This window comes from Planomonospora corallina (assembly GCF_042650625.1).
Taxonomy (GTDB): domain Bacteria; phylum Actinomycetota; class Actinomycetes; order Streptosporangiales; family Streptosporangiaceae; genus Planomonospora_B; species Planomonospora_B corallina.
Window position 1 is genome coordinate 108,214 of sequence record NZ_JBHSBM010000077.1, and the last position, 56,308, is coordinate 164,521.

Annotated in this window: 53 protein-coding genes and 1 riboswitch (1 of these 54 cut by a window edge); of the genes, 26 read left to right on the forward strand and 27 right to left on the reverse strand. The window is 74.1% G+C overall.

Annotation, left to right across the window (positions count from 1 at the left end; translation table 11 throughout):
- Positions 1-117 precede the first annotated feature (117 nt).
- Positions 118-1,557, reverse strand: a complete 1,440-nt coding sequence (locus ACFOWE_RS33315; RefSeq protein WP_377294972.1) for an ankyrin repeat domain-containing protein — start codon at positions 1,555-1,557, stop codon at positions 118-120.
- Positions 1,558-1,753: 196 nt separating this feature from the next.
- Here ACFOWE_RS33315 and ACFOWE_RS33320 point away from each other — a divergent pair, with 196 nt between their 5' ends.
- From ACFOWE_RS33320 to ACFOWE_RS33330, 3 genes are all read left to right on the forward strand, one after another.
- Positions 1,754-2,566, forward strand: coding sequence for a DUF1707 SHOCT-like domain-containing protein (locus tag ACFOWE_RS33320; RefSeq protein ID WP_377294974.1), 813 nt, complete (start codon positions 1,754-1,756; stop codon positions 2,564-2,566).
- Positions 2,567-2,737: 171 nt separating this feature from the next.
- Positions 2,738-3,238: a SigE family RNA polymerase sigma factor gene (locus tag ACFOWE_RS33325; protein ID WP_377294975.1), complete on the forward strand. Its 501-nt coding sequence runs from the start codon at positions 2,738-2,740 to the stop codon at positions 3,236-3,238.
- Positions 3,235-4,050: a hypothetical protein gene (locus ACFOWE_RS33330; protein ID WP_377294976.1), complete on the forward strand. Its 816-nt coding sequence runs from the start codon at positions 3,235-3,237 to the stop codon at positions 4,048-4,050. Before ACFOWE_RS33325 ends, ACFOWE_RS33330 begins: the two co-directional genes overlap by 4 nt.
- A gap of 94 nt (positions 4,051-4,144) precedes the next feature.
- Here ACFOWE_RS33330 and ACFOWE_RS33335 read toward each other — a convergent pair whose 3' ends face one another.
- The 6 genes from ACFOWE_RS33335 to ACFOWE_RS33360 all read right to left on the reverse strand — a co-directional run bounded on the left by ACFOWE_RS33335 (position 4,145) and on the right by ACFOWE_RS33360 (position 7,992).
- Positions 4,145-4,921, reverse strand: coding sequence for a sirohydrochlorin chelatase (locus ACFOWE_RS33335; protein WP_377294978.1), 777 nt, complete (start codon positions 4,919-4,921; stop codon positions 4,145-4,147).
- Entirely contained in the window at positions 4,918-5,637 is a 720-nt protein-coding gene (locus ACFOWE_RS33340) for a phosphoadenylyl-sulfate reductase (protein WP_377295146.1), read from the reverse strand. Before ACFOWE_RS33340 ends, ACFOWE_RS33335 begins: the two co-directional genes overlap by 4 nt.
- Positions 5,638-5,642: 5 nt before the next feature.
- Positions 5,643-5,786 (reverse strand): Insertion element protein, encoded by a 144-nt coding sequence (locus ACFOWE_RS33345; protein ID WP_344858013.1) that lies wholly within the window; start codon positions 5,784-5,786, stop codon positions 5,643-5,645.
- Positions 5,783-7,465 carry a nitrite/sulfite reductase gene (locus ACFOWE_RS33350; RefSeq protein ID WP_377294980.1) on the reverse strand — a complete coding sequence of 561 codons (1,683 nt, stop codon included), beginning with the start codon at positions 7,463-7,465 and terminating at the stop codon, positions 5,783-5,785. The genes ACFOWE_RS33345 and ACFOWE_RS33350 overlap by 4 nt, the downstream gene beginning before the upstream one ends.
- Before the next feature lie 155 nt (positions 7,466-7,620).
- Positions 7,621-7,704, reverse strand: coding sequence for a putative leader peptide (locus tag ACFOWE_RS33355; RefSeq protein ID WP_377295148.1), 84 nt, complete (start codon positions 7,702-7,704; stop codon positions 7,621-7,623).
- Between the two features lie 162 nt (positions 7,705-7,866).
- Complete coding sequence (locus tag ACFOWE_RS33360) at positions 7,867-7,992, reverse strand: hypothetical protein (protein ID WP_377294982.1); 126 nt, start codon at positions 7,990-7,992, stop codon at positions 7,867-7,869.
- Between the two features lie 150 nt (positions 7,993-8,142).
- On the opposite strand from ACFOWE_RS33360, the gene ACFOWE_RS33365 reads away from it, so the two are divergent.
- The 4 genes from ACFOWE_RS33365 (at position 8,143) to ACFOWE_RS33380 (ending at position 12,750) form a co-directional block, all read left to right on the forward strand.
- Positions 8,143-9,141, forward strand: a complete 999-nt coding sequence (locus ACFOWE_RS33365) for a YihY/virulence factor BrkB family protein (RefSeq protein WP_377294984.1) — start codon at positions 8,143-8,145, stop codon at positions 9,139-9,141.
- Positions 9,134-9,214: riboswitch (ZMP/ZTP riboswitch) on the forward strand. Its footprint overlaps the gene before it by 8 nt.
- A 32-nt stretch (positions 9,215-9,246) precedes the next feature.
- Complete coding sequence (gene glyA / locus ACFOWE_RS33370; protein WP_377294986.1) at positions 9,247-10,506, forward strand: serine hydroxymethyltransferase; 1,260 nt, start codon at positions 9,247-9,249, stop codon at positions 10,504-10,506.
- Between the two features lie 342 nt (positions 10,507-10,848).
- Positions 10,849-11,976, forward strand: a complete 1,128-nt coding sequence (gene rsgA, locus ACFOWE_RS33375) for a ribosome small subunit-dependent GTPase A (RefSeq protein WP_377294988.1) — start codon at positions 10,849-10,851, stop codon at positions 11,974-11,976.
- 51 nt (positions 11,977-12,027) lie between these two features.
- Positions 12,028-12,750 carry a phosphoribosyltransferase gene (locus tag ACFOWE_RS33380; protein WP_377294990.1) on the forward strand — a complete coding sequence of 241 codons (723 nt, stop codon included), beginning with the start codon at positions 12,028-12,030 and terminating at the stop codon, positions 12,748-12,750.
- A gap of 53 nt (positions 12,751-12,803) precedes the next feature.
- Here the strand turns inward: ACFOWE_RS33380 and ACFOWE_RS33385 are convergent, their stop codons facing one another.
- From ACFOWE_RS33385 to ACFOWE_RS33400, 4 genes are all read right to left on the reverse strand, one after another.
- Positions 12,804-13,118: a WhiB family transcriptional regulator gene (locus ACFOWE_RS33385; protein WP_012893126.1), complete on the reverse strand. Its 315-nt coding sequence runs from the start codon at positions 13,116-13,118 to the stop codon at positions 12,804-12,806.
- Positions 13,119-13,220: 102 nt separating this feature from the next.
- Complete coding sequence (locus ACFOWE_RS33390) at positions 13,221-14,138, reverse strand: sucrase ferredoxin (RefSeq protein ID WP_377294993.1); 918 nt, start codon at positions 14,136-14,138, stop codon at positions 13,221-13,223.
- A 241-nt stretch (positions 14,139-14,379) separates the two neighbouring features.
- Positions 14,380-15,900, reverse strand: a complete 1,521-nt coding sequence (locus tag ACFOWE_RS33395; protein WP_377294995.1) for a glycerol-3-phosphate dehydrogenase/oxidase — start codon at positions 15,898-15,900, stop codon at positions 14,380-14,382.
- Complete coding sequence (locus tag ACFOWE_RS33400; RefSeq protein ID WP_377294997.1) at positions 15,897-16,574, reverse strand: TetR family transcriptional regulator; 678 nt, start codon at positions 16,572-16,574, stop codon at positions 15,897-15,899. Before ACFOWE_RS33400 ends, ACFOWE_RS33395 begins: the two co-directional genes overlap by 4 nt.
- A gap of 46 nt (positions 16,575-16,620) precedes the next feature.
- Here ACFOWE_RS33400 and ACFOWE_RS33405 point away from each other — a divergent pair, with 46 nt between their 5' ends.
- Positions 16,621-18,204, forward strand: a complete 1,584-nt coding sequence (locus ACFOWE_RS33405) for an FAD-binding oxidoreductase (RefSeq protein WP_377295150.1) — start codon at positions 16,621-16,623, stop codon at positions 18,202-18,204.
- Between the two features lie 101 nt (positions 18,205-18,305).
- On the opposite strand, the gene ACFOWE_RS33410 is transcribed toward ACFOWE_RS33405, so the two are convergent.
- The 4 genes from ACFOWE_RS33410 to ACFOWE_RS33425 form a co-directional block, all read right to left on the reverse strand.
- Positions 18,306-18,536, reverse strand: a complete 231-nt coding sequence (locus ACFOWE_RS33410; RefSeq protein WP_377294999.1) for a hypothetical protein — start codon at positions 18,534-18,536, stop codon at positions 18,306-18,308.
- A 282-nt stretch (positions 18,537-18,818) separates the two neighbouring features.
- Positions 18,819-19,304, reverse strand: coding sequence for an MSMEG_6728 family protein (locus tag ACFOWE_RS33415; RefSeq protein WP_377295001.1), 486 nt, complete (start codon positions 19,302-19,304; stop codon positions 18,819-18,821).
- A gap of 18 nt (positions 19,305-19,322) precedes the next feature.
- Complete coding sequence (locus ACFOWE_RS33420) at positions 19,323-20,450, reverse strand: zinc-dependent alcohol dehydrogenase family protein (protein WP_377295003.1); 1,128 nt, start codon at positions 20,448-20,450, stop codon at positions 19,323-19,325.
- A gap of 29 nt (positions 20,451-20,479) precedes the next feature.
- Positions 20,480-20,905 carry an acyl-CoA thioesterase gene (locus tag ACFOWE_RS33425; RefSeq protein WP_377295005.1) on the reverse strand — a complete coding sequence of 142 codons (426 nt, stop codon included), beginning with the start codon at positions 20,903-20,905 and terminating at the stop codon, positions 20,480-20,482.
- A gap of 164 nt (positions 20,906-21,069) precedes the next feature.
- On the opposite strand from ACFOWE_RS33425, the gene ACFOWE_RS33430 reads away from it, so the two are divergent.
- The 3 genes from ACFOWE_RS33430 (at position 21,070) to ACFOWE_RS33440 (ending at position 26,113) form a co-directional block, all read left to right on the forward strand.
- Positions 21,070-22,740: a serine/threonine-protein kinase gene (locus ACFOWE_RS33430; protein WP_377295007.1), complete on the forward strand. Its 1,671-nt coding sequence runs from the start codon at positions 21,070-21,072 to the stop codon at positions 22,738-22,740.
- Between the two features lie 125 nt (positions 22,741-22,865).
- Positions 22,866-24,380: a metallophosphoesterase family protein gene (locus ACFOWE_RS33435; RefSeq protein ID WP_377295009.1), complete on the forward strand. Its 1,515-nt coding sequence runs from the start codon at positions 22,866-22,868 to the stop codon at positions 24,378-24,380.
- Positions 24,381-24,415: 35 nt separating this feature from the next.
- Complete coding sequence (locus ACFOWE_RS33440) at positions 24,416-26,113, forward strand: bifunctional 3'-5' exonuclease/DNA polymerase (protein WP_377295011.1); 1,698 nt, start codon at positions 24,416-24,418, stop codon at positions 26,111-26,113.
- Positions 26,114-26,242: 129 nt separating this feature from the next.
- Here ACFOWE_RS33440 and ACFOWE_RS33445 read toward each other — a convergent pair whose 3' ends face one another.
- From ACFOWE_RS33445 to ACFOWE_RS33465, 5 genes are all read right to left on the reverse strand, one after another.
- On the reverse strand, positions 26,243-27,535 hold the full coding sequence (locus ACFOWE_RS33445) for an MFS transporter (RefSeq protein ID WP_377295013.1): 1,293 nt from the start codon (positions 27,533-27,535) through the stop codon (positions 26,243-26,245).
- A gap of 156 nt (positions 27,536-27,691) precedes the next feature.
- Entirely contained in the window at positions 27,692-29,818 is a 2,127-nt protein-coding gene (locus ACFOWE_RS33450) for a serine/threonine protein kinase (protein ID WP_377295015.1), read from the reverse strand.
- Between the two features lie 352 nt (positions 29,819-30,170).
- A complete protein-coding gene (locus tag ACFOWE_RS33455; RefSeq protein WP_377295017.1) occupies positions 30,171-31,562 on the reverse strand; it encodes a YlbE family protein in 1,392 nt (463 codons plus the stop codon).
- Positions 31,563-31,687: 125 nt separating this feature from the next.
- Positions 31,688-33,298 (reverse strand): FdrA family protein, encoded by a 1,611-nt coding sequence (locus ACFOWE_RS33460; RefSeq protein WP_377295019.1) that lies wholly within the window; start codon positions 33,296-33,298, stop codon positions 31,688-31,690.
- Positions 33,288-34,235, reverse strand: coding sequence for a DUF2877 domain-containing protein (locus tag ACFOWE_RS33465; protein WP_377295021.1), 948 nt, complete (start codon positions 34,233-34,235; stop codon positions 33,288-33,290). Before ACFOWE_RS33465 ends, ACFOWE_RS33460 begins: the two co-directional genes overlap by 11 nt.
- Positions 34,236-34,368: 133 nt before the next feature.
- On the opposite strand from ACFOWE_RS33465, the gene ACFOWE_RS33470 reads away from it, so the two are divergent.
- The 7 genes from ACFOWE_RS33470 (at position 34,369) to cutA (ending at position 42,958) form a co-directional block, all read left to right on the forward strand.
- Complete coding sequence (locus ACFOWE_RS33470) at positions 34,369-35,931, forward strand: PucR family transcriptional regulator (protein ID WP_377295023.1); 1,563 nt, start codon at positions 34,369-34,371, stop codon at positions 35,929-35,931.
- Between the two features lie 106 nt (positions 35,932-36,037).
- Complete coding sequence (locus ACFOWE_RS33475; RefSeq protein ID WP_377295025.1) at positions 36,038-36,835, forward strand: inositol monophosphatase family protein; 798 nt, start codon at positions 36,038-36,040, stop codon at positions 36,833-36,835.
- 104 nt (positions 36,836-36,939) lie between these two features.
- Entirely contained in the window at positions 36,940-37,158 is a 219-nt protein-coding gene (locus ACFOWE_RS33480) for an RNA-binding S4 domain-containing protein (RefSeq protein ID WP_377295027.1), read from the forward strand.
- Positions 37,159-37,475: 317 nt separating this feature from the next.
- Positions 37,476-38,948 carry a uracil-xanthine permease family protein gene (locus ACFOWE_RS33485; protein ID WP_377295029.1) on the forward strand — a complete coding sequence of 491 codons (1,473 nt, stop codon included), beginning with the start codon at positions 37,476-37,478 and terminating at the stop codon, positions 38,946-38,948.
- A complete protein-coding gene (locus ACFOWE_RS33490; protein WP_377295031.1) occupies positions 38,945-39,841 on the forward strand; it encodes an FAD binding domain-containing protein in 897 nt (298 codons plus the stop codon). Before ACFOWE_RS33485 ends, ACFOWE_RS33490 begins: the two co-directional genes overlap by 4 nt.
- Positions 39,842-39,984: 143 nt before the next feature.
- Positions 39,985-40,482: a (2Fe-2S)-binding protein gene (locus tag ACFOWE_RS33495; RefSeq protein WP_377295033.1), complete on the forward strand. Its 498-nt coding sequence runs from the start codon at positions 39,985-39,987 to the stop codon at positions 40,480-40,482.
- Positions 40,483-40,570: 88 nt separating this feature from the next.
- Complete coding sequence (cutA, locus tag ACFOWE_RS33500; RefSeq protein ID WP_377295035.1) at positions 40,571-42,958, forward strand: aerobic carbon-monoxide dehydrogenase large subunit; 2,388 nt, start codon at positions 40,571-40,573, stop codon at positions 42,956-42,958.
- Positions 42,959-43,050: 92 nt separating this feature from the next.
- Here the strand turns inward: cutA and ACFOWE_RS33505 are convergent, their stop codons facing one another.
- The 6 genes from ACFOWE_RS33505 to ACFOWE_RS33530 form a co-directional block, all read right to left on the reverse strand.
- Entirely contained in the window at positions 43,051-44,337 is a 1,287-nt protein-coding gene (locus tag ACFOWE_RS33505) for an MFS transporter (RefSeq protein ID WP_377295037.1), read from the reverse strand.
- Positions 44,338-44,436: 99 nt separating this feature from the next.
- Positions 44,437-44,676 (reverse strand): type II toxin-antitoxin system PemK/MazF family toxin, encoded by a 240-nt coding sequence (locus tag ACFOWE_RS33510; RefSeq protein WP_377295152.1) that lies wholly within the window; start codon positions 44,674-44,676, stop codon positions 44,437-44,439.
- On the reverse strand, positions 44,637-44,783 hold the full coding sequence (locus ACFOWE_RS33515) for a type II toxin-antitoxin system PemK/MazF family toxin (protein WP_377295039.1): 147 nt from the start codon (positions 44,781-44,783) through the stop codon (positions 44,637-44,639). Before ACFOWE_RS33515 ends, ACFOWE_RS33510 begins: the two co-directional genes overlap by 40 nt.
- Complete coding sequence (locus ACFOWE_RS33520) at positions 44,780-45,022, reverse strand: hypothetical protein (RefSeq protein ID WP_377295041.1); 243 nt, start codon at positions 45,020-45,022, stop codon at positions 44,780-44,782. The genes ACFOWE_RS33515 and ACFOWE_RS33520 overlap by 4 nt, the downstream gene beginning before the upstream one ends.
- A gap of 137 nt (positions 45,023-45,159) precedes the next feature.
- Positions 45,160-46,101 (reverse strand): cytochrome d ubiquinol oxidase subunit II, encoded by a 942-nt coding sequence (cydB, locus tag ACFOWE_RS33525; RefSeq protein WP_377295043.1) that lies wholly within the window; start codon positions 46,099-46,101, stop codon positions 45,160-45,162.
- Positions 46,102-46,111: 10 nt separating this feature from the next.
- The gene (locus ACFOWE_RS33530; RefSeq protein WP_377295045.1) at positions 46,112-47,626 is read right to left on the reverse strand and encodes a cytochrome ubiquinol oxidase subunit I; all 1,515 of its coding nucleotides are present in this window, start codon (positions 47,624-47,626) and stop codon (positions 46,112-46,114) included.
- 504 nt (positions 47,627-48,130) lie between these two features.
- Here ACFOWE_RS33530 and ACFOWE_RS33535 point away from each other — a divergent pair.
- From ACFOWE_RS33535 to ACFOWE_RS33555, 5 genes are all read left to right on the forward strand, one after another.
- On the forward strand, positions 48,131-48,616 hold the full coding sequence (locus ACFOWE_RS33535) for a hypothetical protein (RefSeq protein WP_377295047.1): 486 nt from the start codon (positions 48,131-48,133) through the stop codon (positions 48,614-48,616).
- Between the two features lie 203 nt (positions 48,617-48,819).
- Complete coding sequence (locus tag ACFOWE_RS33540) at positions 48,820-49,665, forward strand: hypothetical protein (protein WP_377295049.1); 846 nt, start codon at positions 48,820-48,822, stop codon at positions 49,663-49,665.
- Between the two features lie 487 nt (positions 49,666-50,152).
- Positions 50,153-51,205, forward strand: a complete 1,053-nt coding sequence (locus ACFOWE_RS33545) for a hypothetical protein (protein ID WP_377295051.1) — start codon at positions 50,153-50,155, stop codon at positions 51,203-51,205.
- Between the two features lie 135 nt (positions 51,206-51,340).
- Positions 51,341-52,087, forward strand: coding sequence for a DUF2071 domain-containing protein (locus tag ACFOWE_RS33550; protein ID WP_377295053.1), 747 nt, complete (start codon positions 51,341-51,343; stop codon positions 52,085-52,087).
- Positions 52,088-52,169: 82 nt separating this feature from the next.
- On the forward strand, positions 52,170-52,901 hold the full coding sequence (locus ACFOWE_RS33555) for an SRPBCC family protein (protein ID WP_377295054.1): 732 nt from the start codon (positions 52,170-52,172) through the stop codon (positions 52,899-52,901).
- 10 nt (positions 52,902-52,911) lie between these two features.
- Here the strand turns inward: ACFOWE_RS33555 and ACFOWE_RS33560 are convergent, their stop codons facing one another.
- A complete protein-coding gene (locus ACFOWE_RS33560; protein ID WP_377295056.1) occupies positions 52,912-53,649 on the reverse strand; it encodes a TetR/AcrR family transcriptional regulator in 738 nt (245 codons plus the stop codon).
- A 175-nt stretch (positions 53,650-53,824) separates the two neighbouring features.
- On the opposite strand from ACFOWE_RS33560, the gene ACFOWE_RS33565 reads away from it, so the two are divergent.
- The 3 genes from ACFOWE_RS33565 to ACFOWE_RS33575 all read left to right on the forward strand — a co-directional run.
- Positions 53,825-54,838 (forward strand): ATP-binding cassette domain-containing protein, encoded by a 1,014-nt coding sequence (locus tag ACFOWE_RS33565; protein ID WP_377295058.1) that lies wholly within the window; start codon positions 53,825-53,827, stop codon positions 54,836-54,838.
- An 89-nt stretch (positions 54,839-54,927) separates the two neighbouring features.
- Positions 54,928-55,830, forward strand: a complete 903-nt coding sequence (locus ACFOWE_RS33570) for an ABC transporter permease (RefSeq protein WP_377295060.1) — start codon at positions 54,928-54,930, stop codon at positions 55,828-55,830.
- 149 nt (positions 55,831-55,979) lie between these two features.
- Positions 55,980-56,308, forward strand: the start of a protein-coding gene (locus ACFOWE_RS33575) for a DsbA family oxidoreductase (protein WP_377295062.1). The gene runs 358 nt beyond the window's last position; 329 of the gene's 687 nt are visible here — the first part of the coding sequence; it begins with the start codon at positions 55,980-55,982; the stop codon falls past the right edge of the window.

The following is a 56,308-nucleotide window of genomic DNA, read 5'->3' on the forward strand; positions in this document are numbered from 1 at the left end:
CCGGCCCCCCCGCCCGCCGGGATTCCATCTACCTCAACATTTCCCGCACATGGTCGCATGTCGCAATAGAGATTGTTTGTCCTGTTACTGAGGAGTAATGGAGCGCCGCCGGGACCGTCAGAGACCGGCGACGATGTCCCTGGCGTAGTCGTCGTCGCTCTCGGCCAGGACCCGCTCGATCCCCGCCCGGCCCCGGGGATCGCCCCGCCGCGCCAGTCCTCGCGCGGCCTCGGCCACCGTGCTCAGGTCCTCGTCGCCGAGGCGCGCGGCCAGCGCGTCGCGGATCTGCGGAGTGTCCTCCTCCAGCCCGGCCAGGCCCATGGTCGCCCAGTCGCGCACGTCCGGATCGGGATCGGTGGTCATGGAGACGAGCAGCGCCAGCCCCTCGGCGTGCCCGGCGGGCAGGACCGCCGCCAGCGCCGCCGGATCCGCCTCGGTGCGGGTCCAGCCCTCGGCCTTGATGATCTCCAGCACCTCGGGCAGGGCGCGCGGGTCGGCGTGGTGGCCGAGCGCGCCGAGCACCGAGCGCAGCACCCGCTCGTCGCCCTCGGCGGCGGCCATCCGCCGCAGCACCGGCAGGCTCTCCTCCGCGAAGGGCCGCTCACCGTCGGCGGAGCCGAACTGGGAGAGCAGGTCGACGGCGAGCTCGCGCCGGCGCGGGTCCTCGGCGGCGCACAGCCGGACGGCCTCGTCGAAGGTCTCCCGGTCGCCGCGCCGCTGCAGCGACTCCACGATCGTCCACCAGGTCTCGGCCTCCTCGTCGAGGTCCCGGTACGGCAGCGCCCGCTCGACCAGCTCCTCGAAGGGCAGCCGCTCGCCGGTCGCGTCCTCCAGCAGGGTCGCGACGGCCGCGTGGCCGCGCTGGCACTCGACCACGGAGGCCGAGCCGCCGGGCCGCACCGCCGTGACGGTCACCAGGTCGGTGCCGTCCTCGGCGCGGGAGCGCTCCACGACGAACTCCGCGTCCTCGGGGGCCTGTTCGGCGACCTGCTCCAGCAGGGCGGTCTCCAGGTGCGTGCCGAGCCAGTCGTAGGCGATCGCCAGCGGCGTGTCACCCTCGCCGTCCGGCCGGGCGGGATCCGCCCCGGCGTCCAGCAGCGCCCGCACGGCGCCCAGTGCACCGCGCCGGACGGCCAGGGTGAGGGCGGTCGTCCCGCCCTCCAGGACGTCCTCGGCGGCGGCTCCGGCGTCCAGGAGCACGCGGAGCGCGCCGGCGTGGCCGTTGGCCGCGGCCCAGAGCACCGGGGTCCACCCGTGGCTCTCGCGCCGGGCCGGGTCGGCCCCGGCGGCCAGCAGCGCCTCGACCGCCTCCGTGTGGCCCCAGGCCGCGGCCGCGCAGAGCGGCAGCCCTTCCGACTCGTCGCCGCTCAGCCGGTCCGGGTCGGCCCCGGCGGCCAGCAGCGCCCGCACGATCGCGGTCCTGCCGCCGACCGCCGCCCGGTAGAGGGCGGTGCTGTCCGCCTCGCCCGGCGGATCGGCGGGTGTGCCCTTCCCGAGCAGGATCTCCACCCGTTCGACGTCGTTTTCGACCACCGCGTCCAGCAGCTCTGCGTACATGCCTCGAAATCATAGGCGGGGCGGGTCCGGCGCCGGCGGAGCCGTACCGGGAAGGCGGCGGCCCGCGCCGGCGGAGCCGTACCGGGTGGAAGGCGGCGGCCTGGGCCGTGCCGTCCCGGGGACGGCGGACGGCGGACGACCGGTCTCCTCCCGCAGGAGGAGACCGGCCCGGGACGGTCGAGATATGTTGTGACCCGTGAGCGAACCAGGTGGAATTCGGGCATCCGACGCCGAGCGGGAAGCCGTCGTCGAGCAGCTGCGGGTCGCCTCCGTCGAGGGGCGGCTGACCCTCGGCGAGCTGACCGAGCGCACGGAGGCGGCCTACAGCGCCGTCACCCGGGCCGAGCTGGACGTCATCACCTCCGACCTGCCGGCGGCCGGGCAGGCGCCCGCACCCGCCTACGCGCCCGCGCCGGAGCACAGGGGCGGCCGGGCCCGGCGCTGGTTCGTGGCCGTCATGGGCGACTCCAAGCGGCGCGGCAAGTGGCGCATCGACGGAGAGCTCGGCGCGGTGGCCGTGATGGGCGACGTCGTCCTCGACCTGCGCGAGGCCGAGGTCCGCACCGGCGTGGTGGACATCGCCGCCACCGCGGTCATGGGCGACGTGAAGATCATCGTCCCGGACGGCGTGGACGTCGAGCTCGAGGGCGTCGCGATCATGGGGGACAAGAAGGTCGAGGTGCTCGAGGCGCCTCCCGGGGCGAACGTGCCGCTGATCCGGGTCAAGGCGTTCGTCCTCATGGGCGACGTCAAGGTGATCGGCGACGCCAGGGCCGGGCGGACCAAGAAGGCATGGGCCGCCTGGCGGGAGCAGTGGCGCGAACTGCGCGGGGAGCTGACGGGCGAGCCGTACCGGCGGCTGCCGCCGCCCGCCCCGCACTGGGAGGCGCACTCCGGCCACGGCGCGCACGGCTGGGCGCACGGCGAGCAGGCCCTGCGGCCCCCGCAGCCTCCGCCCCCGCCGCAGGCCCCGCTCCCTCCGGAGCCGCCCCGCCCGCCGGAGCGCTGACGCATCCCTCTCGAACCGCCCCGCCCGCCGGAGCGCTGACGCATCCCTCTCGAACCGCCCCGCACACCAGAGCGCTGACGTATCCGGAGCGGATCTCCCGGCGCGTGCAACGCCCCGCGGGGTCCGGGCGGTAGAGATCGGTGACCATCACCGAACAGTAAGGACTGCCGCATGCGTGACCGGGCCGACTTCGAACGCTATGTCGAGCAGCGGTCGGCCCGTCTGCTGCGCACCGCGTACCTGCTGTGCCGCGACTGGGGCACGGCGGAGGACCTGCTGCAGACGGCGCTGGCCAAGGCGTGGTTCGCCTGGCGCAGGGTCGGCGAGAACCCCGACCCCTACGTGTACCGGATCCTGGCCAACACGCACGCCACCTGGTGGCGGCGGAAGTGGAGGGGAGAGGTCCCGACCGAGACCCTCCCCGAGGAGGCCGGCCGGGACCCGGCCGCCGAGCTGGGGGTCCGCGACGAGGTGCGCACCGTGCTCGCGGCGCTGCCCCGCAGGCAGCGGGCCGTGCTGGTGCTGCGTTACTTCGCCGACCTGCCCGACGCGGAGATCGCCGGGATCCTCGGCTGTTCGGTGGCCACCGTACGCAGTCAGGCCGCCAGGGCGCTGGCCAAGCTGCGCGTCGACCCCGCGGCCCGGGCCGCGCTCACCTCGGAGCTGACATGACGATCACCGAATCCGACCTCCGCGAGTTCCTGGAGTCCGACAGCGGCGGCGGTCCCCGCGGGGGCGTGACCGTGGCCGACGTCGACCGGCGCGTCCGCCGCATCCGGCGGCGCCGCCTCGGCGCGGCGGGCGGCGCGGCGGCACTCGGCCTGGCCGTCGCGGCCGCCCTCACCCTGCCCGCCGGACCCGCCGGCACGGCCCCCGGCGACGACGTCTGGACCGGCGCCATGTCCCGGCCGGACGGCTCTCCCCGCGTCGTCGCCACGCCCCTGGGCGACCCGATCCCCAAGGAGACGCTCCTGGAGAGGAGGTTCACCGCAGGCGGTGCGCGCGAGGAGGTCACGGTCCCGACCGGTGGAGCGCAGATCAGCGTGAGCCTGTGGTGCAGTGGGCCGGTGGCCAAGGCCGCCCTCTGGATCGACGGGCGCCTGGTGACGGCGGGGCCCTGCGGTCAGGGGATCGGCGAGCGCGTGCCGATGGGGACCGACGTCATGGAGAACCCCTACTACGTGGTCCGGTGGACGGCGCCGCCGGATGACCACCACCCCATCGAGCACACCGTGGCCGCCGCTCTGCTGAAGCCCGCGGACACCTCCGGCGGACGGGCGGCCCCGGAGGAGATGACCGGGACGGAGGACGTCGAGGAACGCCTGGCGGAAGGCGGGCGCTTCGACGCCGGGTGGCGCCTCGTGGTGGAGAGGATGGGCGGGCCCGAGTGCAGGGACGGCGCCCGGCAGGTCGACCCGGCCACCGGGGAGGTGGTCGTGCTCGACTGCGCGAACCCGCCCGCCGCACCGTCGGCGGCCCCCTGACCGGACCCCGCCCGGGACCGGCCGGGTGGTCCTCCGGCGACCTTCCCGGGCCGCCAGGTGGTCTTCCAGCCGCCGGATGGTCCTCCGGCGGCCGTCAGGCGGTGGCGGCGGGGGCCCGCATGCCCTGTACGGCCTGCTCGTACCGCTCCAGCAGCACGGCGGCGACCTCGGGGGCCGCGCCCAGCACGTCCGCGACGGCGCACGCCCCCGCGGCGAGGGTGCTGGTGCGCACCCGGTCGGCGAACAGGCCCGGGGCCAGCAGGTAGGGGGCCACGGCCACCCGCGGGGCTCCGGCGGCCAGCAGCCGGCGGACCTCCTCCTCGGGGGCCGGCGCGGCGGCCGAGGCGTAGGCCGCGGTCGCCGACCACCAGCCGCGCCGCGCCCAGAGACGGGCGATCCGGGCGACGGTCGCGTTGGCCCGGGGGTCGCTGGAGCCCGCCGAGACCAGCACCACGGCCGTCTCCGGGTCGCCCGCGGCCACGCCCGCCTCGGCCAGCCGCCGCTCCAGGGCGGCGGTCAGCAGCGGGTGCGGGCCCAGCGTCGAGCCCCGGTGCACCCGCAGCCGCGGGCGCCGGGCCGTCACCTCGGCCAGCGCGCCGGGGATGTCGACGCGGCTGTGGTAGGCCTCGGTGAGCAGCAGCGGCAGCACCGCCGCCTCGGCCAGCCCGGACAGCGCTCCGGCGAGGGTCACCGGAGCGTGGTCGAGGTAGGCGGAGCGCACCGGCAGGTCCGGGCGGGCCCGCCGTACCGCCTCCAGCAGTTCCTCCACCGTCGCCGCGGCGCGCGGGTCGCGGGAACCGTGCGCGACGGCGACCAGCGGGACCGGCGGGCCCGCCGGTCCGCGCCGGACCCCGGTGGCGGGGCGGCTCACGTGTGGATGCCGCACTCGGTCTTGCCCATGCCGGCCCAGCGGCCGCTGCGCGGGTCCTCGCCGGGCGCGACCTGCCGGGTGCAGGGGGCGCAGCCGATCGAGGGGTAGTCGTCGTAGTGCAGCGGGTTGATCAGCACTCCGTTGTCGGCCATGTAGTTGTCGACGTCCTCCTGCGTCCACCGGGCGATCGGGTTGATCTTGACCATCTGGCGCTTGGCGTCCCACTCCACGACCTTGGTCCCGGCCCGGGTGGGGGACTCGTCGCGCCGGATGCCGGACACCCAGGCGAGGTACGGCTCGAGCGCGCGGTTGAGCGGCTCCACCTTGCGCAGGTAGCAGCAGAGGTCGGGGTTGCGGCCGAACAGCCGCGGGCCCAGGTCGCGCTCCTGCTCCGCCACGGTCCGGGAGGGACGCACGTTGATCACGTTGACGTCGTACACCTGCTGGACCGCGTCCCGGGTCCCGATCGTCTCGGCGAAGTGGTAACCGGTGTCGATGAACAGCACGTCCACCCCGGGCTTGACCTTGCTGACCAGGTCGATCATCAGCGCGTCGCTCATCGACGCGGTCAGGCAGAGCTGGTCGCCGAAGGTCGCCGCCGCCCAGCGGATGATCTCGATGGCGGAGGCGTCCTCCAGGAACCGCGCCGCGGACTCGACGATGTTCTGCAGGTCGAGCACGCCGCGCTGCTGGCGTAATCCGATCTCGACGTCCACGAGAGTCACTTGAGCACTCCGATCCCCAGGAACTTCAGCTTGAAAGCGCGGGCGCACGAGCGGCAGTACCAGCCGCCGTCGCCCTCGTAGGGCTCCAGGTCCTCCTCGCCGCAGTACGGGCAGTGGAAGGGGACCGCTCTCTCACTCACTTGAGGTCCGCCTCGTCGGCGCGCTGGACCCACTCGGTGAAGGTCTCGCCCTCGTTCTTCTGCTTGTCGAAGTTGCGCAGCACCCGCTCGACGTAGTCGGGCAGCTCCGCAGCGGTGGTCTTCAGGCCGCGGACCTTGCGGCCGAAGCCCGCGTTGACGCCCAGCGAGCCGCCCAGGTGGATCTGGAAGCCCTCGACCTGCTCGCCGGCGTCGTTCACGACGAGCTGGCCCTTGAGGCCGATGTCGGCGGTCTGGATGCGTGCGCAGGAGTTCGGGCAGCCGTTGACGTTGATGGTCAGCGGCTCGCGGAAGTCCGGCAGCCGGGTCTCCAGCTCGTCGATCAGGGTGGAGGCGGTGTTCTTGGTGTCGACGATCGCCAGCTTGCAGAACTCGATGCCGGTGCAGGCCATCGTCTGGCGGCGGAAGGTGGAGGGGTTGACCTGCAGGTCGTTGGCCTCCAGTTCGGCCACGAGGCTGTCCACCTGGTCGGGGGCGACGTCGAGGACGACCATCTTCTGCTCGACCGTGGTGTGGACCCGGCGGGAGCCGTGCCGCTCGGCGAGGTCGGCGATCAGGTGGAGCTTGTCGCCGTCGAGGCGGCCGACCCTGGGCGCGAAGCCGACGTAGAAGTTGCCGTCCTTCTGCGGGAAGACGCCCACGTGGTCGCGGCGCCCGCCGCGGGGCTGCTCGGGGGCGGGGCCGTCGGGCAGCGCGTAGCCGAGGTACTCCTTCTCGAGGACCTCACGGAACTTCTCGACGCCCCAGTCACCGACCAGGAACTTCAGCCGCGCCCGGTGGCGCAGGCGGCGGTAGCCGTAGTCGCGGAAGATGCCGATCACGCCGGCGTAGACTTCGGAGACCCGCTCGGGGGCGACGAAGACGCCGAGCCGCTTGGCGAGCATCGGGTTGGTGGACAGGCCGCCGCCCACCCACAGGTCGAAGCCCTGCTCGCCCCGCTCGTCGACGACGCCGACGAAGGACACGTCGTTGATCTCGTGCACGGCGCAGTGCGCGGGGCAGCCGCTCACCGAGGTCTTGAACTTGCGCGGCAGGTTGGAGAAGTCCGGGTTGCCGATGAAGGAGTCGTAGATCTCGCGGATGTGCGGGGTGGCGTCGACGACCTCGTCGGTGTCGATGCCGGCCAGCGGACAGCCGATGATGACGCGCGGGGTGTCGCCGCAGGCCTCGGTGGTGGACAGGCCCACGGCCTCCAGCCGCGCCCAGATGTCGGGCACGGACTCGATCTCGATCCAGTGGAGCTGGATGTTCTGCCGGTCGGTGACGTCGGCGGTGCCGCGGCCGTAGAGGTTGGAGATCTCGGCGATGACGCGCAGCTGCTCGGTGGTGAGCCGGCCGCCGTCGATGCGGACGCGGAGCATGAAGTAGCGGTCGTCGAGCTCCTCCGGCTCCAGGACCGCGGTCTTGCCGCCGTCGATCCCGGGCTTGCGCTGGGTGTAGAGGCCGTACCAGCGCATCCGGCCCCGCAGGTCGGCCGGGTCGATGGAGTCGAAGCCGCCCTTGGAGTAGACGTCGATGATCCGCTGACGGACGTTGAGCCCGTCGTCGTTCTTCTTGAGCTCCTCGTTCTTGTTCAGCGGCTCACGGTAGCCGAGAGCCCACTGACCTTCGCCTCGCGGGCGCTTGTGGTGGCGGTTGGCCGGACGGGCCGGGGTCGTCATGTGCGCGTCCTTACGGATCGAAGGGAAACGGTGCGGACACGCACAGGCACCTCCCGCCTCGTCGTCGAGTGCGGGGGTCTGATGGCTCTTGGAGGAGAACGCCTGTCGCGCGCCCGGGCCTGCTGGAACCTGCTGGAATCAGCGAAGGGCGACGGTCAACGGGCGGTGCGACAGATCGCGCTGCGGACACGCAGAAGGTCGACGTGGCGTCGCACGACGAGCATGGGGTCCGCTGGCATGTCCAGAACGATACCCCGGCGCCCCGAGATGTCCAATATCAGGTCCACACTCTGGACGCGAGGGTCCCGCCGGGCGCGACCCGGCCGGCCCCCGCACCCGGCCCGACGGACCACCGGCGCGGCCCCCGGCGGGCCCCGCGCACGGCGCGACCCGGCCGGGGCTCAGCCCTGGCGCGGCCAGTCCAGCGGCGACTCCCTGGGCTCCACGGCGGGCTTGTGCTGGCAGTCGCACCACGTCCCGCCCCGGCACTCCTCGTGGCGGCGGTTCTTGCACGCATCGCAGACCATGTCTCCATTGTGCGCGGCGCCCCGGTCCGTGCCGGGGAGGCCCGGGGGACGGGTGTGGGACATCTCACCGGACTCCGCCGCAGGTCGCGCGGGCGGCCGACCGGCGGCCGGACTCGTGGCACCGGCACCGGAGGGAATACGTTGGGTTCCATGACGTCCACCGGTGCCTCGGCGCGGAAGCCCGGACCGAGGAAACGCCCGCCCCGGGGCCACTCCCGCCTGCGCCGGCACAGTGCGAAGCTGCGGGCGGGGCTCACCTGGGTGCGGGGCACCGGCGTCTGGTCGCTGGCCCTGGCCACCACGAACGCAGGCGTGAACTACCGGGTCACCGGCCTGGCGGGGGAGGCGGCCTTCTTCGCGCTGCTGTCGCTGCCGCCGTTCGTGCTGGGCCTGATCGGCGTGGTCGGACAGCTCACGAAGGTGTTCGGCCCGGAGACGGTGCAGGACGTCACCGCCTGGATCGACCAGCAGGCCCACCTGCTGTTCACCGACAGCGCCGTGGACACCGTCGTCACCCCCCTCGTCTCCGACGTGCTCAGGCCCGAGAACCGGGTTCCGCTGATCTCGCTGGGCTTCGTGCTCGCCCTCTGGTCGGGCTCGCGGGCGCTCTACGTCTACGTGGACCTCATCGCGCTGGCCTACGGGCTCGGGGAGGAGCGCGGCATCATCCGCACCCGGTTGATGTCCTTCGGGCTCTACCTCGCCGGCCTGCTGAGCGGGCTGCTCGTCATGCCGGTCCTCGTGCTCGGCCCGGAGGCGCTGCGCGGCGCGCTGCCGCCCCGCTACGGCGGGCTGGTGGACGCGCTCTACTGGCCGGTGGTCGTCCTCGGCTCGATCTGCTTCCTCACGCTGCTCTACCACGTCAGCGTGCCGGTGCGCACCCGCTGGTGGCGGGAGATGCCCGGGGCGGTGCTCGCGATCATCGTCTGGATCGCCTGCGCCGCGGTGCTGCGCGCCGTACTCGCCGACTGGTTCACCCCGGTCTCCATCTACGGCTCCCTGGCCTCCCCGATCGCGGTGCTGCTGTGGCTCTACATCACAGCCCTGGCCGTGCTCATCGGCGCCATACTCAACGCCGAGGTGGACCGGCTCTGGCCCGTCGACGGCAACGGGCGCACCGGCCGCGCGGGCCGGTCCGATATCGTTTGAGCGCGACTGGCGCATTGGGTGGACGAACCACCGGGGAGCGGAACGGCGGAGGCCGCGCGCCTGGGTCTCCGCACTCGTCAACGATGACAGGGGAGTGAAGGCGCCGTGAGTAGTTCTCTTTCCAGCGTCGATCCGCAGATCGCCGAACTGATCAAGGCGGAGGAGCGCCGGCAGACCGACACGGTCAAACTGATCGCCTCGGAGAACTACGTCTCCAAGGCCGTGCTGGAGGCCACCGGCACCGTCCTGACGAACAAGTACTCCGAGGGCTACCCCGGCAAGCGCTACTACGAGGGCCAGCAGGTCATCGACCAGATCGAGACCCTCGCCATCGAGCGGGCCAAGTCGCTGTTCGGCGTGAACCACGCCAACGTCCAGCCCTACTCCGGCTCCCCGGCGAACCTCGCGATCTACATGGCCTTCCTGCAGCCCGGCGACACGGTGATGGGCATGGGCCTGCCGTTCGGCGGCCACCTCACCCACGGCTGGTCGGTCTCGGCCACCGGCAAGTGGTTCAACCCGGTCCGGTACGGCGTGCGCCAGGACACCGGCCGCGTGGACATGGACGAGGTCCGGGAGATCGCCCTCCGCGAGCGTCCCAAGCTGATCTTCTGCGGCGGCACCGCGATCCCCCGCACGATCGACTTCCCGGCCTTCGCCGAGATCGCCCGCGAGGTCGGCGCCGTCCTCGCCGCGGACATCGCGCACATCGCCGGCCTGGTCGCCGGCGGCGCCCACCCGTCGCCGGTCGGGCACGCCGACGTCATCTCCACCACCACCCACAAGACGCTGCGCGGCCCGCGCGGCGCCATGCTGATGGCCACCTCCGACGAGCACGCCACCGCGCTGAACAAGGCCGTCTTCCCCGGCCTGCAGGGCGGCCCGCACAACCACACCACCGCGGCCATCGCGGTGGCGCTCAAGGAGGCCGCGACCGACGGGTTCAAGGACTACGCCCGCCAGGTCGTGATGAACGCCCGGGCGCTGGCCGAGGAGCTGCTGGCCCGCGGCTTCGACCTGGTCTCCGGCGGCACCGACAACCACCTCATCCTGATGGACCTGACCCCCAAGGGCGTCGGCGGCAAGCCCGCCGCCCAGGCGCTGGACAAGGCGGGCCTGGAGACCAACTACAACACCGTGCCGTTCGACCCGCGCAAGCCGTTCGACCCCTCGGGCATCCGCCTGGGCACCGCCGGCGTGACCAGCCGGGGCATGGGCGTGGCCGAGATGCGGCAGATCGGCGCCTGGATCGACCAGGTCGTCACCGCCCTGGCCAAGGACGAGGACGAGGCCAAGCACGTCATCACCCGCGTGCACGCCGAGGTGCGCGAGCTGACCTCGCACTTCCCGGCCCCCGGCCTGTAAGCAGGACACACCCGCGGGGGACGGCGCGGGCACGCGCCGTCCCCCGCGGCGTCGGCCGGGCCGACCGCGCGCGGCCGCCGTCCGGCCGCGGCGGCGACCGGCCCCGCGGTGGCGTCCCGGCGACCGGCGACGCCGCTCCGTGCACGTTTAACCGCTTGTGATCGCGGGCCGGTCCTGCGTTATAGTTGGTCCGGTTCCGCCGCCCTGACACCGGGCGGCCACGACATCGGGAGGTGAGGACTATGCGGGTCTTTCTGACGACCATGCCGTCCGTCAGCCTCCGGGTGTCCGACTAACCGATCTCCGACACGGGACACCCGGCTTCAAGCCTCACAAAAGGGTGTGTCCACGTTGTCCTCACCAGTTACGTCTGGTTCCTACGATCTCTCCGCACTCGGCTGGAACGACTCCCTCGCCGCCGAGCTCCCCGCCGGTACGATCCCCGCCCGGGTGGCCCGCGTCGACCGCGGCGCCGCCGAGGTGCTCTGCGCCGGCGGTCACCTGACCGCCCACTACGGCGCCCGCCTGCGCCGGGCCGCCGCCGACGATCCGGTCGCCCTGCCCTGCGTGGGGGACTGGGCCACGCTCCGCCGCCTTCCCGAGGGCCGCTTCGAGCTGGAGGCGCTCCTGCCGCGCCGTACCGCCTTCGTCCGGGGCGGCGTGGCCCGGACCTCGAGGGGCGGCCTGTCCGGAGACTCCCGCGGCCAGGTGCTGGCCGCCAACGTCGACGTCGTGTTCGTCGCCGAGCCCGCCCTGCACGCCACCGACACCGCCGACCTGGGGAGGGTCGAGCGGCTGCTCGCCCTCGCCTGGGAGAGCGGCGCCCTGCCGGTGGTCCTGGTCACCAAGTCCGACCTGATCGGGGACGGCCTCGACTTCCTGCTGCGGGAGGTCGCCTCGGCCGCGCCCGGGGTGGAGGTGCACGCGGTCTGCTCCGTCACCGGGGAGGGCGTGGAGATCGTCCGCGGCCACCTCGCGGGCTCCCGCACCGCCGTGGTGCTGGGTGCCTCGGGCGCGGGCAAGTCCACGCTGGTCAACGCCCTGGCGGGGGAGACGGTGATGGAGACCCAGCAGGTGCGCGCGCACGACGGCCGGGGCCGGCACACCACCGTGCACCGCGAGCTCATCCCGCTGGCCGGCGGCGGGCTCGTCATCGACACGCCCGGCATCCGGCGCATCGGCCTGTACGACATGCGCGAGGGCGTGGACGCGGTCTTCGCCGACATCGAGGAGCTCGCCGCGGACTGCAGGTTCGCCGACTGCGGTCACGGTGGCGAGCCCGGTTGCGCCGTCCTCGCCGCGATCGAGGACGGGACGCTCCCCGAGCGGCGGCTGGCCAGCTGGCAGAAGCTCCAGCGGGAGGCCGCCTGGATGGCCTCCCGGACCGACGCGCGGCTCCGCAAGGAGCTGCAGAGCAAATGGAAGATCATCCACAAGGAGATGCGCAGATCAGGGCGGAATCGCCCCTGATGTAGAGATATTAGGGCGAAAGTGCCCTTGACATAGGGGTATAACGGTTATGTGAGGTTTGGCAGGGTCTCCCCGGTCGCCGGGCCGGGGAGGCGTGCGTCCGCGTACGGCGGTCCGGAGGTGCGCCTGCCCTTCGACGACAGGGCGGAGGCGGGAGCCCTGCTGGCCGCGCGGCTGTCCGGGCTCGGGCTGCGCGCTCCCGTCGTGCTCGCCCTGCCGCGCGGGGGCGTACCGGTGGCGATTCCGGTCGCGCGGCGGCTGGAGGGTGCGCTCGACGTGCTGGTCAGCCGGAAGATCGGCTGTCCGGGATACCCGGAGCTCGGGGTGGGCGCCGTCGCCGAGGGCGGGGAACCGGTCTTCGACCCGGGCATGCTCCGGCGCACCAGGCTGACCGAGGAGAGCGTGGCCCACGTCGTCGAGCGGGAGCGGGCCGAGCTGGCCCGGCGGGTCGCGGTCTACCGGGGGGGCCGCAGGCCGCCCGATACGGCGGGCCGGGACGTGATCGTGGTGGACGACGGGCTCGCCACCGGGGTCACCGCGCGGGCCGCGCTCCGGGCCGTCCGGGAGAGGGGGCCGGGCCGGCTGGTGCTCGCGGTCCCGGTGGGGGCGCCGGACACCGCGGACGCCCTGCGAGAGGAGGCGGACGAGGTGGTGCTCCTCGCCACGCCGGCGCGATTCCACGCGGTGGGGCAGTGGTACCGGAGATTCGACCAGCTCGACGACGGGGACGTCCTCAGGCTGCTCGGCAGGGAGCCCGCGGGCGGCGACGTGTGATCTCGCGGGGAACGGGCGAGATCACACGTTCGGGGGAAGCCGGGTGGAGGTGTTCAGGCGACGGCGCTGATGCCGGCGCTGGCGGCGCGGCGCATACGACGACGACGCTCGGAGGCGCGCTCGTCCTCGTTCAGGCCGCCCCAGGTGCCGTACTTCTCCGGGCGGGACAGCGCGTAGTCAAGGCACTCGGCGCGGACGGGGCACTGGGCGCAGATGGCCTTGGCCTTGCGCTCGCGGATGTCACGCTCGGGCTGACGTTCACCATCGGGACCGAAGAAGAGCACGAGGTCCTCGCCCCGGCACGCGGCGTCATCCTGCCAGCCCCAGCTGGGCCGAGGACGGGCGGTCTGCCGACGTACCTGAGACATGAGAAAACCACCTTCTAGTGAGAAGAATTTCGGGTTACTGCCACATTGGACGCTTTTGACATCCTTGGAGCCAACGCCTGGATAGGCCGCGATGTTCCCCGATCAGGTCAGCGCGGGCGTGGCGTACCGCACAGGTGCGACCCTGTCCAGCACGACCAGCCGATAGGTGGTGATCGTGTCGGCGCAAGCCGTACCGCATGGCGCCGTGAGCGTCATGGGTTCAACCACCACCCGAAAACGAACGCCACCACCGCGCACGATGGCCTCGGTGGCGTCGCCGTCCGACCTGGAGGACTCCACGGCCACTCCGCCGACCGAGAGCTCTCCCGTGTGGGCACGGACGAAATGCTCGGCAGCTTGCAGTGGCTCAGGGATGCCTGCGCGTCCCCGGAAACGGTCGAGGACGACCTCGCCGGACCGGTACGCGTTCGCCGCTGCGATCGCAGCAGCCTGAGACATGCTGCCGTAGTAGAGGCCGTGTGGCAAGCATACGAGATTGGCGGCGTAGCGATCGCCGCCAACATGTGATGTTTCCCAGGTTCTGTCCGGCCAAACCTCGGCCAGTGAACGGGCCAGAGGCAGGCCGAGGCGGGCGCAGCAGGCGTTGCGCCTGGCGTGCGTGCAGACCAGGAAAACCGGCTCACTCACCAGTATGCAGGACTTGGGGAGCACTCCGGCCACCAGCGCGTCAAGGTCAAGATCGTCCGGGTCTGTGAGAATGCTCTCGGCGAGCCACGGCTCGGGCCCGTGCGCGTCGGCGACCATGACGTGGATGCCGGGCCCGGAGACCGGCGTGCGGCGCCCGGGACGGCGGATGAGCTGGGGGCGGACACCGAGCTGTGTGGCCCGCTTGACGAGGGTGTGCACGTCCTCGGGGAGTCTGCAGTCCTCCAGGTGCGAGGCCCACGGACCGGGGTGCTCGATGAGCAGCCAGAAGCGGGCGCCGACCGTCGCGCTCGCGTGGACCGGCAGCGTTCCGTCGTGACACCCCGCGGGATGCGCGCATCCCTTCGCCGTCATGCCTGCGCCCTTCCTCCGCTCACACACTCACCCTATCCAGGCTTAGGTAAGACTAACCTAACGGTTCCGAGGGTATGCGATGGGGTTTTCCGATGCTCGGGCCCGCACGCGCGGGGCTCCCGCCCGTTCCGCACCGTGCGGGCTCCATCCGGTCCGCAGCACGCGGAGGCTGCCCGTCCTGTGCCGCGCGGGCTCCGCGCGTTCCATATCGCGCGGGCTCCGCGCCACCGAGGGCCGTCCGTCACGTGGAGGCGGGACCGTCCGGGTACGCCAGCGCGGTCCGCGCCGCGGGCAGCGCCGCCTCACGGTCCCGGGGCACCAGCCCGATCCGGGTCCGCCGGTCCAGCAGGTCGCCGGCGTCCAGCGCCCCCTCGTGCCGGACCGCCCAGACCAGCTCGGCGAGGGTGATCCCGGTGGGCAGCGGCTCGGCCAGCGCGGGATCGTGCGCGATCAGGGCCCGCACGGCTCCCGCCTCGCTCCCGTACCGCTCCGTCAGCCGGTCCCGCGCGGCGGCGCCCGCGGGCAGGTGCCCGACGAGCGGCAGCCGGGCCGTACGGCCCGGCCCCGCGGCCAGGCCGCGCGAGCGCACCGCCAGGTCGACCGCGTCCTGCGCCATCCGCCGGTAGGTGGTGAGCTTGCCGCCCACGACGGTGATCACTCCGTTCGGGGAGGTGAGCAGCGCGTGCCTGCGCGACAGGTCGGCGGTGTGCCCGCCCGCGGCCAGCAGCGGCCGGAGCCCGGCGAAGGCCCCGGCCACGTCCTCGCGCCGGAGCGCCGTCTCCAGCACGGAGTTGAGCAGTTCCAGCAGAAGGGCCACGTCCTCCTCCGGAGCCTGCGGCACGTCGGGGAGCGGGCCCTCCACCGGCTCGTCGGTCAGCCCGACGTAGACCCGGCCGTCCGGCTGGGGCAGCACCAGCGCGAAGCGGTTGACCGTTCCCGGGATCGGCACGTGCAGGCCGGTCCGCAGACCCGGCAGGGTCTCGGGGCGGAGCACCAGGTGGGTGCCGCGCGAGGGGCACAGCCGGATGTCCGGGTCGAGCCCGGAGGCCCAGACGCCGGTGGCGTTGACCACCGCCCGCGCCCGGACCGTGAAGGTCTGCCCGGTCAGCTCGTCGCGGACCCGGGCCTCGCGGCCGTCCAGTTCCAGGGCCCGGCAGCGGGTCAGGACACGGGCTCCGTGCGCGGCGGCGGTCCTGGCCAGCGCCACCACCAGCCGGGCGTCGTCGACCAGCCGCCCGTCCCAGGAGAGCAGCGCCCCGCGCAGGCCGTCCGCCCGCAGCGGGGCGGCCAGCTCGCGGGCCCGGGCGGCGGGGATCCGCGACGGGCCGGGCAGCAGGCGGCGCGGTGTGCGGGCGGTGGCGCGCAGCCCGTCACCGAGCCGGTAGCCGGCCATCACCGTGGCCGCCTGGAGCCGGGAGACCTCCGGCGTCAGCGGGAGGAGGTACGGCTGGGCCCGCACCAGGTGCGGGGCGGTGCGGGTGAGCAGGACACCGCGCTCCACCGCGCTCTCGTGCGCCACCCCGACCTGCCCTCTGGCCAGGTAGCGCAGGCCGCCGTGGACCATCTTGGAGCTCCACCGGGAGGTGCCGAAGGCCAGGTCGAAGGCGTCGACCGCGGCGACCGAGAGGCCGCGGGAGGCGGCGTCGAGCGCCACGCCCGCGCCGGTGGCGCCCAGCCCGACCACCAGCAGGTCGACGGTCCGGCCGCCGGCCAGCTCGGCGAGCTCGCGGGCGCGGCGGGCGGCGTTGAGGGAGGAGTTCACGGCGACAGGTACCTCTCCAGGAGCGTGGTGAGTTCGGCGTCCAGCGCGTCCTCGGTGACGGGACGGGCCGGGACCGCCGGTCCGGACGGGGCGGGCGGATCGGCCGGTCCGGGCAGGGCGGGCGGATCGGCGGGTCCGGACGGGGCGTCCGGGGCGGCGGGGTCGAGCATGGTGGCGCCGGAGAGCAGGAACGACTGGGCCGTCAGCAGCACGGCCCGGGCCATCGGCCGCGCCTCGCCGGGCCGTACGGTGCCGGCGGCCTGGCCCCGGACGATCGCCGACTCGGCGAGGGCGAGCATGGCGTCGTGGCTGGAGCCCCGGCGGTCCAGCAGGTACGGCAGGAGCAGCTCCGGATCCACTTCGACGATCTTGCGCCAGAGCGGGTGCCCGCGTAGTGCCCGGACCGCTCCGACGGCGGCGGTGACCGGGTCGTCGGAGGCGAAGCGCCCGGCGACCGCCACCCATTCGCGGGTCATCAGATCGGCGACCAGGCTCCGCACGTCGGGCCAGTGGCGGTAGACGGTCATCCGGGACAGCCCCGCCCGGCGTGCCACGTCGGTGAGCGTGGTGCGGCGCACCCCGACGGCGAGCACGACCTCGCGGGCCGCGTCGAGGAGCGCGTCGGTGGAGCCCCTGCCCGGAACGGAACCCTCATTGTGACGGTTGGACGTCATATGTCACAGTGTAGAGGTGGAAACTCCGACGATCGACGCGCACCCGATGCTCTGGTCCGGCTGGGGCGACCCCGCCAAGGCCTCCGACCTGCCCGGACCGGTCCGCAAGCTGCTGGAGGACCTGCTGGGCGTGCGCGCGCCCGAGACCCCCGCGGCGGATCTGGCCGAGATCCGCCCGCCCGCCCCGGCCCTGCCGCCGGCGGTCCTGGACGAGCTGCGCGCCGTCATCGGTCCCGAGCACGTGCGCGCCGACGACGAGACGCGCATCCGCCACGCCCGGGGCAGGTCCACGCCGGACCTGATGCGCCTGCGCGCCGGCGACGTCTCCGGCGCGCCCGACGCCGTGCTGCTGCCCGGCTCGCACGACGAGGTGGTGGAGCTGCTGCGGGTCTGCGCCGCCCGGAGGGTCGCGGTGGTCCCGTTCGGCGGGGGCACCTCCGTCGTCGGCGGCCTGACCGCGGACGGCGGGGTCATGGAGCGCTACGCCGGGCTCGTCGCCCTCGACCTGGCCCGGCTGAACCGGCTGGTCGCGGTGGACCCCGAGTCGATGGTCGCGGAGCTGGAGCCGGGCCTGCGCGGGCCGCAGGCCGAGGAGCTGCTGGCCCGGCACGGGCTCACGCTGGGCCACTTCCCGCAGTCGTTCGAGTACGCCACGCTGGGGGGCTTCGCCGCGGCCCGCTCCAGCGGCCAGGCCTCCGCCGGGTACGGCCGCTTCGACGACCTGGTCGTCGGCATGACCGTGGCCACCCCGCGCGGCACCCTGGAGCTGGGCCGCGCCCCCAAGTCCGCGGCGGGGCCGGACCTGCGCCAGGTGATCCTCGGCTCGGAGGGGGCCTTCGGCGTCATCACCTCCCTGCGCCTGCGGGTGCGGCCGGCCCCGCGGGTGCGCCTGTACGAGGGCTGGCGCTTCGCCTCCTTCGCCGAGGGCGTCGCCGCGCTGCGCCGCCTGGCCCAGGACGGGCCGCCGCCCACGGTGCTCCGCCTGTCCGACGAGACCGAGACGATGGTCGGCCTGGCCAAGCCGGGCGCGATCGGCGCCTCGGCGTCCGGCGGGGGCTGCCTGGTGGTCACCGGCTACGAGGGCGCCGAGGAGGAGACGCGGCTCCGGCGCGAGCGGACCGCCGAGGTGCTGGCCGGGCTCGGCGGCACGCCCCTGGGCGCCGAACCCGGCGAGTCCTGGGCGCACGGCCGCTACTCGGCGCCCTACCTGCGCGACTCCCTGCTCGCCGCCGGGGCCACGGTGGAGACCCTGGAGACGGCGGCCTTCTGGTCCGGCCTGCCCCGGCTCTACGACGCGGTACGGCTGGCGCTGCACGGCGCGCTCGGCTCACCGCTGGTGATGTGCCACATCTCCCACGTGTACGCCACGGGCGCCTCGCTGTACTTCACGGTCGTCACCGCGCAGAGCGGCGACCCGCTCGCCCAGTGGGAGGCCGCCAAGCACGCGGCGAGCGAGGCGATCGTCGCGGCGGGCGGCACGATCTCCCACCACCACGGCGTCGGCCGCGACCACCTGGACGCCTACGCCGCGGAGATCGGCGAGCTGGGCGTGGAGATCCTGCGCGGGATCAAGGAGCGACTGGACCCGGAGGGGGTGCTCAACCCGGGCGTGCTGATCCCCTCGGACTGATCCCCCCGGACCGGTTCCCCTTGGGTTGATCTCCAGGGTCCGCCGGTCCCCGGAGTGCCGGCCTCCCCGGCGGGTGGGTCCGGCGGGGAGGGCCGTGCGTCCTACAGGCCGATGTCGGCCTGCGGGCCGGCGTGGGCGCGCAGCAGCGCGGGGACGCCGGCGGCCGGGTCGAGCGTGTAGGAGTAGAACGAGCGCGGGTCGAACGCCGATCCGCCGGTCTCCCGCTGCCCGGTGGAGTTCACCACGACGCTGCCGGACTGGCGGAGCTGGGCGGTGCCGTCCCGGTAGTAGGGGTCCTTGACCTTGTCGAAGTAGCTGTTCTCGAGCACCATCTTGGTGCCGCCGCCCCGCGCGCAGGCGGGTCATGGGAGAAGGGACATGCATTCTCCTGGGGTGGAGCGGGAACGGCCGGGGCCCCCTGCGCCGGACGTGTCAGATAGCCGGATGTGCCGGATGCGGCCTTCCGGTCGTCCGAAACCTAGAAGCCGATCAGCGGCCATGTCAACCGGCCGGGCGGAGGCCGGGGCCCGAGCTGTTAAAACGTGTGAAAACAGGTGAAAGTGGATGTCATGGCGCGCAGGTGGAGCCCGGCGGGACGTGCGAGGGGCGGCCCGTCAGCCGGGCGGCGGGAGCGAGCGAGGACGGTCGGAGGCGGGCCAGACGTACGGCAGGTCGTCCGGCTCGTCCCCGAAGACCGGGCGGTAGAACTGCGGGGCCTTGCGCAGCAGGGACGAGCGGTGGCTGAGGTGGAAGGCCGGGTCGCCCAGCCAGGGCGGCAGCTCCCCGGCCGCCGCCAGCTCCGGCTGGGAGCGGGGGAGCGCGACGCCGCAGCGCTCGGCCAGCTCTCCCGCCATCGTGGCCGAGCAGGTGTCGGCCCGGCCCATGGAGCACCAGTGCCCGCAGATCTGCAGGCCGTACCGGACCAGGGCCTCCTCGTAGCCGGCCCACATCTTCACCGCGGGATGGTTGCGCCAGCCGTACCCGGGCACGGTCAGCGCGCGCAGGACCTGCAGGGTCTCGACCCGCTGCTTGCCCAGCCGGAGCGGGTCGAGGACGCCTGCCGTGGCGTCGAAGTCGGGGTAGGGGAGGAACGTCTGCACCGGCCCCCTCCCTTCCTCTCACATGACGATCACCTGGCGGACGGCCTCGCCGGAGTGCAGCCGGTCGAAGCCCTCGTTCACCTCGTCCAGCGTAAGACGGTGCGACAGCAGCGCGTCGACCGGGAGGGTCCCGGCCCGGTACATGTCGATGAAACGCGGCACGTCCCGGCGCGGCACGCACGAGCCGAGGTAGCTGCCGCGGAGCGTGCGCTCCTCGGCGACCAGGCTGAGCGCGGGCAGGGTGAGTTCGCGGGAGGGGTCGGGCAGGCCGACGGTGACCGTCGTGCCGCCCCGTGCGGTGGCCCGGTAGGCCTGCTCCAGGACGGGCACCACCCCGGTGGTGTCGACGACCTTCTCCGCCCCGCCGCCGGTGATCTCCCGGACCGCCTCGACGGCGTCCGGGCCGCCCGCGACGGTGTGGGTCGCGCCGAGCTTCGCCGCCAGGTCCCGCTTGGACTCCACGACGTCCACCGCGACCAGGGTGGAGGCTCCGGCGGCCCGGGCCGCGAGCAGCGCGGCCAGCCCCACCCCGCCCAGGCCGAAGACCGCGACGCTGTCGCCGGGGGCGACCCGGGCGCTGTGGAACGCGGCCCCCGCGCCGGTCAGCACGGCGCAGCCGAACAGGGCCGCGACCTCCAGGGGCAGCTCGGGGTCGATCTTGACCGCGGAGCGGGCCGAGACCACGGTGTACTCCGAGAAGGCCGAGACGCCCAGGTGGTGCCAGGGCCGGGTGCCGTCGGCCGCGGTGAAGCGCAGGCCGCCGCCGAGCAGGGTGCCGCTCCCGTTGGCCGCGGCGCCCGGCTCGCAGAGCGCGGGCCGGCCCGCCACGCAGCGCGGGCAGTGCCCGCAGGCGGGGACGAAGGCCAGCACGACGTGGTCGCCGGGGGCGAACTCGGTGCCCTCGCCGGCCTCGACCACCTCGCCCGCGGCCTCGTGGCCCAGGGCCATCGGGAGCGGCCGGAGCCGGGAGCCGTTGACCACCGACAGGTCGGAGTGGCACAGTCCGGCCGCGCGGACCCGGACCAGCAGCTCGCCGGGGCCGGGCGGGTCGACCGTGAGCGGCACGACCTCGAGCGGGCGCGAGGAGGCGTACGGGGCGGGGCGGCCGGACTCGACGAGGACGGCTGCTCGGGTGGTCGTGCTCATCAGTTGCCTCCAGCGTGGGGAGCCCGGCCTCAGGCCGGGGCCCCCGACTCGGTGATCACCAGTTTCTCCATCGCGGCGCGGAGCGGCGCGGGGATCTCGGTGGGCCTGCGGGTCTCCCGGTCCACGAAGACGTGGACGAAGTGCCCCTCCGCCACGACGGTCTCACCGTCCTCGCGGAACAGGCCGAGCTCGTAGCGGACGCTGGAGCGGCCCAGCTTCCCGATCCGGAGCCCGGCGCGGACGGGCTCCGGGAAGGAGATCGAGGACCTGTAGACGCAGTGCGACTCCACGCACAGGCCGATGGCCCCGCCCTCGTGGATGTCGAGGCCCGCCGTCCTGATCAGCCAGGTGTTGATCACCGTGTCCATCAGCGAGTAGTGGACGGCGTTGTTCATGTGGCCGTAGACGTCGTTGTCCTTCCACCGTGTGGGGACGGTCTCCCAGTGCGCGTACACGGACAGAACTATATTCCAGAGCGGGCCGCCGGGTTCCCGGGGGTGGGCCGGTGGATCTCCGCCCTGGTCGGGAGGGTCTCCGAGGGGTGGTGTGGTGTCGAATCGATCACGCTATGTCGTGCTTTTCGTTATGGGATGATCCATTCGATCTAGGATCGTCCGCTGTGACGGCATACGGACTTCCTCCCGTGCTCGCCCTGGAGCCCTCCGACCCGGCCGGGCTAGGCCCCTACCGCATCGCCGGCCGGCTCGGCAGCGGCGGCATGGGCACGGTCTACCTCGCCGAGGGCCCGTCGGGACCGGTGGCGATCAAGGTGATCAACCGGCACCTGGCCGCGAACCCGGAGTTCGTGGCACGGTTCCGGAGCGAGGTGGCCGCCGCGCGCCGGGTCAGCCGGTTCTGCACCGCCCCGGTGCTGGACGCCCGGCTGGAGGGCGAGCCGCTCTGGGTGGTCACCGAGTACGTCGCCGGGCCCGACCTCGCCCGCCTGCTCCGTGAGCAGGGCCCGCTGACCGGGTCCAATCTGGAGGCGCTGGCGGTCGGGGTGGCGGCCGCCCTCACCGCGATCCACGACGCGGGCGTGGTCCACCGCGACCTCAAACCCGCCAATGTGCTGCTCTCCCCGCTCGGCCCGCGGGTGATCGACTTCGGTATCGCCCGCGCCCTGGACGCCGGGAAGGGGCAGACCGTCACGGGCACGATCCTCGGCACCCCCGAGTACATGGCGCCGGAGCTGGTCTCCGACGCGAAGGCGGGCCCGCCCGCCGACGTCTTCGCCTGGGGCTGCGTGGTGGCCGCCGCGGCCACCGGCTCCTCGCCGTTCGCCTCCCGGACCGTGCCGGAGGCGCTCTACCGGGTGGTCCACGACACCCCGGACCTGAGCGCCCTCGACGCGGAGCTGCGCGGCCTGGTCGGGGCGGCGCTGGACAAGGACCCCGCGGCCCGGCCGACGGCCAAGGAACTGCTGTCCGGGCTGGTCGGGCGGGAGGAGGCCCGGGACACCGCCCGGGTGGCGGGCACGGTCCGGCTCGACCTGTCCAAACTGTTCGGGCCGACCGTCCAGGCGGGCGCCGCACCGGGGCCGGCCGGGCACGGGGCCGCCGGGCGGGCATCCGGGGCGCGGTTCAGGCTCCCGCGCCGGCCGTACCTGGTGGGCGGGGTGGCGGCCGCGGCGCTGCTGGCGGCCGTGCTGCTCGTCCCCGGGATGCTGCCGCAGGGGCCGCCGGAGATCACCGACGTGCTGTACCGGGACGACTTCGGCAGCGACGGGTCCGGCTGGTGGAAGGACAGCGGCACCGCCGTCGACACCGTGCACGGCTACACCGGGGACGGGCGCTACACGATCGCGACCGACTTCGGGTCGAGTTCCCGGAAGGGCAGGGCGCCGGTCAACGCGGAGCCCCCCGAGCACGCGCTCGTCAGCGTCAAGACCGATTTCGCCGCCGGAGCGCCGTCCACCGCGTGGGGCGGGGTCTACTGCGACTACTCGCCCGACGAGGAGCACCCGTTCTACTACGTCGCGGAGGTCCGTCCCGACGGGCGCGCGCGCATCCACAAGTCCGCCGGCGAGGACCAGGTGGACCTGACGGCCGACGTCCTCGTGCCGGAGTTCAGGAAGTCCGGGGCGGTGCTGCGCGTCGAGTGCGAACGGGACGGCGACCGGGTCCGGGTGGGCCTGTGGGTGGACGAGGAACAGGTGGCCGCGGTCGTGGACGGGGACGCGGCGGGTGCGAAGGGCAAGCCCGCCTTCGGGCTCGCCGTCAGCAAGCAGCACGGGGAGGAGACGGACACCCGCCTCTACTTCGACGACTTCCGGATCGGCCGGCTTCCCTGATCGACCGCCATCCCGGCCGGCCGTTCCCCCGGAACGGCGGGTTTCATCCCGGACGGAGCTCTCCCCGGAGTGACGGGCTTTCCCGAACGGGCGCACCCGCTCATGATCGCGACCAGAATATGACCATGGTCGACGTGAAGCGGGCGGCGGAGCGCGGGCGCGAGGTCTCCTCGCGGGTCTCGGAGGAGGGCGCGGGCTGGGACTGCGTCGAGATCGGCGCGTTCGACCGGCTGAGACCGCCGCACGCGCGCTCGTTCTCCTGGCTGAATCCGCGGACGCTCTGGAGGTCGCGCAACGAGGTCCTCGCCGCGCTCTTCGGCGACCCGTCGGGGCAGGTGCGGGCGCGCTGGACGGCGGCGCAGCGGGAGCGCGGCGCCGACCCGTCCTTCCGGATCCCGCTGGAGGTGGGGGAGGAGTTCTCCTTCCTGCTCCTGGGCGACACCGGTGAGGGCGACGCCTCGCAGTACGCCGTCGTGCCCGGCCTGCTCCGGATCGGCGAGGACACGGACTTCGCGATCATCGCCAGCGACGTGGTCTACCCCACCGGATCCGGCAACGAGTACGAGGACAAGTTCTTCCGCCCCTACCAGGACTACCGGGCGCCCATCTACGCGATCCCCGGCAACCACGACTGGTACGACGGGCTCGGCGGCTTCATGCGGGTCTTCTGCGACGCCCCGGCGCTGAGGGACCGCGCCGAGGGCTTCCGGTTCTCCCCGGCCGGGCTGCGCGGGCTGCTCTGGCGCCGCCCGGAGAAGATCGACGAGGCCCGGCTGGCCGGGGCCCGCGAGCGCCGGTCGCTGCCGGAGCAGCAGGCGGCCCAGCCGGGGCCGTACTGGGTGATGGAGGCCCCGGGCCTGCTCATCGTGGGCGTGGACACCGGCATCACCGGAATGATCGACCGAGAGCAGGCGGACTGGCTCCGGGAGGTCTCGCTCGACCCCCGCCCCAAGGTGCTGGTCACCGGAAAGCCCATCTACGTCCGCAACGAGTACAAGCCGTCGGCGCTGGAGGGCGGCGGCACGGTCGACGACATCGTGACCGACCCCCGGCACAACTACGTCGCCGCCATCGGCGGGGACGTGCACAACTACCAGCGCTTCCCGGTCCGGGTGGGAGAGCGGACGATCCAGTACGTCGTGGCGGGCGGCTCCGGGGCGTTCACGCACGCCACCCACACCATCCCCCGGATCACGGTCGGCGGCGTGCACGAGGACGACTACCGGTGCTACCCGCTCCGCGGCGACTCGCTGTCGTTCTACAGCAAGCTCTACAGCGAGCGGCTGCGCATGCGCTGGCTCTACCTCACCCCGGACGAGGCCGTGTGCATCATGTCCGAGCGGATCGGCAACACCCCGCCGAGGCCGCCGTCCGGAGGGGTGCGGATCACCCGGCGGATGCGCTGGGCGGCGCGGCTCCTCGGCTCCTGGCCGCTGCCGCTCCGGCTGCCGGTGGGCAAGGTCTTCCACCGCTATCTGTCGGAGCTGTCCGACTGGGACACCCCGCCGTTCTTCAAGAGCTTCCTGCACGTCTCGGTGACGCCGCAGGCCCTGCGGATCCGCTGCTTCGCCGCCACCGGCTGCCTGCCCCAGGAGATCGAACCTCCGCTCGAGGACGAGGTCGTCATCCCGCTCACCTGATCGGAAATGTCGGCCGGGCGTGGCAGGCTGGCCGGGTGAACGTAGTGGTCGCGCCGGGGCCCGGCGGCGGTGGTCTCCTCCTCGAGGAGGGGCGGCCGGGCGTGGCCGTGCTCGACCTGGCCCGGGCCGTGCGGGAGCTGGAGTCGCAGGGTCCCGGCGGGCACGGCGCGGGGCCGGACGGCGTGCCGGGTGGGCACGGTGCGGCGCGGGGCGTCGGGCGGCCGCGCTGGGTCTGGGCCGACACGCGGGAGGTCTACCCGGCGCTGCTGGAACATGGTGTGCGGGTCTCCCGCTGCCACGACCTCGCGCTGACCGAGGGCCTGCTGCTGGGCTACGAGGGGCGCCACGGCGAGCCGAGGTCGGCCCGGGCGGCCCACGCCCGGCTGCACGGCCTGCCGGTGCCCGAGGACCACGGCGAGCAGCACGGGGAGCACCGGGGCGAGCACCGGTGGGCCGGAGCGCGGCAGCCCGCGCTCTTCGGCGACGAGCCGCCCCCGCCGGACGCCGGCCTGGTGGCGGAGGTCCACGCCGACCAGCTCCGGAGGATCGAGGCGACGGCCGACCCGCACCGGTTCCGGCTGCTGGTCGCGGCAGAGTCGGCGGGAGCGCTGATCGCCGCGGAGATGGGCCACGACGGCATGCCCTGGCGGCGCGATCTGCACGACACGCTGCTGGCCGAGATGCTCGGCCCGCGCCCGGCGCACGGCATGCGCCCGGCCCGGCTGCAGGCCCTGGCCGACGAGGTGGCGGCCGCGTTCGGCACGGCGTTCAACCCCGACTCCCAGCAGCAGATCCTCAAGGCGCTCAAGGCCGCGGGCACGCCGGTCTCCTCGGCCCGGGCGCACGAGCTGAAGAAGGTGGACCACCCCGGCATCGCGCCCCTGCTCGCCTACAAGGAGCTGGCCCGCTTCCACAGCTTCCACGGCTGGGCCTGGGCCGACCAGTGGGTCCGCGACGACCGCTTCCGCCCCGAGTACGTCGTGGGAGGGGTGGTCACCGGCCGGTGGGCGACCAGCGGCGGCGGCGCGCTCCAGATCCACAAGACCATGCGCAGGGTCGTGGTGGCCGACGAGGACTGGACGCTGGTCGTGGCCGACGCCGCCCAGCTCGAGCCCCGGGTGCTGGCCGCGATGGCGGGCGACCGCGCCCTGGCCCGGGCGGCCGGCCAGATCGACCTCTACCAGGCGATGGCCCGGGCCTTCGGCGGCGACCGGGACCACGCCAAGATCGCCATGCTCTCGGCGATGTACGGCGGGACCAGCGGGGACGCCCCCAAGCTGCTGGCCGTGATGCGCCGGCGCTTCCCCGACGCCTACCGGTTCGTGGAGGACGCCGCGCGCGCGGGGGAGGAGGGCCGGCTGGTCCGCTCCTGGCTGGGCCGCACCTGCCCGCCGCCCTCGGCCCGCTGGCGGGAGCTGGTCTCCGGTCCCGAGGGCGGCCGCGCCGCCCGCGACCGGGGCCGGTTCACCCGCAACTTCGTGGTCCAGGCGACCGCGGCCGAGTGGGCGCTCGCCCTGATGGCCGTGCTGCGCGGGCTGCTGCCCGGCCTGGCCCGGCTGGTGTTCTTCCAGCACGACGAGGTGATGGTGCACTGCCCGCGGGAGCTGGCGGACCAGGTCGTCGCGGCGGTCGGCCGGGCCGCCGAGGAGGCGACCCGGCTGCTGTTCGGCGCGACCCCGGTGCGCTTCCCGATGGAGACCGCCGTCGTGCGTTGCTACGCCGACGCCAAATGACCCGGTGCGCCCGGCCGTCCGGGCGCCGCCGGTTCGGCGCGGGGCCGGGGCGGGCCCGCTGCGGGGCCGTGCGGGAGTCCCACGGCGGCGGCGCGGTGGTCCGGCCGTTCCCGGTGCGGGACGGGTCGCTCAGCGGCGGGCGAGCGCCAGCCAGAGGGCGGTGGCGGTCACCCCGGCGGCCACCGCGGCGCCGAGCGCGCCGTAGGACAGGGTCTGCACGACCACCCCGGCGACCACCGTGCCGGTGGCGCCGCAGACGTTCATCACCAGGTCCGACAGCCCCTGGACGGCGGGGCGCCGCTCCAGCGGGACGGCCTCGGTGAGCATCGCCGAGCCCGCGACGTGGCCGCAGGACCAGCCGAGGCCGAGCAGGACCAGGCCGGCGGTCACCTGGACGACGCCGTGCTCGCCCGCGGTGCCGGCCAGGACGGCCGCGGCGAGCAGCAGCACCATGCCGAGCACGAGCACCCGGACCCGGCCGACACGGTCGGCGAGCCAGCCGACCGCGGGGGACAGGACGTACATGCCCGCGATGTGGAGGCTGATGACCAGGCCGATGACCGAGACGGCGGCGCCGTGGTGGTCGAGGTGGATCGGGGTCATGGACATGATCGAGACCATGGCGGTGTGGCCGACCGCGATCGCGACGAGCGCCCGCAGCGCGGCCGGGGACGTGCGCAGCGCCTGCCAGGCGGTGCGCAGCGTGCCGCCGCTCCGCACGGCGCTCCCCGCCACGGCCCGGGTTTCGGCTCCGGTCCCCGCCACGGCCCGGGTTTCGGTCCCGGCCCCGCCCTCGGGCGTCACCTCGGTCCCGCGGGCGGGTACGGCGAGCGAGCGGGCCAGGACCAGCGGGTCCGGGCGCAGCCCGGCGGCGATGATGCCCATGGCCAGGACGAAGGAGAGCAGGGCCAGGGCGAACGGTCCGGCGCCCGGGGGCAGGCCGAGCCGCTGGCCGAGCTGGTCGGCCGGGTCGGCGAGGTTGGGGCCGGCGACCGAGCCGACGGTGGCCGCCCAGACCACCCAGGACAGGTGCCGGGCGGAGTGCCCGGCGGGGGACAGGTCCGTGGCCGCGTAGCGCGAGGCCAGGTTGCCCGCGCTGCCGCCGCCGAACAGCACCAGCCCGGCCAGGAGCAGCGGCCAGGAGCCGGCGGTGATGGCCAGGACGGTGACGAGGCAGCCGAGCGTCGCGCAGCCGTACGCCAGGCCCAGTCCCGTCCGGCGCCCGCCCGCGCCGGACGCCTTGGCCGTGGGCAGGGCGAGCAGGGCGGCGCCGAGCACCGTCGCGGTGCCGGCCAGGCCGCCGATCGCCTCCGAGCCGGAGAGCCGGGTGACGAGCACGGAGCTGAGGGTGAAGCTCACGGCGGTGCCCATCCCGCTGGTGATCTGCGCGGCGGTCAGGACGCCGAGCGTGCGCCGCTGCACGGCGGCGGTCCGCTGGGTGTTCGGAGGGAGGATGTCAGGACTTACCGGGGATGTAGTCACGAGCGAAGTCTGTCATCACCCGTGACGCTTCCCCAGCGGGTGTTCCCGGCCCGGAGCGCGGAACGGCGCCCGGGGCCGGGCGCCGCCGGGGCCGTCTCACGCTCCGGGGTCGAAGGTGGAGAAGAACGCGTCGACCAGCTTGGCGCTCTTCTCCCAGTGGATCTCCTTCACCGAGATCGAGATGGTGTAGGCGGTGTCGGAGTCGACCACCACGTACCGGGTCAGCGCATGCATCTGGACGATGCTGCCGGGCTCGGCGTAGGTGTACTCCCAGTCGGCCGCCTTCCAGCCGTTGTACGAGACCGGCGTCACCCCGATCTCGAGATACTCGTCCAGCCCCGTCTTGTCGATCTTGCCGAGCGCGGCCACAGGGTCGGCCACCGGGACCTGGGTGACGACGATGCTCTGGCCGACGCTCTTCGGCCCGGAGAAGACGACGGTGCCGCCGTCGCCCGCCTCCACCGTCCACTTCTCCGGCACCGCGCCGGAGACGCCGCCCTCGGTCAGCCGCTTGTAGCCCTTGGGGACCTCCGACGCGGAGGTCTGCGGCGCGGCGGCCTCGGAGGTCCCGGAGGTCTCGGAGGCCACCGCGGACGAGGTCCGGGCCTCGGGCGGAGCGTCGTCCCCGGGCAGCAGGACGAAGACCAGGGCGGCCACCAGGGCCAGCGCCCCGGCCCCGCCGAGCGCCAGCAGGCGCGGGGAGGGGCCGCCGTCGCCGGAGGCCCTGCGGCGCGTGCTCCTGCGCCCCTCGTCCTCCGCCGCCACGGCCCGGCTCGGCCCGGTCTCCTCCGCCCGTCTGCGCGAGGGCCGGCCGGCCGTCGTGGCGGAGGAGCCCGCGGACGGCGGGAGCCGCTCACCGGTGCGGGCCGGGATCTCACCGGAGAAGCTGGAGAGCGCGTCGAACGAGGAGTCGTTGAAGAAGGCCTCTCCGGGGGAGGCCGCCGGAGGCCGGCCCAGCTCGGAGGAGGAGCTGCGCAGCGCGTCGTAGCCGCTCCGGCTCCCGCCGGACATGCTGTCCAGGGAGGTGAACGGCGCGATGGTGACGTTCAGCGGGGCGGGGTGGCCCGGTGCGCCCACCGGGGGAGCGGCGTGCGCCCCGGAGGGGCTGGACAGCGCGTCGTAGCCGGCCGGGCGGCCGCCGGGAGCGGCGTGCGCCCCGGAGGCGTTCGGGTCGTACGGCACGCGCACCGGCCCAGAGGGGGTCTCGATGATCCGCGAGGGCATCGGGCCGGAGGGCGGGTCCAGCGGCGGCATGAGGTGCATCGGCATGGAGTTGCCCGGGACCGGCATCGCGGCGGGCACCTGGCCGTTGGGGCCCCGGTCGGGGGTGGCGGAGCCGTGCACGCGCAGGACCTGCTCCAGCATCTCCGACACCTGGGCCGCGGGGAGCCGGTCGGCGGGGTTCTTGCGGAGCAGGCCCTCGATGACGGGGGCGAGCGCCCCGGCCCGCTGCGGCCGGACGGGGTCCTGGGTGAGGATCGCGCCGAGCACGGCCACCGCGTCGGGCCCCTCGTACGGCGGGCGGCCCTCGACCGCCGCGTACAGCGTGGCGCCGAAGGCCCACAGGTCGCCGGCCTGGTTGATCGGCTGGCCGGAGAGCCGCTCCGGCGGGATGTAGGCGGGGGAGCCCATCAGCAGGCCGGTCTGGGTGATCGTGACGTCGCCCTCGAGCGCGGCGATGCCGAAGTCGGTGAGGATCACGCGGTCGGAGGTGAGCAGCACGTTGCCCGGCTTGACGTCGCGGTGCAGGATCCCGGAGGCGTGCGCGTGGCGCAGCGCGTCGAGCACCCTGATGCCGATCTCGGCGGCCTGCGCCACCGGGAGCGGGCCGCTCTCCCGCACCGCCTGCTCCAGCGACCAGGCCCGCACGAGCTCCATCACGATCCAGGGGCGCCCGTCCTCCTCGACGACGTCGTGGACGGTCACGATCCCCGGGTGGCTGAGCCGGGCCGCCGAGCGGGCCTCGCGCATCATGCGCCGGTAGGCCGCGTGCTTGCCCGCGTGGTCGAGCCCGTAGGGAAGGATCAGCTCCTTCACCGCGACGTCGCGGTCGAGCAGTACGTCGTGCGCGTGCCAGACCATGCCCATGCCGCCGCGGCCCACCGCCGCCAGCAGGCGATAGCGCTTGCCGATCAGCCTGCCCTGTCCCGTAGGTGTGGTCCCGGTGATGTTCGCACCCTCCGGTCCAGGGGGTACCTTGCCGATCAGACGGTCAGCCGACATACCCCGCCCCCATATCCAAGGCTGTTTGTGAGGTTGGACACGATATCCGGATCACATTCGGTAATGGAAGTTGGGTAGCTAGAAAAGGACTTCATGGTATTTGAAGGTCTTTGATGCCCTTTGCGTTACCTCTCTATCGACCGTACCCGACGTCCCAAGCCTCACGCCACTACGCCGACCCGCGCTGACGTGCGCGGACACACGCGGAGACCGGCGGAGGCGGCACAGGAGGCGGCACCGGGACAGCATCGAGACAGCATCGAGGCGACACGTAGACAGCACTGAGACAGCACCGAGGCGCTGACACGGCCGGGGGAGACCGGGCCGGCGGGAGTGGCGCGGAGAAAACGATCTAGAAGGGCGCGTCCCGGGCCAGCGCGGCCAGTGCGGCGGTGAAGGCCGAGACGGGCGGGGCGACCAGGCCCGCGCCGACCTGCCCGGTGCCCGCGACCCTGCCCGCGATGCCGGTGTTCACCGTCGGCAGCAGGCCGGTTCTGGCCACCAGCGCCACGTCCACGCCCACCGGCGTGCCCCGGAACCCCAGGGCGGGGATCTGGTAGGCGGGGTGCTCGGCGAGGGTGATCTCGTACATCGACCGGGTGGCCGCCGTGGCGGCGGAGACGTCGCCCCCGACGAACCTGACGATCGCCGGCGCCGCCGCCATCGCGAAACCGCCCAGCCCGGCCGTCTCGGTGATCGTCGAGTCGCCGATGTCGGGGTTGGCGTCCGCCGGGCCGTACGCGCCGAGGTAGAGCCCGTCCGGCACCCCCGCCGGACCGGTGAACCAGCGGTCGCCGAGGCCGGAGACCTGCACGCCGAAGTCGGTGCCGTTGCGGGCCATCGCCACCACCAGGGTGGAGCCGGGCACGTCCCGCGCCGCGTCGGCGCTCACCTTGCAGGCGGCCATGCCCGCGTTGAGGAAGAAGTGGTCGTTGCCGCCCGCGAAGCGCAGCACCTCGGCCGCGCGGGCGCCGGCCGTCTCCACCAGGGCGGGCGCCAGCTCGCGGACCAGCAGCGAGGTCGCGGCGCGGTTGCGGTTGTGCAGCTCGTCGCCCATCTGCAGGGCCTGCGCGATCATCGACCGCAGGTCCAGCGGTCCCGTCGCCGCCAGGGCCGCGGCCAGAGCCGGGCCGAGCACCTCGCCCATCCAGCGCAGCCGCCCGATCACCTCGGGGCCGTAGGCGCCGTAGCGCAGCACCTTGCCGAGCCCCTCGTTGAGCGAGCAGTAGGCGGTGCCGCCGTGCTCGGCGTCGCGCACCTCGAACATCCACATCGACGGGCTGACCACCCCCGCCATCGGGCCCACCGCCGCGTGGTGGTGGCACGGCTCCAGCCGGACGCCTCCCGCGGCCAGCAGCCGCCCGGCCTCCTCGGCGTCGGCGGCCATGCCCTCCAGCAGCACCGCGCCGACCAGGGCGCCGCGCATCGGCCCGGAGGCCCGCTCCCAGTCGATCGGCGGCCCGGCGTGCAGGAACGTGCCCGGCGGCAGGTCCAGCGCCTCGCGGGCGGGCCGTACCCCGGCCAGCAGGGGGCGCGCGGACGTCAGCCGCTCCACCGCCCGGGCGTTGGCGGCGGCCCGGCGCGGGTCGGCCAGCACCCGGGCCAGGTCGGCCTCGGTGCCCGGCAGCGGCGGCCGCCAGTCGACCGCGGTGCGCGGTACGGCCTGCGCGTCCAGCGCCTCGCCGAGCACGGCGGCCCCGGCGGTGATCACGTGCGGTTCGCCGGAGAGCATGGACAGGCTCATCGGGTACCTCCGGTGGGGTTCGTCGGGTGCCTGCTCGTGGGGTGCCCGTTCACCGGGTGCCCGTTCACCGGGTGCCCGTTCACCGGGTGTCCCGGACCGGGCTCACCGGGCGCTTCCGGCCGGGTTCACCGGGCGCCTCCGCACAGGCGGGCCGCGTGGCGGGCCGCGCGCGCGTTGGAGGCGAACACGTCCGCTCCCGCCGCCCGCAGCGCCTCCGCCTGCGCGTCCAGCCCCTGCGGGTCCCCCGCGGAGCCGACCAGCGCGGCGACCACGGTCGTGCCGCGGGCCACGGCGGCGGCGATCGCGGGGGCGAGCCGGGCGGCGGGATCGGGGTCGGCGCCGTGGCCGAGCACCACGTCGAGCAGGGCCACGTCCCCGGCGGGCACCGCGGCCAGCGCCTCCAGGCGGAGCGAGGGGTCGATCATCGGGTGGGCCCGGCCCCGGGTGTAGGCGTCGTCGCCGTAGTCGGTGAAGGTCCCGGTCCCGGCGGCGAGCTCCGCCTCCGCGCAGAGCGTGCCACCGGAGTAGATCCCGTGCAGCGCCCGCGCCCGCCCGCCCGCCGTGCCGGCCGCTCCGGCGCCGCCGGCCGCGCTCCCCGCCGGGACGCACTCCGCCGTGCCGCCCGCCGCATCCCTCCCTGCGCCGTCCGGCGCGGCGGGCCCCGGGGTGCGACCGGCACCGGCGGCCGGCCAGGCGGGCCAGTCGGGGACCTGCGCCCCGAGCGCCCGGAGCACGGCCTCGGCGGCCGAGGTCAGGTCCGGCCCGCCGTTCCACGAGGAGTCTCCGTCCTCCGCGGAGCCCTCCGTGGAACCGCCGTCCTCCGCGGAGCCTCCGTTCTCCGCCGCGCCGGGGAACACGGTCACCACGGGGGTGGCGAGCCGGGCGGCGGCCCGCCGTACGTCGCGCGCCACCTCCGGCGCCGGGGGCTTGGAGACCAGCACGATCAGCTCGGTGGCGGGGTCGGCGTCGAGCGCGGCGAGGGCGTGGAGCGTGGACAGCCCGCCCACCTCCGCCGACAGGTCGCGCCCGCCGACGCCGAGCACGTGGCTCACCCCGACGCCCGCCAGGTCCAGCAGGCACGTCAGCTGCTGCGCGCCGGTCCCGGAGGCCGCCACCACCCCGACCGGTCCGGGCCGCAGCACGTTGGCGAAGCCGAGCCCGGCCCCGGCGACCACGGCGGTGCCGCAGTCCGGTCCCATGACCAGCACGCCGCGCTCGGCGGCCCGCCGCTTGAGCAGCACCTCCTGCGCGACGGGGACGTTGTCGCTGAAGACCATCACGGACAGGCCGGCCTCGACCGCGTCCAGCGCCTCGGCGAACGCGTGCGGCCCGGGAACGGAGACCAGGGCCAGCGTCGCGCCGCCGCCCGCCGCCCGCACGGCGGCGCGCACGGTGCGCGGCGGCTCCCCGGCGCCGTTTTCGGCCCCGCCGTCCCCGGCGCCGCCCTCCGGGCCGAGGCCGTCCAGCAGCCTGCCGACCTCGGCCGCGGCCCGGCCGGCGGCGTCCCGGTCGTCGGCCCGCAGCGCGACCAGCAGGTCGCCGGGCCCGGCGGCGGGGAGCTCGAAGCCCAGCTCGGCGGCGATGCCGAGATTGAGCTCGGTGGCCATGGCCACCACCGCGACCTTCACCCCGGGCAGGTCGCCGGCCGCCCGGCTGACCCGCATCAGGCTCACCGAGTCGTGGTACACCCCCGTCCGCACCTGTACCAGATCGGTGCCGGGCTGCTCAGCGTCCACCTGCTCCCACTTTCGCGATCGTCCCGCCGGGGCGGCCCGCCCCGGCGATCCCGCCCGTCCCGCGTGCTTGCTCCGCGAGGCCGACGACGGCGGCGAGCCCGGCGCGCAGCCCCCAGGCCAGGTCGGCGCCGGAGGTGTGGCCGAGCCCGAGCAGCCGGGCCAGGGCGGGCTCCAGCGGCTGCCGCCCGGCCAGGCCGCGCAGGACCGCCAGGACCTCGCCGCTCGTCTGGCCCCGGGCCGCGCAGTGCAACAGGGTCGCCGAGATGGGGGTGGTCCTGCCCCGGGCGTCGAAGGTCACCGCGGCGGCCAGCCAGTCGGCCAGCCATACCGCCCGTTCCACACCGGCGGCCGTGCCCAGGTGGCGCAGCGCCACCAGCAGCCCGGCGAGCATGTCGTCACCGCTGGGCGTCAGGCCGGGCCCGAGCCCGATGAGCTGCTCGGCGGCGGTGACGCAGCGCAGCAGCCGGGCCTCGGCGCAGCCGGCGGCCAGCACGCCGGCGGCCCCGTTGCCCTCCAGCGCCGGCCGCCGGAGAGACGCCTCGCACAGGCCCGTCAGCAGGAGCAGCGCGCGCGCCAGCCGCGGCGGATCGGCCGGGCCGAGTGGCGGGGCAGGGTCCCACCAGCGGCGGGCCCGCAGACTGAGCCCGCCGATCTCGATCGAGCCGTCCCCCGCGGAGGCGTCGTCGCCCACCGCCACCCGGGGCACGGGACCGGTGACGACCATCGCGTTGGGCAGCCGGGCGGCCTCCCCGGTGAGCACCGCGACCACCTGCGGTTCGAGCTCCGTGCGGACCTCCAGGTAGACGCACGAGGGAAAGGCCGCCAGCACCCGCGCGGGGCGGCGGGGCGACTCCAGCACCGGGCGCAGGGCCGTGCTGGCCGCACCGGTCGCGTGCGTCCGCGCCGGAGCCCGCCGCGCGCCCGGACGTGTCCCCACCGTCACCGCGTCCTCCCGTTCATGAGCCCGACGGTAGAACGGCGCTCGATCACCCCGTACGGAGAAAGGTGCCAACAGTCGGCCCAAAGGTTGGCTCTTCCTGACAGACGTCTTCATCGGTCACAATCGACCCATGGAGCCCCCTGTACGCCTGGCCAGCACCGGCACGATCATTCACGGCGTCTCCGTCGGGGAGGTCCTCGGCGTCTCGACGCTGGCCGGGGCCCGGCTGATCGCGGGCGGGGGAGGGCTGGACCGGGTCGTGCAGCGCCTCAACGTGATGGAGGTCCCCGACATCCTCGCCTGGGTCAAACCCCACGAGCTGCTGCTGACCACCGGCTATCCGCTGCGGAACACCCCCCAGTCGCTCGACCGGCTCGTGGCGGACCTGGACGAGCGGGGCCTGTCCGCGCTCGCCATCAAGCTCGGCCGCTATCTGGACGAGCTGCCCGGCGAGATGGCCCGGCAGGCCGACCGGCTGGGCTTCCCGCTGATCCTGCTCCCCGAGGACGTCGGCTTCGACGACATCCTCAACCAGGTCCTCACCGACATCCTCAACCGGCAGGCCGCCGTGCTGGCCCGCGCCGAGGAGGCGCACCGGGCCCTGGTGGCGATCGTGCTGGCCGGCGGCGGCCTGCGCGAGGTGACCGCCGAGGTCGCCGGGCTGCTCGACGTCGCCGTGGCCGTGACCGACGGCGCCGGCCAGGTGCTGGCCTCGGCCGGGCCGGCCGAGTACCTCGCCGCGCTGCGCACCGCGCCCGAGGACCGGCGCACCGCCGTCCCCGTCGTCGCGGGCGGGCACCACCACGGCCGGATCGCCGCGTGCGGCCCCGCCGGGCCGGTCCCCGACAGCGACGTCGGCATCCTGGAGCGCGCCGCGACGGTCGCCGCCCTCGTGATCACCCGGCAGGAGGCGGTCAACGCCGTCGAGAGCAAGTACCGCTCCGACTTCCTGCGCGACGTGCTCACCGGCAAGGCGGGCGGCTCCGAGCGGATCACCTCCCGGGCCAAGGCCTTCGGCTGGGACCTGCGGCGCCCGGTCACCGTCCTGGTGGCCGAGCTCGACCCGGAGTCGGACGAGCGGATCGCCCAGGACCGCCTGGCGGCGAGCTGGACGGCCGCGCTCCGCCGCCACGACCCGCGCGGCGCGGTGGCCGGCTTCTCCCACGAGGTGGTCGCCGTCGTCGGCGCGGCCGTCGACACCGCCCGCCTGACCAGGGACGCGGCGGCGGCCTTCAGCGAGGGGACACCCGCGACCTTCTCCACCGGCGTCAGTCGTACGGCTCCGGGCGCCGAGGCGCTCCCCGAGGCGTACTCCCAGGCGCTGAAGGCGGCCCGGGTCGGCCGCCAGCTGCACGGCCCCGGCGCGGTCGCGCACTTCGACCAGCTCGGGGTCTACCGGCTGCTCTCGCTGGTCAGCGACACCGCCGAGCTGCACGCCTTCGTCCGCGAGACGCTCGGCCCGCTCGCCTCCGACGACGACCCGGAGAACGCCGACCTGCGCCGGACGCTCCAGGTGCTGCTGGAGACCAACCTCAACGTCGCCGAGACGGCCCGGCGGCTGCACTTCCACTACAACACGCTCCGCTACCGGATCGGCAAGCTGGAGCGGATGCTGGGCTGCTTCACCGAGGACGCACACCTGCGGCTCAACCTGACGCTCGCGCTGCACGTCCTGCGCATGCGCGGCATCTAGCGGGCCCGCGCGGCCGCCGGGACCCGTCCCCGCTCGTAGGCTGGAGGCCCGGCCGGGAACGAGGTCCGCGGCCGGGCCTTCGCCGTACGCCGAGGAGCCGCCGAGCATGACCGTCCACCTGCCGTCGCTGCTGCCGGTCGCCGAGCGGGCCGTCGCCGTCGCCGCGGAGATCGTGCGGACCCGCCTCCCCGGGGCCGTCACCGCCAAGGGCGACCGGGACATGGCCACCGAGGTGGACTACGCCGTCGAGCAGGCCGTACGGGACTTCCTGGCCGAACAGACACCGGAGATCGGGTTCCTGGGGGAGGAGGAGGGCGCCGTGGCGGGGGCGGACAGCGGCCTGACCTGGGTCCTCGACCCGGTGGACGGCACGGTCAACCTCCTGCACGGCGTCCCGCTCTGCGGGGTCTCCCTGGGGCTGGTCGGCGGGGATCTGCCGCGCCTGGGCGTGATCGAGCTGCCGTTCCTGGGGCTGCGGTACACGGCGGTGGAGGGCGGCGGGGCCCGGGCCGGGGAGGCGCCGATCCGCGTGAGCGGGGCCGGCGCCCTGTCCGACGCGGTGGTGGCCGTCGGCGACTACGCCGTGGGGGAGGGCGCCGAGGCCGCGAACCGCCCCCGGCTGACCCTCACCGGCGAGCTCGCCGCACGGGTGAGCCGGGTCCGCATGTTAGGCTCGGCGGCCGTCGACCTCGCCTGGGTGGCGGAGGGCAGGATCGACGCCTGCGTGATGCTCAACAACCGCCCGTGGGACACCGCGGCGGGGGTGCTGATCGCGAGGGAGGCCGGGGCCGTGGTCGTCGACGCGGACGGGACCCCGCACACCATGGGCTCCCGCGCCACGATCGCGGCGGCCCCCGCCGTCCTGCGGGAGCTGCTCGGGCTCGTCGCACGGGCCGGAGGCTGACCGGCCCGCCGCCGGGGCCGGGTCACGCCGCGCGGCTCTCCGCGCGGCTCCCCGCGGACCGCCGACCTCGGAGAACCCGCGGACGCGACCACTAGGCTGAGGCCGTGAACGAGACCTTTGAGCTGGAAACCGACTACATCCCCCTGTGCGACCTGCTGAAGTACTGCGCCGTGACCGACACCGGAGGCCAGGCCAAGTACCTCATCTCCACCGGGAGCGTGCTGGTCGACGGCGAGGTCGAGCTCCGCAAGACCTGCAAGATCCGCGCCGGCCAGGTCGTCACGGGCGACGGCTTCGAGATCCGCGTCGTCGCCCAGCGCTGACCGCCCAGCGCTGACCGTCCCGCACCGGTCGCCCTGAGCCGGTCGTCCCGCACCGACTGCCCCACACCGACTGCCTCGAGCCGTGCGGGCCGTACCCGCTCCCCCGCAGGCCGGTCGGCCCGCTCCCGGCCTGCTCACCGGGGGCCGGGTACGGCGGTGCGCGACGCTTCTCCTGGCCGGTGGGGCAGATTTGGCAGATCATGCTGATGAACGGCCGCGGGCACGGGCCTAGCGTGCCCGCAACGGCAGATGAGGATCCGCCGGAAGGAGTGCCTGCGGGGCGGCCACCGACCGACGGCCCGGGAAAGGTGGGCTTGATGGTTGCAGGTTGGACCAAGCACGGAGACGGCAGGACGCCGGCTCCGGGGGAGGTCGTCAGACCGGACGAGCGGCTGTCCTGGCCGCGCATGGTCGGGTTCGGCGCCCAGCACGTCATCGCGATGTTCGGCGCGACGTTCGTCTTCCCCCTGGTCATGGGGCTGGACCCGAACGTCGCGATCATGTTCTCCGGGGTCGCCACGATCCTGTTCCTGCTCATCGTGCAGGGCAAGGTGCCCAGTTACCTCGGCACCAGCGCCTCGTTCGTGGGCGGTGTGCTGGCGATCAGGGCGCTCTTCGGCGGGGACACCGCCGAGGCCGACGCGATCGTCACCGGCGCGATCCTCGTCGCCGGCCTGGTGCTCGCCCTGATCGGCGTGGCGATGCACGTCATGGGCGTGCAGATCATCAACCGGATCTTCCCGCCCGTCGTCACCGGCGCCGTCGTCATGCTGATCGGTTTCGGCCTGGCCTACGTGGTCGCGGACGTCTACTGGCCGCAGGACCAGTGGATCGCGCTCATCACGATGACCGTCACCTTCCTGATCATCGTGCTCTTCAAGGGGTTCGCGGGCCGGATCGGCGTCCTGCTCGGCCTGGTGATCGGCTTCGTGCTCTCCTGGGCGGCCGACCGGGTCTTCGGGGACATCACCGCCTACAACGCGGCCACCGGCCAGGTCGACACGCACCCCCGGGTCAGTTTCGACGCGGTCGCCTCCGCCGACTGGATCGGGCTGCCGGACATGCACCTGCCCGACTTCAAGGTCTCCGCGGTCATCCTGGTGCTCCCGGCGGTCATCGCGCTGGTCGCCGAGAACGTCGGCCACGTCAAGGCCGTCGGCGAGATGACCGGCACCGACGTCAACCCGTACATGGGGCGGGCGATCATCGGCGACGGCGTCGGCACCATGGTCACCAGCGCCTTCGGCGGCTCCCCGACCACCACCTACGCCGAGAACATCGGCGTCATGGCCGCCACCCGCGTCTACTCCACGGCCGCCTACTACATCGCGGCGGTCATCGCGATCGGTTTCGGCCTCTGCCCGAAGTTCGGCGCGCTGGTCGCGGCGACCCCCGGCGGCGTGCTCGGCGGCATCACCGTCATCCTCTACGGCATGATCGGCCTGCTCGGCGCGAAGATCTGGATCGAGAACCGGGTGGACTTCGCCGACCCGGTCAACATGGTCCCCGTCGGGGCGGGCATCATCCTCGCCATCGGCCCGGTCAAGCAGACGATCGGCTCCGACTTCGCCCTGGAGGGCATCGCGCTCGGCACCATCGTGGTGCTGGCCGGCCACCACCTGCTGCGGGCCATCGCCGGCCGCGGCGCGAGGACCCCGGCCGCGGTGACGGCCGCTCCGGCGGGGCCGGGGAGCGGCGCGGCGGGCACGGACGCGGGGAAGGACGCAGCGCCTCCAGCGCCTCCAGCAGGGGAGCCCCCGGCCGGGCCGGACCGTGGAGCCGCCGGGTGAAGCCACCCCCCTTCGACCACCACGCTCCCCGCTCCCTCGGCGAGGCGCTCGACGTCCTCGCCGAGGTCGGGGAGCACGGCAAGGTGCTCGCCGGCGGCCAGAGCCTGATCCCGCTGATGAACATGCGGCTGGCCGCCCCCGCCCACCTCGTCGACATCAACCGGGTCGGTGCCCTGGACGGGATCGAGGCCGGGCCGGACGGGGTCCGCGTCGGAGCGCTGGCCCGGCACGCCCACCTGGAGCGCTCCGGGCCGGCCGCCGCCGTCCAGCCGCTGCTGCGCCGGGCGCTCCGGCTGGTGGCCCACCCGGTGATCCGCAACCGGGGCACCGTGGTCGGCAGCCTCGCCCACGCCGATCCGGCGGCCGAGCTGCCCGCCGTGCTGGCGCTGCTCGGCGGCTCGGTACGGCTCGCGCGGCGCGGGGGCACGCGCGAGGTGGCGGCCGGGGAGTTCTTCACCGGTCCGCTGGAGCCGGCGCTGCGCCCCGGCGAGCTGGCCGTCTCCGCCTTCTTCCCCGCCCTGCCGCCGCGCGCGGGAACCGCCTTCCGCGAGGTGTCCCGCCGGCACGGCGACTACGCCCTGGCCGGGGTCGCGGCCCTGGTCCGGCTGGACGGCGACCTGCGGGTCGCCGAGGCGAGGGCGGCGTGCGTGAGCGCGGGCCCCGTCCCGCTGGTCGTCGACGTCACCGCCGTGTGCGGGGCGCGGCCGCCGGAGGCCGCCGGCTGGGCCGAGGCGGCACGGGTCGTGCGGGAGCGTGCCGAGCCGGAGACCGACATCCACGCGACCGCCGAGTACCGGCGGCACCTGACCGGGGTCCTCGCCGAGCGGGCGCTCCGGGAGGCCGCGAAGGAGGCGCTGGAGGCGGCGGCGAAGGAGAGCGGGGGGACACCGTGAGGAACACGGCGGGGAACGCGGTGGGGAACACGGCGGGGAGCGCGGTGGGGAACACGGCGGGGAGCGCGGTGGGGAACACGGCGGGGAGCGCGGTGGGGAACGCCGGGGGGAACGCGGTGGGGAACGCCGGGGGGAAGGCAGCCATGGGTGAGAGCGCGCACGAGATCACGCTGACCGTCAACGGCGTCGTACGGCGGGCGCGGGTGCCGGCGCGGCGGCTGCTGTCGGACTGCCTCCGGCACGACCTGGGCCTCACCGGCACACACGTCGGCTGCGAGCACGGCGTCTGCGGCTGCTGCACGGTCCTGCTCGACGGCGAGCCGGTCCGCTCCTGCCTGACCTTCGCCGTCACCGTCGACGGGCACGAGATCACCACCGTCGAGGGGCTCGCGGACGGCGACCGCCTCTCACCGGTGCAGCGGGCCTTCGCCGAGTGCCACGGCCTGCAGTGCGGGTTCTGCACCCCCGGGTTCCTGTGCACGGTGACCGCGCTGCTGCGGGACAACCCCGCGCCGACCGGCGAGGAGGTGCTGGAGGGCCTGTCGGGCAACCTGTGCCGGTGCACCGGCTACCAGAACATCGTCAGGGCCGTGCACCGCGCGGCGGAGATCATGGCGGAGGAGCGGACGGAGGGCGCATGACGGGAACCCCCGGACGGATCCCCGGGCGGATCCCCGGACGGATCCCCGGGCGGGCCCCGCGCTCCCCGGGGGCGGGAGGGCTGCGGAAATGACCACCAGACTGTTCGGAGAGCCCGTCCGGCGGCGGGAGGACCCGCGGCTCCTCACCGGCCGGGGCCGCTACCTCGACGACCTCGGCTCCGGCGCGCTGGCCGCGGCGTTCGTCCGCTCCCCGCACGCGCACGCCGTCATCTGCGACATCGACGTGTCGGACGCGCTCGACGTGGACGGGCTGGTGGCGATCTACACCTGGGAGGACCTGCCGGAACGGCTCGCCGGGCCGCTCCCGCTGCTCATCCCGCACCCGGCGCTCACCCACGGCCGCACCGCCCTCCCGCTGGCCCGCGACCGGGTCCGGCACGTCGGCGAGCCCGTCGTCATGGTCGTGGCCCGCGACCGCTACCTCGCCGAGGACGCCTGCGCGCTCATCCGCGTCGACTACGACCCGCTCCCGCCCGTGGTCGGCCTCGCGGAGGCGGCGCGGGCCGGCCACCTCGTCCACGACGACGTGCCGGGCAACGTCGGCGCGCACCTGGTCCAGTCGGTGCCGGCGGCCGACGGGCGCGGGGCGGCGGAGGCGATCGAGGCCGCGCCGCACACGCTGGAGTTCCGGCTCGGCATCGAGCGCAGCGCGTCCATGCCGCTGGAGGGGCGCGGCGTGCACGCCCGCTGGGACGCCGACGACGCCTCGCTGCGCGTGCACTCCAGCACCCAGACCTCCACCAGCGTGCGCATGGCCCTGGCCGCCAAGCTGGACCTGCCGCTGCCCAAGGTCGAGGTGATCGCCCCCGACGTGGGCGGCGGCTTCGGCGTGAAGATCATGCACCCGTGGCCGGAGGAGGTGCTCGTCCCCTGGGCCGCCATGCTGCTCGGCCGCGAGGTCAAGTGGACCGAGGACCGGCGCGAGCACTTCACCGCCTCCGCGCACGAGCGGGCCCAGGAGCACACCGTCCGCGTCGGCTTCGACGACGACGGCCGCGTCCTCGGCCTGGACGTGACGATCCTGCACGACCACGGCGCCTACACGCCGTACGGGATCATCGTGCCGATCATCACCTCGACCCAGCTGCCGGGGCCGTACAAGCTGGGCGCCTACCGGGTGGAGTTCTCCTCGCTCTACACCAACACCGTGCAGGTCACGCCGTACCGGGGGGCGGGCCGCCCGCAGGCCGTCTTCTGCATGGAGCGGACGATGGACCGCATCGCCGCCCACCTCGGCCTCGACCGTACGGCGGTGCGCGCCGCCAACCTCATCCAGCCCGACGAGTTCCCCTACGACCAGGGGCTGACCTTCCAGGACGGCCGGCCGCTGATCTACGACAGCGGCGACTACCCCGAGTCGCTGCGCCTGCTCAAGGAGCTGATCGGCTGGGACTCCTTCCCGGAGGAGAGGGCGCGGGCCGAGGCCGGGGGCAGGCGGCTGGGGATCGGGATCGGCTGCTACGTGGAGGGCACCGGCGTCGGCCCGTACGAGGGCGGCCACGTGCAGATCACCTCCGACGGCCGGGTGCACGTCTCCACCGGCCTGACCTCGCAGGGCCAGGGGCACGAGACGGTCTTCGCGCAGATCGCCGCGAGCGAGCTGGGCGTGCCGCTGGAGCGCGTCTCGGTCGTCACCGGCGACACCCGCAGGTTCGGCTACGCGGTCGGCACCTTCGCCTCCCGGGCGGCGGTGATGAGCGGCAACGCGATCGCGCTGGCCTGCCGGAGGGTCCGCGAGAAGGCGCTGCGCATCGCCGCCGACGCGCTGGAGGCCGACCCGGCCGACCTGGAGATCACCGACGGGGTGGTGCACGTCGCCGGGGTGCCGGACGCCTCGCTCCCGCTGTCCACGGTGGCGGTGCTGGCCAACCCGCTCCGCTACGCCTTCGACGAGGAGGCCTCCCGCGCCACGCAGTTCGCGGGCGCGTCGGCGCCCGACCGGCCGCCGGTCGCCGAGGGCGAGGAGCCGGGCCTGGAGGGGCGCGACTACTACTCGCCGATCCGCTCGACCTTCGCCTCCGGCATGCACGCGGCCGTCGTGGAGACCGACCCGCTGACCGCGGAGGTCCGCATCCTGCGCTACGCGGTGGTCCACGACTGCGGGAACCTCGTCAACCCGATGATCGTCGAAGGGCAGATCCACGGCGGCGTGGCCCAGGGGGTCGGCGGCGCGCTGTACGAGCGGATGGCCTACGACGAGCACGGGCAGCTGCTCAACGCCTCGTTCATGGACTTCCTGATGCCGTACGCCACGGAGGTCCCGCACGTGGAGACCGCGCACCTGCAGACGCCGTCCCCGCTCAACCCGCTCGGCATCAAGGGCGCGGGCGAGGCCGGGGTCATCCCGGTCTCGGCGGTGATCGCCTCGGCCGTCGAGGACGCCGAGGGCATCCCGATCATGAAGATGCCGATCTCCCCGTCGGACCTGTTCGACCTGCGTCGCGCCGCGTCCTGACGCCGGGACCGGCCGGGCGCCGCCCGGTCCGCCGGGAGGCGCGCCCGGCCGCTCCCGCGGACCCGGTGCGGGGGCGGCGCCGGGCGGTACGGCTACGCCGTCCGGTCCGCGGGGTCGTCGGCCGGGCCGCCCGCGGGGTCGTCGGCCGGTTCGGCGGGGGGCAGGTCGCGCATCCGGCGGAGCGGGGAGAGCAGCAGCGGCACGGCGAAGAGCATGCCGAGCACCGCGCTGATCCAGACGGTGGTCCTGGCGCCGAGGAACTCGCCCAGCACGCCTCCGGCCAGGCCGCCGAGCGGGAGGGTGCCCCACACGACGAAGCGCATGGTGGCGTTCATCCGGCCGAGCATGCGCTCGGGGGTGACGGCCTGGCGGAAGCTGACCTGTCCCACGTTGTAGACGACCACGCCGATCGAGCTCATGAACGTGCCGAGCGTGAACAGCGCGAGCTTCCAGCCGGGTTCGGTCAGCGGCACCAGCAGCATGAACGGGGGGAACACCAGGGCCGAGAGCCAGATGACCCGGGCCGAGCCGACCCGGCGGGTCAGCGGCCCCACGACCGCCGCGCCCACCAGGCCGCCGGCGGCCGCCACCGAGAACAGCAGGCCGATGACGCCGGCGGAGAGGCCGACCACCCGGCTCAGGAAGATCATCTCGATGGCGGCGAAGATGCCGCCGGCGAAGTTCGCGGTGGCGGTGGCCGCGGCGATCATCCGCAGGATCGGGTGCCCGGCCACGTACCGGAGCCCCTCGCCGATCTCCTTGGCCAGCCCCCGCCGCGCGGAACGCTCCGGGACCCGCTCGACGGCGTCGATCCGCCGCAGCAGCAGCGCCGAGACCAGGAAGCTGACCGCGTCGGCCAGCACCGCGACCGGCGCGGTCAGCACCTGGATCAGCCAGCCGCCCGCGCCGGGGCCGGCCACGCCCGCCGCCGAACGCACGATCTCCAGCTTGGCGTTGCCGTCCACCAGCCGGTCGCGCTCGACGAGGCTCGGCAGGTAGCTCTGGTAGGCGATGTCGAAGAAGACCGTGGCCAGGCCGGTGCCGAGCGCCACGCCGTACAGCTGGGGGAGGGCCAGCACGCCCAGCCACCAGGCGACGGGGACCGAGCCCAGCAGCACGGCCCGCGCCACGTCGGCGGCGACCAGGACGCGGCGGCGCGGCATCCGGTCCACCCAGACCCCCGCGGGCAGGCCCACCAGCAGGAACGCCGCCGTCTCCGCCGCCACCAGCAGGCCGGTCTCGAGCGGGCTCGCGTGGAGCGCGACCACCGCGACGAGCGGGAGCGCGAGCATGCTGATCTGGGCGCCGACCTGGCTGATCACGTCGGCGCCGAACAGGAGGGTGAAATTCCGGTGCCGGAACAGACTGGGGGAGGTCATCCCGGAATCCTGACCGACTCCCGGCGGAGGATCAACCGGGTTCCGCTCGGGCGGGGAGGGCCGGGGCCATACGTGCGCGATCGGGCGGATGAGCTTGATTCAGACGGCGATGAGGCGCCGGAGCCAGCGCTGGACGGTGCGGATCTCATGTTCGTCGATGCCGCCCAGAGGGTTGTCACCAACGAGGCGGCGTGTCGAGATCGAGGTGATGTCCTCGGTACGGGCCCAGCTCCGCTGACGGAGACCGGAGGCCGATGAGGAGATGAGGACGTGATGGGAGAGTCCGCGGTCCCGGGTGGTCAGCGGACGACGAGCGTCATGTCGATCGGGAAGCGGCAGTGCAGTTCCGAGGCCACGACCAGGGCGGGACGCCTTCTACCCTGCTCGCTGCCGACCGGAACCCCGAAATCGGCCAGCCAGACCTGCCACGGCAGGACGCGGCTCATCGCGCGTCCTCGCCCCGCAACCAGTCTCCGGCCGCGTTGTCGGTGAGGCGGGACTCCTGACGGTAGGAGGCCCACTCGGAGGGGTCGGCTCGGAGGCGGTCGTAGGCGGCCAGCGCGGCCTGCTCCTCGTGCTCGTCGATCAGCCGTTGCAAGGTTTCCGCGAGGGTGGCCCCGCCGTACTCGGAGGCCACCTCGGAGAGCCGATCACGCAGGTCGGTCGGGATTTTTATCGTTGTCATGCGCACATCTTCAGCATGCCTCAGCGGCATGCTCATGAGCATGACCGAATCGGCATAACCGCATTTCACGTGTGGCGGTGTGGTAACGCATGGACGGCCGGGCACCGATACCGACGTGCCCGGCCGGGTTGGGCGGGTCAGGCCGCCGCGGCGGCGGTCAGGCGCCTGCGGAAGACCCAGTAGGTCCAGCCCTGGTAGGCCAGCACGAAGGGGAGGGCGACCAGGCCGATCCAGGTGAGGGTGGTCAGCGTGTACGGGCCGGAGGCGGCCTCGGCGACGGTGAGGCCGGGCAGCGGAGCGGGCCAGAGGGCGGTGAACAGGGCGGCGCCGGTCAGCGCGATGGACGAGGCGGTGGCGGTGAAGGCCCAGCCGTCCCGGCCGCGCCAGGTCAGCGCCACGGCGGCGGCCAGCGCCGCCATCGAGGCCAGCGCGCCCGCCCACACCCACGGGGCGGCGCCCGTCCCGGCGGCCGCCCCGGCCCCCGGGATGCCGGACAGGGCCGCGATCCCGACGGGCAGCGTCACCACGGAGACGGCCAGTGCCGCGCGGCGGGCGCGGGCACGGACCGGGCCGGTGGTCTTGAGGGCGATGAAGACCGCGCCGTGCAGCAGGCAGAGCGAGAGCGAGAACACCCCCCCGGCCAGCGCGGCGAGCACGCCGTCGTGGAGCAGGGCGGCGAAGACGGCGCCCCAGATGAAGGCGGGGAGCGCACTGCCGACGCCGATGCCGAGGTCGCACCAGGCCCGGTCGGAGAAGTGGTGGACCTTGCCCCGCCACTCCAGCCCGACCCCGCGCATGATCAGCCCTGCCAGGACCAGCACGACCGGCAGGTAGAACTCGCTGAGCAGCCCCGCGTACCAGGCGGGGAAGGCGGCGAACATGGCGCCCACCGCGCTGATCAGCCAGACCTCGTTGCCGTCCCAGACGGGGCCGATCGTGGCCAGGGCCTGCTTGTGCTCCCGCTCGTCACGGGAGATCAGCGGGGCCAGCATGCCCACGCCGAAGTCGAAGCCCTCCAGGACGAAGAAGCCCGTCCAGAGGAAGGCGATGATCGCAAACCAGAGGGTGGTGAGTTCCACGGTGGTCCCCTCAGTACATCAGGGTCGGCTGGAGACGGGCGGCTGTGTCCCCGGTGTCCCCGGTGTCCCCGCCGTCGCCGCGGTCCGGTCCGCCCGGTCCGCCCGGTCCGCCTCTGCCGCCGTCCGCGGCGGGCGCGCCCGGGGCGGGGGAGACGGGTTTGGGACCCGCCTTGACGTGGCGCACGAGCAGTACGGCCTCGGCCACGGCGAGCAGGCCGTACAGGAGGGTGAAGACGGCCAGTGAGGCGGCCACCTCGGCGAGGCTGACGCCGGGGGAGACGCTCGCCGCGGTGAGCAGCTCGCCCTGGACCGTCCAGGGCTGGCGGCCGATCTCGCTGAGCAGCCAGCCGGCGATCACCGCGACGGTCGGGAGCGGGAGCGCCAGCAGGAAGGCGCGGGCGAGCCAGGACGGGAGCTCGCGCTGCGGCCCGGGGGCGCGGCGGCCCCGGCGGCCCCGGCGGCCGCGGGTCAGCCAGAGGGCGAGGACGGACAGGCCGACGGTGGCCAGCCCGAAGACGATCATCACGCGGAAGGAGAGGTAGACCACGGGCAGGTTCGGCCGGTAGTCACCGGGGCCGAACCGCTGCTCGAAGCGCTCCTGCAGGTCCTCGGTGCCCTGGACGACGGCGTCCGGGTCGCCCGTCGCCAGGAAGCTGAGCAGCATCGGGATCTCGACGCCCGGCACCGGGGAGAAGCCGGCGCCGGCGGTGTCGCGCTCCAGCCCCTCGGCGGCGGCCAGCTTCATGGGCTGCTGCTCGTGCATGAGCTTGGCGGACAGGTCGCCGGTGCCCGCGACGACGGTCCCCGCGATCGCCGTCATGACCAGGGCGGCCCGCATCGGCGTGCGCCACATGCTCCCCGCGCCGCGCCGCATCGGGACCGTGCGGTCCGGGTCGGCCCGCCGTTCCCGCAGGACGTGGTAGGCGCAGACGGCCAGCACGAACCCGCCGGCGACCACGAACGCCGCGCCCACCACGTGCGGCACCTGGGCCAGGGCGGTGGAGTTGGTGAGCACCGCCCACAGGTCCGTCATCCGGGCCCGGCCGTTCACCACCTCGTAGCCGACCGGGTGCTTCATCCAGGCGTTGGCGGCGAGGATGAAGTAGGCCGACAGGTTGGAGCCGATGACCGCGGCCCAGATGGCGGCCAGGTGGACGCGCTTGGGCAGCCTGTCCCAGCCGAAGATCCACAGGCCCAGGAAGGTCGACTCCAGGAAGAAGGCGATCAGCGCCTCCAGGGCCAGCGGAGCGCCGAAGACGTCGCCGACGAAGACGGAGTACTCGCTCCAGTTCATGCCGAACTGGAACTCCTGGACGATGCCGGTGACCACGCCCATCGCGAAGTTGATCAGGAAGAGCTTCCCGAAGAACTTCGTCAGCCGCAGGTACTCCTCCTTGCCCGTACGGTGCCAGGCGGTCTGCAGGCCGGCCACGAAGACGCCGAGCCCGATCGTCAGCGGTACGAACAGAAAGTGGTACACGGTGGTGATTCCGAACTGCCACCGCGCGAGATCCAGTGCCTCCACGCCTCTCCCCCAGTGGGTTTTGCTCTACAAGCCGTAGTTCTATCCCCAGTAGTACTACGGCTTGTAGAGCAATGGGCGGGGAGGGCGCCGCGAGCTTCTGCGACCTTCGTCACACGGCCCGTCCGGGACCGCACTTCCCTGCCGGGCCAGATCGCTCCCTCCGGCTCGCGACGCCGGCTCCCCTTACCGCGCGCGCCGGCGGCCCTCCCTCCGCCCCGAAGCGGGAGGCGCGCGACCTCCGCGTCGGGAGGGGCGGCGGAATCCGCCGGACCCCTCGGCGCATGGCTTCATCCTGCGGCAGCCGGTACGGCCGGGGCGTCCCCCGGGCGAGTGATTCCGGGGTACGCCGGACGGCGGAGACGATCACGTCCGCCGCAAGCGCCCGTAAGGCGGATGTAAGCGGGACTACGGGGCCCTGCAAGCGCCAGGCCGTACCAATGACCCGAGAGCCCAGGGGGGAGCCGGCAGGGAGCCGGTCCGAGAGGGCCACGAGGAGAGACCATCATGAAGCGACTGACCGCCGGTCTGCTGAGCGCCGCCGCCGCCACCGCCGCCTTCGCGCTGGCCGTGCCCGCTCCCGCGCAGGCCGCCACGTCCGCGACCGCCTCGGCCGACCACTGGGGCTCCTACTACTCCGGCAACTACAAGGCCAAGGCCTCCGGGCGCATCGACGTCGACTGGAACCGCCGCCACACCTCCAACGAGGTCTATGTCGGCGGCAGGCTGTCCGATCTCGACCACCGCACCTACCGGCAGGGCGGCAAGTGCGCCTTCATCCAGGTCCAGGCGCACGGCTTCGGCGACCACCACGGCCGCTGGGCCGAGCGGGAGTCCTACCGGCACTGCGGCGCCGGCGGCAGCAAGAGGTTCCACTTCTCCGCCGAGGACGTCGACGCCGTCCGGGTGAAGGTCTGCCAGATCGGCCTGCGCAGCTCCTACCCGACCCGCTGCGGTGACTGGGAGTATCTGTACGCCGCCGAGAGCGAGTGATCCAATCATATCGGGGGAAGCGCCCGGATCCCTATGGATCTGGGCGTTTTTCCTGTTCAGTGCAGGAGTGTAAATATCAGCACGCATGGCTATAAGTAGTGACGCGGAAGGGTGATAGTTACATTCCGTTACCAATGTCCTTCATCCTCCGGGGGAGCCGGCCGGACGCCGGCACGGGGGTGAGGGGCGAAGGGGAGATGATGATGAAGCGACTGACCACCGGTCTGCTGACCGTGGCCGCCACCGCGACCGTGCTCGCGCTCGGTGTGGAGATGCCCGCGCAGGCGTCCGCGTCCGCGACCGAGCGGCCGGCCTACCAGCAGGAGCGCTGGGGGCCCTTCCGGTCCCGTGGCGGTGGGGCCTACGCCCAGGGGACGGTCGACTCCGTGGGCGGGTACGGCAGCAGCATCCGGGTGAGGGGCCGGCTCTACGACCGCGACCGGGACCGCCGCACCTGCGCCTACGCGGAGATCCAGGAGCGCCGCGGCGACAGGTGGCGGTTCGCCGACAGCTACAGGCACTGCAGTAGGCGGGGCGACACCCGGCGCGACTTCGCCCGGATCGACTACACCGGACGGACCTACGACCTCCGGATCAGGGTCTGCGAGCTCGACACCAGCGCCTTCCGGCCGCGGTCGTGCAGCCGCTGGCACGACCTGGGCCGCGGCTACGGCGACTTCGGCGGCTACGGCGACTTCGGCGGCTACGGTGGTTACGGCGGCTACGGTGGTTACGGCAGCCCCGGCGGCTACGGCGTTTACGGCGACCGACCCTCCTACGGCATCGACCGGGACGAGCCCGCCTACGCACCGAGCCTGTCCAGCTACCGGCCCGCCGGTTCCGGCTACGAGCCGAGCCTCGGTGAGGACGACTCCTACGAGGGCGTCCTCGGCAGCGGGCACGACTGGGACGACTACGGCCAGGGCCACCAGCCCGGCGACGTCTCCAGCGACCAGCTCGGTGAGCAGTCGGACCAGTACGGTGACGTCTCGGACTACCAGCCCGCCTACCCGCAGGGCTACGACGCCGACCACCGGCCCGTGCACTGATCGCGCAGACCGGTGAGAGCGGCCCGCTCCCGGCAGGGGGCGGGCCGTCCCGCGTCCGGGCCTCCGTGTCCGGGCCTCCGCGTCCGGGCCTCCGTGTCCGGGCCTCCGCGTCCGGGCCTCCGCGTCCGGATCTCGGCGGACGCCGGGTCCGCCGCCCGGCCGGTGGGCTCGGACGGGGCCGGGACGCCCCTCGCGGAGGCCCGCCTCCCCTCGTCGTGGGAGAGCCCGCAGGATCGGCCCTGCCATCTCCCGGCCCGAAATCGCTACGCACAGTACACATGCCTATCGATGGCCCGATCTGCCGTGAAGAGGATGCGGGCCCCACAACTCAGGTGTTCCTCCTGTTCGTGGCGGTCGGTGTAAATGTCGACACGGATGGCTATAAAGGGACACGGAAGGGCCGCAACTACATTCCGTTACCAGCGGTCCCGTCCTCGGGGGAGCCGGAGAAGCCGGCGCAAGGGGCGGGACCGAAGGGGAGATGATGATGAAGCGACTGACCACCGGTCTGCTGACCGTGGCCGCCACCGCCACCGTGCTCGCGATCGCCGGACCGGCGCCGGCGCAGGCCGCCGCGCCGGCCGCGCCCGCCGCGGACAAGGCCGCGCGCGCCACCTCCTGGGGGCCCTACTACTCGGACAACAACAGGGCGTACGCCAGGGGCACGGCCTACGGCCGCAGCGGCAGTGGCACCAGCCTCGTGGCGTCCGGCGGGATCCGGGTGAGGGGATACCTCTACGACCGTGACTACCGCACCACCAGCCAGGGCGGTCTGTGCGCCTACGCGCAGATCCAGGGGTACCGCTCGGGCGGCTACCTCAGCAGTGGCGGCGGCTGGGACACCGGCAGGACCTACAAGCACTGCGGCACCAACAACCACCGTTTGATCAACTACTCCAACGACTACGCCGACTACGCCCGGATCAGGGTCTGCCAGATCCGCCAGAGCGGCGGCTACCCGGTCTCCTGCGGCGGATGGCGCTACCTGCGTGACGGCGACCAGGCCTACGGCCAGTCCGGCCACGACAGGGAGCACCAGCCCGGCTACGCGCCGAGCCTGTCCAGCTACATGCCGGGCCAGCCGAAGAGCTCGGAGGTCGAGGACCCGAACCTCATCGAGGACGAGGGCGAGGAGCAGGGCGTCCAGAGCACGCCCGGCCAGGAGTACGGCCAGCTGCCGAGCAACACCGAGCAGATGCCGGCCGACTCCGGTTACCTGCCGAACGACTCCCAGCAGCTGCCCGCCGGTTCCGGTTACCTGCCGAACGACTCCCAGCAGCTGCCCGCCGGTTCCGGTTACCTGCCGAGCGCGATGCAGAACCCGAACGACTCGCAGAGCCCGAGCGGTGCCGAGGACGAGGGCATGGCGGACGAGGGCATCGAGAACGAGGTGCCCGGCCAGAACCCGCCCGCGCCCGGCCAGCCTCCGTACGTGCCCGGCCAGGCTCCCGCGCAGACGGGCCAGGCCCCGGCCCAGACGGGCCAGGCCCCGGCCTACGCGCCCGGCCTCAGCGCCGAAGAGCGGCCGATGGACAACTGACCCGCACGCCGGGAGGGACGGCCCGTCCTCGCGAGAGGGCGGGCCGTCCCGCGCCCCGGCGGCGTTTGACATCCGATGGCGGGTCATGGATGTTGACCAGGACGTTTTCCGAAGACGGACCCCGGAGAGGACCGAGTGGCCTTCAGCGGCACTCCCCGACCGCGCCCGCGCTGGCACCACGCCGAGACCGAGCTGGACGACTTCGCGATCGTCAGCTACCGGGTGCCCGCCGAGGCGCTGGCCCGGCTGCTGCCCGCCGGTTTCAGTCCCGTGGAGTTCGCCTTCGCGGACGGCGGGACGGCCGCGCTGGTCTCCGCGGTCGCCTTCCGCGACCACGACTTCCACTTCCGGTTCTGCCCTCCGGCGGCGATCAACTGCGGGCAGATCAACTACCGCGCCTACGTCACGGCCGGCGGCGAGCGCGGGGTCTGGTTCTTCGGCACGAGCCTGGACCATCCGCTGGTCGTGGTGCCGCGGCGGCTGTGGGGCATGCCGTGGAGCCGTGCCCGCATCGAGATCACCGCGGACTGGGAGGCGGACCCGGCCCGCTGGCGGCTGGACGGCGACGACGCGCGGTGCGAGGCCGTCGAGCGGGACGGGCCGCCACCCCTCCTGGACGGCTTCACCGGTGAGCAGCACTGGATGGAGACGCTCACCCACCCCACCGTCGGCTGGTACCGCCGCGCGGGCGGCCGCGTCGGCGCCTACGGCATCTGGCATCCGCCGATGAGCCCCAGGCACCTGACCGCGCGCTCCGCGCGCTTCGGCGTCTTCGAACGGCTCGGCCTGACCACGCCGGATTCCGAGCCCCATTCGATCCTGGCCCAGCGGCGCATCCACTTCGACATCCACACCCCGCCCCGCCTCGTCCGCCGCCGCTGAGACGGGCTGACAACCCCCGGCCGAGGCGGCGGGCAGATGTTGCTGTTACGCCGCGGCCGGTGGACTCTCTAGGGTGCTGAACGTGAAGGTCGCAGGCAGCGCCGTGCTCGGCGCCGACAGAGATCGCGTGTGGTCCGCGCTCCAGGACCCGGCCGTGCTCGTGCGCACGATCCCGGGCTGCGAGCGGCTGGAGGAGACGGGGCCCGCCACCTACCGGATGACGGTCACGGCGGGAGTCGCCTCGGTCAAGGGCGTCTACCAGGGCGAGGTCGCCCTGTGCGAGCCCGACGAGCCCAGGAGCTTCGTGCTGCGGGCCCGGGGCCAGGGCGCCCCCGGCACGGTGGACGCCACCGTGGCGGTACGGCTCAGCGAGGCGGGTGGCGGCACCCGGGTCGACTACGACGCCGAGGCCGTGGTCGGCGGCATGATCGGCGGTGTCGGCCAGCGCATGCTCGGCACGGTGGCGCGCAGGACCGCGGGCGAGTTCTTCTCCGCCGTCGAGCGCCATCTGCTCTCCGGGCCGGTCCCGTCCTCCTCCGCGGTCCCCGCGACGGCTCCCGCCGCGTCCACGGCGCCGGAGGCGGAGACGGGGGCGGAGACGAGGGCGGAGAGGGGTCAGGACGTCCCGGAGCTCTCCGGGGCGTCGCCGCAGGCGGCCGGGCGGCCGGTCCAGGTCTTCGAACGGCCCGCCCCTCCGGTGCGCCAGGGCGTGCCCGTGTGGGCGGTCGTCACGGCGTTCGGCATGGGCGCGGGCGTCGCGCTCGGCAGCACCGTGGTCGGCTGGCTGCTCGGCCGCGCCGGCCGCCGGAAGTGAGGGACGCTCCTCACCTGCCCGTGATCAGGACGGCCACCCCGTCGAGGATGCGTGCCAGGCCGAAGGCGAGCGCGTGGGCCGGGTCGACGGCCCCCTGGTGGCTCTGACCCGCGGCCTGGCCCACCCGGGAGGCCACCGGGAAACGTGAGCCGTCCATGACCTTGTCGAGGACGGGCGCGCTCGCCGTCCACCACTCGGTCTCGCTCATCCCGGTGGCCTGCTGGACCTGGGCCAGGGAGGCCTGGACCCGGGCGGTGCCCTCGACGTGGGTCAGGACCAGGGTGAGGACGGAGTCCATCTCCACGTCGGACAGGCCGATGCCGTCCAGGGGGCGAAGTTCGGCCTCGTACTTCAGCGAGGCGTTCGGGCCCAGCACCGGGCGGGCGCCGACGAGCTGCAGCATCCAGGGGTGCCGCCGGTAGAGCTCCCAGTTGCGGGCGGCGACGAACTCCAGCGCGCCCCGCCAGCCGCCGGGCCGCGAGGACGGCTCGTCCACGTCCGCGTAGAGCTCCCCGTAGGCCGTGTCGACCATCAGATCGGCCAGTTCGGCCTTGCCCGGAACGTGCGTGTAGAGCGACATGGTGCCCACGCCGAGCCGCTCGGCGACGTGGCGCATGGAGAGCGCGTCGAGCCCTTCGGCGTCGGCGATCCCGACGGCGGCGTCGACGATCGCGCGCACGGTCAGGCCGGACCGCCCCGGCCTGGTGTGCGAGCCCCACAGCAGCGCCAGGCTGCGGGCCGGATCCACCTCGGACCCCTTTTTTCCGCTCACGGGAACGAACCCCCCACCCTCGTCGTCGAGCTCCATCGTAGTTGTTGCGTACTATGTACCGTACGGCGTACGGTATGGTGTGCGGTCGTGTGGTGCGATCGTGCGGTCGTACGGCACCGGAGGCCGGACCGCCGGGACGGGAGGACACGAAGTGGCTGACAAGAGCGCCGTCATCGCCGCGGAAGACGTGCGCAAGAACTACGGGGACCCGGGCGGCGCGGGCCTGAACGGCTTCGACCTGCGCGTGGCCGAGGGCACCGTCTGCGGGCTGCTCGGCCCCAACGGGGCGGGGAAGACGACGGCGGTGCGGGTGCTGACCACCCTGCTGGAGATGGACGGGGGGCGGGCGAGCGTGGCCGGGTTCGACGTCCGCACGCAGGGGCGCCGGGTCCGCGAGCGCATCGGGCTGGTCGGGCAGTACGCCGCGGTCGACGAGATCCTCACCGGTCGGCAGAACCTGGTGATGTTCGGCCGGCTGAACCGCCTGCCCGGCGCGGCGGCCCGGCGGAGGGCCGGCGAGCTCCTGGAGCGCTTCTCGCTCACCGAGGCCGCGGACAGGCCCGCGGGCGGCTACTCGGGCGGCATGCGCCGCAGGCTCGACCTCGCCGCGAGCCTGGTCGTCTCGCCGCCGGTGCTCTTCGTGGACGAGCCGACGACCGGGCTCGACCCGGCGGCCCGCCAGGAGGTGTGGCAGGCCGTGCGCGAGCTGGTGGACGCCGGCACCACCGTGCTGCTGACCACCCAGTACCTGGAGGAGGCCGACCGGCTGGCGGACCGGGTCTGCGTGCTCGCGCGCGGCCGGGTCGTCGCGGAGGGCACCCCCGACGGGCTCAAGTCCGGCCTCGGCGGCGACCGCATCGACCTCGTGTTCTCCGGCCCGGCGGACACCGCGGCGGCACTGCCCCTCGCGGCCCGGGTCGCCTCCGGGGAGCCGCACGTCGACGCCTCCTCCCACCGGATCGGCGTCCCCGTCGCCGGGCGCGTGCACGCGCTGGTCCGGCTCGCGACCGCGCTGGACGAGGCGGGCATCGAGCCGGAGGACATCGCGCTGCGCCGTCCGACCCTCGACGAGGTCTTCCTCCACCTGACGGGCGCCGGCCCGGACGCGCCCGGCGGCCCGGCGGGCGCCGGCCGTACGGCGGGCCCCTCGGAGGCGCCCGTATGAGCACCGGAGGCGCCCGTCCGGGCACGGGCGCCGGTTCCCGCGGAGGCATCCGCCCAGACCCGATCACCGACCACCCCGGAGGCACCCGTATGGACACGACCATCCGCCCGCCGCTCCCGGACGTCCCGTCGCTCCCGGACGTCCCGCCGCTGCCGGACGTCCCGCCGCTGCCGGACGTCCCGCCGCTGCCGGACGCCCCGGCGGCCCGGCTCGCCCGCGCTCTGGCGGACTCCTGGACGATCACCCTGCGCGACCTGCGCCACTGGAGGCTCCGGCCGGGCGCGGCCGTCGTCGGCTGGCTCTTCCCCGTCATGGTCGTGCTGATGATGGGCGGCCTGTTCGGCGGCGCCATCGCGGTGCCCGGCGGAGGCGGCTACTTCGAGTTCCTGGTGCCCGGCATGTTCGCCCTGACCATGCTCTTCGGGCTGGAGACCACCATGACGGCGGTCACCGTGGACGCCGCCCGGGGCGTCACCGACCGGTTCCGCTCGCTGCCCATGAGCTCCTCGGCCGTCGTGCTGGGCCGGTGCGCCGCCGACATGCTCAACTCGGCCGTCGGCCTGGCCGTACTGGCCGGCGCGGGCCTGCTGCTGGGCTGGCGGTGGCACGGCGGGTACGGCTCCGCGCTCGCCGCCCTCGGCCTGCTGCTCCTGCTCCGCTTCGCCCTGCTCTGGGCCGGGATCCTCATCGGCCTGAAGGCGAGCGGCCCGGAGGCGGTGGCGGCGGTCCAGATCCTGGTCTGGCCCGTGGGGTTCCTGTCGAACGTCTTCGTCGACCCGGCCACGATGCCCGCCTGGCTCGGCGCGCTCGCCGCCTGGAACCCGCTCTCGGCGACGGCCTCGGCCGCCCGTGAGCTGTTCGGCAACCCCGGCTTCGGCGGGGAGGGCTGGGCCGCGGAGCACGCGCTGCTCCTGTCGGTCGCCTGGCCCGTCCTCCTCGTCTCCGTGTTCCTCCCCCTCTCCGCCCGCGCGTTCAGGAGACTGAGGAGCTGACCGGACCCGGGCGGCCCGGACGCCGCACGCCGGGGGAGAGTCCGCGGAGGACGCCCCGCCCCGCCCGGTCCCGCGGCCCCCGCTCAGAGCGGGGCAGGGGCGGAGGCGGGGACGGAATCAGCGGGTCCCGGCGGTGGTTGAGGACCGGCGTGAGAGTTGAGATCTATTCCGACGTCGTCTGCCCCTGGTGCTACATCGGCCACGCCCGCTTCGCCCGCGCCGCCGAGCGCTACCGGGCCCAGGGCGGCGAGGTCGAGGTGGTGCTGCGCCCGTTCCAGCTCCAGCCGGACGCCGAGTCGAAGGGGGAGCCGCTCACGGCGTGGCTGGCCGCCAAGTTCGGCGGGGCCGAGCAGGCCGGGCGGATGACCGAGCGGGTCGCCGCGGCCGCCGCCGAGGACGGGCTGACGCTCGACTTCGGGCGGGCCGTGCACGCCAACACCTTCGAGGCGCACCGGCTCGTCCGGCTCGCCGCCGGCCA

What these genes read in the sequence shown, in the direction of transcription:
- ACFOWE_RS33315 (WP_377294972.1), bottom strand. Translation starts at nt 1,557, where the DNA reads ATGTACGCAGAGCTGCTGGACGCGGTGGTCGAAAACGACGTCGAACGG.
- ACFOWE_RS33325 (WP_377294975.1), top strand. Translation starts at nt 2,738, where the DNA reads ATGCGTGACCGGGCCGACTTCGAACGCTATGTCGAGCAGCGGTCGGCC.
- ACFOWE_RS33330 (WP_377294976.1), top strand. Translation starts at nt 3,235, where the DNA reads ATGACGATCACCGAATCCGACCTCCGCGAGTTCCTGGAGTCCGACAGC.
- ACFOWE_RS33350 (WP_377294980.1), bottom strand. Translation starts at nt 7,465, where the DNA reads ATGACGACCCCGGCCCGTCCGGCCAACCGCCACCACAAGCGCCCGCGA.
- ACFOWE_RS33355 (WP_377295148.1), bottom strand. Translation starts at nt 7,704, where the DNA reads ATGCCAGCGGACCCCATGCTCGTCGTGCGACGCCACGTCGACCTTCTG.
- ACFOWE_RS33360 (WP_377294982.1), bottom strand. Translation starts at nt 7,992, where the DNA reads ATGGTCTGCGATGCGTGCAAGAACCGCCGCCACGAGGAGTGCCGGGGC.
- ACFOWE_RS33365 (WP_377294984.1), top strand. Translation starts at nt 8,143, where the DNA reads ATGACGTCCACCGGTGCCTCGGCGCGGAAGCCCGGACCGAGGAAACGC.
- ACFOWE_RS33385 (WP_012893126.1), bottom strand. Translation starts at nt 13,118, where the DNA reads ATGTCTCAGGTACGTCGGCAGACCGCCCGTCCTCGGCCCAGCTGGGGC.
- ACFOWE_RS33390 (WP_377294993.1), bottom strand. Translation starts at nt 14,138, where the DNA reads ATGACGGCGAAGGGATGCGCGCATCCCGCGGGGTGTCACGACGGAACG.
- ACFOWE_RS33400 (WP_377294997.1), bottom strand. Translation starts at nt 16,574, where the DNA reads ATGACGTCCAACCGTCACAATGAGGGTTCCGTTCCGGGCAGGGGCTCC.
- ACFOWE_RS33405 (WP_377295150.1), top strand. Translation starts at nt 16,621, where the DNA reads ATGCTCTGGTCCGGCTGGGGCGACCCCGCCAAGGCCTCCGACCTGCCC.
- ACFOWE_RS33410 (WP_377294999.1), bottom strand. Translation starts at nt 18,536, where the DNA reads ATGGTGCTCGAGAACAGCTACTTCGACAAGGTCAAGGACCCCTACTAC.
- ACFOWE_RS33420 (WP_377295003.1), bottom strand. Translation starts at nt 20,450, where the DNA reads ATGAGCACGACCACCCGAGCAGCCGTCCTCGTCGAGTCCGGCCGCCCC.
- ACFOWE_RS33435 (WP_377295009.1), top strand. Translation starts at nt 22,866, where the DNA reads ATGGTCGACGTGAAGCGGGCGGCGGAGCGCGGGCGCGAGGTCTCCTCG.
- ACFOWE_RS33450 (WP_377295015.1), bottom strand. Translation starts at nt 29,818, where the DNA reads ATGTCGGCTGACCGTCTGATCGGCAAGGTACCCCCTGGACCGGAGGGT.
- ACFOWE_RS33455 (WP_377295017.1), bottom strand. Translation starts at nt 31,562, where the DNA reads ATGAGCCTGTCCATGCTCTCCGGCGAACCGCACGTGATCACCGCCGGG.
- ACFOWE_RS33470 (WP_377295023.1), top strand. Translation starts at nt 34,369, where the DNA reads ATGGAGCCCCCTGTACGCCTGGCCAGCACCGGCACGATCATTCACGGC.
- ACFOWE_RS33475 (WP_377295025.1), top strand. Translation starts at nt 36,038, where the DNA reads ATGACCGTCCACCTGCCGTCGCTGCTGCCGGTCGCCGAGCGGGCCGTC.
- ACFOWE_RS33485 (WP_377295029.1), top strand. Translation starts at nt 37,476, where the DNA reads ATGGTTGCAGGTTGGACCAAGCACGGAGACGGCAGGACGCCGGCTCCG.
- ACFOWE_RS33495 (WP_377295033.1), top strand. Translation starts at nt 39,985, where the DNA reads ATGGGTGAGAGCGCGCACGAGATCACGCTGACCGTCAACGGCGTCGTA.
- cutA (WP_377295035.1), top strand. Translation starts at nt 40,571, where the DNA reads ATGACCACCAGACTGTTCGGAGAGCCCGTCCGGCGGCGGGAGGACCCG.
- ACFOWE_RS33505 (WP_377295037.1), bottom strand. Translation starts at nt 44,337, where the DNA reads ATGACCTCCCCCAGTCTGTTCCGGCACCGGAATTTCACCCTCCTGTTC.
- ACFOWE_RS33515 (WP_377295039.1), bottom strand. Translation starts at nt 44,783, where the DNA reads ATGAGCCGCGTCCTGCCGTGGCAGGTCTGGCTGGCCGATTTCGGGGTT.
- ACFOWE_RS33520 (WP_377295041.1), bottom strand. Translation starts at nt 45,022, where the DNA reads ATGACAACGATAAAAATCCCGACCGACCTGCGTGATCGGCTCTCCGAG.
- ACFOWE_RS33535 (WP_377295047.1), top strand. Translation starts at nt 48,131, where the DNA reads ATGAAGCGACTGACCGCCGGTCTGCTGAGCGCCGCCGCCGCCACCGCC.
- ACFOWE_RS33540 (WP_377295049.1), top strand. Translation starts at nt 48,820, where the DNA reads ATGAAGCGACTGACCACCGGTCTGCTGACCGTGGCCGCCACCGCGACC.
- ACFOWE_RS33545 (WP_377295051.1), top strand. Translation starts at nt 50,153, where the DNA reads ATGAAGCGACTGACCACCGGTCTGCTGACCGTGGCCGCCACCGCCACC.
- ACFOWE_RS33570 (WP_377295060.1), top strand. Translation starts at nt 54,928, where the DNA reads ATGGACACGACCATCCGCCCGCCGCTCCCGGACGTCCCGTCGCTCCCG.